Origin of the sequence: Sulfitobacter sp. 1A12779, from assembly GCF_043557315.1 — a bacterium.
GTDB lineage: Bacteria > Pseudomonadota > Alphaproteobacteria > Rhodobacterales > Rhodobacteraceae > Sulfitobacter > Sulfitobacter faviae.
This window is the reverse complement of the sequence record NZ_JBIFFU010000002.1, coordinates 446,288-500,446: the sequence shown is the minus strand read 5'-3', so window position 1 is coordinate 500,446 and position 54,159 is coordinate 446,288. Positions and strand designations below refer to the sequence as shown.

At 63.3% G+C, this 54,159-nt stretch carries 60 protein-coding genes (2 of these 60 only partly in view); 18 read left to right on the top strand and 42 right to left on the bottom strand.

The annotated features are described in order from the left end of the window. On the top strand, positions 1-164 hold the end of the coding sequence (gene tpiA, locus ACGYLQ_RS05070) for a triose-phosphate isomerase (protein WP_394440856.1). 586 nt of this gene lie to the left of the window's left edge; only the last 164 of its 750 coding nucleotides appear in the window; the start codon falls outside the window, past its left edge; its stop codon occupies positions 162-164. 40 nt (positions 165-204) lie between these two features. Here tpiA and ACGYLQ_RS05065 read toward each other — a convergent pair whose 3' ends face one another. Beyond that, the gene (locus ACGYLQ_RS05065) at positions 205-666 is read right to left on the bottom strand and encodes an Lrp/AsnC family transcriptional regulator (RefSeq protein ID WP_067265010.1); all 462 of its coding nucleotides are present in this window, start codon (positions 664-666) and stop codon (positions 205-207) included. 144 nt (positions 667-810) lie between these two features. On the opposite strand from ACGYLQ_RS05065, the gene cysG reads away from it, so the two are divergent. The 11 genes from cysG to ACGYLQ_RS05010 all read left to right on the top strand — a co-directional run bounded on the left by cysG (position 811) and on the right by ACGYLQ_RS05010 (position 10,288). After that, positions 811-2,205, top strand: a complete 1,395-nt coding sequence (cysG, locus tag ACGYLQ_RS05060; protein ID WP_394440854.1) for a siroheme synthase CysG — start codon at positions 811-813, stop codon at positions 2,203-2,205. A 1-nt stretch (position 2,206) separates the two neighbouring features. Beyond that, positions 2,207-2,503: a DUF2849 domain-containing protein gene (locus ACGYLQ_RS05055; protein WP_394440852.1), complete on the top strand. Its 297-nt coding sequence runs from the start codon at positions 2,207-2,209 to the stop codon at positions 2,501-2,503. Beyond that, the gene (locus ACGYLQ_RS05050; RefSeq protein WP_394440850.1) at positions 2,503-4,179 is read left to right on the top strand and encodes a nitrite/sulfite reductase; all 1,677 of its coding nucleotides are present in this window, start codon (positions 2,503-2,505) and stop codon (positions 4,177-4,179) included. Before ACGYLQ_RS05055 ends, ACGYLQ_RS05050 begins: the two co-directional genes overlap by 1 nt. Further along, on the top strand, positions 4,169-4,960 hold the full coding sequence (locus ACGYLQ_RS05045; protein WP_394440848.1) for a phosphoadenylyl-sulfate reductase: 792 nt from the start codon (positions 4,169-4,171) through the stop codon (positions 4,958-4,960). The genes ACGYLQ_RS05050 and ACGYLQ_RS05045 overlap by 11 nt, the downstream gene beginning before the upstream one ends. Further along, positions 4,957-5,388, top strand: a complete 432-nt coding sequence (locus ACGYLQ_RS05040) for a DUF934 domain-containing protein (protein ID WP_394440846.1) — start codon at positions 4,957-4,959, stop codon at positions 5,386-5,388. The genes ACGYLQ_RS05045 and ACGYLQ_RS05040 overlap by 4 nt, the downstream gene beginning before the upstream one ends. A gap of 68 nt (positions 5,389-5,456) precedes the next feature. Then, positions 5,457-6,305 (top strand): ferredoxin--NADP reductase, encoded by an 849-nt coding sequence (locus ACGYLQ_RS05035; RefSeq protein ID WP_322327921.1) that lies wholly within the window; start codon positions 5,457-5,459, stop codon positions 6,303-6,305. Between the two features lie 190 nt (positions 6,306-6,495). Further along, positions 6,496-6,756, top strand: a complete 261-nt coding sequence (locus ACGYLQ_RS05030; RefSeq protein WP_271693471.1) for a pilus assembly protein PilZ — start codon at positions 6,496-6,498, stop codon at positions 6,754-6,756. A 64-nt stretch (positions 6,757-6,820) separates the two neighbouring features. Next, a complete protein-coding gene (locus ACGYLQ_RS05025; RefSeq protein ID WP_394440844.1) occupies positions 6,821-7,474 on the top strand; it encodes an SDR family NAD(P)-dependent oxidoreductase in 654 nt (217 codons plus the stop codon). A gap of 72 nt (positions 7,475-7,546) precedes the next feature. Continuing rightward, a complete protein-coding gene (gene surE / locus ACGYLQ_RS05020; RefSeq protein WP_067267927.1) occupies positions 7,547-8,332 on the top strand; it encodes a 5'/3'-nucleotidase SurE in 786 nt (261 codons plus the stop codon). Next, a complete protein-coding gene (locus tag ACGYLQ_RS05015) occupies positions 8,329-8,985 on the top strand; it encodes a protein-L-isoaspartate(D-aspartate) O-methyltransferase (protein WP_067267929.1) in 657 nt (218 codons plus the stop codon). The genes surE and ACGYLQ_RS05015 overlap by 4 nt, the downstream gene beginning before the upstream one ends. Before the next feature lie 61 nt (positions 8,986-9,046). Next, on the top strand, positions 9,047-10,288 hold the full coding sequence (locus tag ACGYLQ_RS05010) for a peptidoglycan DD-metalloendopeptidase family protein (protein ID WP_394440843.1): 1,242 nt from the start codon (positions 9,047-9,049) through the stop codon (positions 10,286-10,288). A 57-nt stretch (positions 10,289-10,345) separates the two neighbouring features. Here ACGYLQ_RS05010 and ACGYLQ_RS05005 read toward each other — a convergent pair whose 3' ends face one another. From ACGYLQ_RS05005 to ACGYLQ_RS04990, 4 genes are read right to left on the bottom strand one after another with little or no spacing between them, the layout of a single operon-like run. Continuing rightward, positions 10,346-11,194, bottom strand: coding sequence for an ATP-binding protein (locus tag ACGYLQ_RS05005; protein ID WP_394440841.1), 849 nt, complete (start codon positions 11,192-11,194; stop codon positions 10,346-10,348). Then, positions 11,191-12,048 (bottom strand): twin-arginine translocase subunit TatC, encoded by an 858-nt coding sequence (gene tatC / locus ACGYLQ_RS05000; protein ID WP_067267932.1) that lies wholly within the window; start codon positions 12,046-12,048, stop codon positions 11,191-11,193. The genes ACGYLQ_RS05005 and tatC overlap by 4 nt, the downstream gene beginning before the upstream one ends. A gap of 5 nt (positions 12,049-12,053) precedes the next feature. Further along, complete coding sequence (gene tatB, locus ACGYLQ_RS04995; RefSeq protein ID WP_271687617.1) at positions 12,054-12,620, bottom strand: Sec-independent protein translocase protein TatB; 567 nt, start codon at positions 12,618-12,620, stop codon at positions 12,054-12,056. A 4-nt stretch (positions 12,621-12,624) separates the two neighbouring features. Next, positions 12,625-12,891 (bottom strand): twin-arginine translocase TatA/TatE family subunit, encoded by a 267-nt coding sequence (locus tag ACGYLQ_RS04990; RefSeq protein WP_067268177.1) that lies wholly within the window; start codon positions 12,889-12,891, stop codon positions 12,625-12,627. A gap of 183 nt (positions 12,892-13,074) precedes the next feature. On the opposite strand from ACGYLQ_RS04990, the gene ACGYLQ_RS04985 reads away from it, so the two are divergent. After that, on the top strand, positions 13,075-13,737 hold the full coding sequence (locus tag ACGYLQ_RS04985; protein WP_394440839.1) for a helix-turn-helix transcriptional regulator: 663 nt from the start codon (positions 13,075-13,077) through the stop codon (positions 13,735-13,737). Between the two features lie 26 nt (positions 13,738-13,763). Here the strand turns inward: ACGYLQ_RS04985 and ACGYLQ_RS04980 are convergent, their stop codons facing one another. From ACGYLQ_RS04980 to ACGYLQ_RS04960, 5 genes are all read right to left on the bottom strand, one after another. After that, entirely contained in the window at positions 13,764-14,120 is a 357-nt protein-coding gene (locus ACGYLQ_RS04980) for a Lin0512 family protein (RefSeq protein ID WP_394440838.1), read from the bottom strand. Continuing rightward, positions 14,113-14,463, bottom strand: coding sequence for a Lin0512 family protein (locus ACGYLQ_RS04975; protein ID WP_394410370.1), 351 nt, complete (start codon positions 14,461-14,463; stop codon positions 14,113-14,115). Before ACGYLQ_RS04975 ends, ACGYLQ_RS04980 begins: the two co-directional genes overlap by 8 nt. After that, entirely contained in the window at positions 14,460-15,548 is a 1,089-nt protein-coding gene (locus ACGYLQ_RS04970; RefSeq protein WP_067268171.1) for an ABC transporter ATP-binding protein, read from the bottom strand. Before ACGYLQ_RS04970 ends, ACGYLQ_RS04975 begins: the two co-directional genes overlap by 4 nt. A gap of 42 nt (positions 15,549-15,590) precedes the next feature. Then, positions 15,591-16,949, bottom strand: a complete 1,359-nt coding sequence (locus ACGYLQ_RS04965; protein ID WP_394440836.1) for a sodium:proline symporter — start codon at positions 16,947-16,949, stop codon at positions 15,591-15,593. 143 nt (positions 16,950-17,092) lie between these two features. Continuing rightward, positions 17,093-17,872, bottom strand: a complete 780-nt coding sequence (locus ACGYLQ_RS04960) for an SDR family oxidoreductase (protein WP_394440835.1) — start codon at positions 17,870-17,872, stop codon at positions 17,093-17,095. Positions 17,873-18,008: 136 nt separating this feature from the next. Between ACGYLQ_RS04960 and ACGYLQ_RS04955 the strand changes: the two genes are divergently transcribed. Continuing rightward, positions 18,009-19,022, top strand: coding sequence for a Hint domain-containing protein (locus tag ACGYLQ_RS04955; RefSeq protein WP_394440833.1), 1,014 nt, complete (start codon positions 18,009-18,011; stop codon positions 19,020-19,022). Here ACGYLQ_RS04955 and ACGYLQ_RS04950 read toward each other — a convergent pair. Further along, positions 19,019-19,402, bottom strand: a complete 384-nt coding sequence (locus ACGYLQ_RS04950; RefSeq protein WP_394440831.1) for a SnoaL-like domain-containing protein — start codon at positions 19,400-19,402, stop codon at positions 19,019-19,021. The genes ACGYLQ_RS04955 and ACGYLQ_RS04950 overlap by 4 nt on opposite strands. 103 nt (positions 19,403-19,505) lie before the next feature. Between ACGYLQ_RS04950 and ACGYLQ_RS04945 the strand changes: the two genes are divergently transcribed. The 4 genes from ACGYLQ_RS04945 (at position 19,506) to ACGYLQ_RS04930 (ending at position 24,593) form a co-directional block, all read left to right on the top strand. Continuing rightward, positions 19,506-21,125 (top strand): peptide chain release factor 3, encoded by a 1,620-nt coding sequence (locus ACGYLQ_RS04945; protein ID WP_067268179.1) that lies wholly within the window; start codon positions 19,506-19,508, stop codon positions 21,123-21,125. Between the two features lie 81 nt (positions 21,126-21,206). Further along, positions 21,207-22,142 (top strand): glycosyltransferase family 2 protein, encoded by a 936-nt coding sequence (locus ACGYLQ_RS04940; RefSeq protein WP_394440829.1) that lies wholly within the window; start codon positions 21,207-21,209, stop codon positions 22,140-22,142. A gap of 149 nt (positions 22,143-22,291) precedes the next feature. Next, on the top strand, positions 22,292-23,830 hold the full coding sequence (locus ACGYLQ_RS04935) for a DEAD/DEAH box helicase (RefSeq protein ID WP_394440827.1): 1,539 nt from the start codon (positions 22,292-22,294) through the stop codon (positions 23,828-23,830). A gap of 100 nt (positions 23,831-23,930) precedes the next feature. After that, positions 23,931-24,593, top strand: coding sequence for a hypothetical protein (locus ACGYLQ_RS04930; RefSeq protein WP_394440825.1), 663 nt, complete (start codon positions 23,931-23,933; stop codon positions 24,591-24,593). Here the strand turns inward: ACGYLQ_RS04930 and ACGYLQ_RS04925 are convergent. The 31 genes from ACGYLQ_RS04925 to ACGYLQ_RS04775 form a co-directional block, all read right to left on the bottom strand. Continuing rightward, positions 24,577-26,244: a ribonuclease J gene (locus ACGYLQ_RS04925; protein WP_394440824.1), complete on the bottom strand. Its 1,668-nt coding sequence runs from the start codon at positions 26,242-26,244 to the stop codon at positions 24,577-24,579. The two genes, ACGYLQ_RS04930 and ACGYLQ_RS04925, sit on opposite strands and share 17 nt — an antisense overlap. Position 26,245: 1 nt before the next feature. Next, positions 26,246-27,022 (bottom strand): type III pantothenate kinase, encoded by a 777-nt coding sequence (locus ACGYLQ_RS04920; protein ID WP_394440822.1) that lies wholly within the window; start codon positions 27,020-27,022, stop codon positions 26,246-26,248. 22 nt (positions 27,023-27,044) lie between these two features. After that, the gene (locus ACGYLQ_RS04915; protein WP_394440821.1) at positions 27,045-27,776 is read right to left on the bottom strand and encodes a biotin--[acetyl-CoA-carboxylase] ligase; all 732 of its coding nucleotides are present in this window, start codon (positions 27,774-27,776) and stop codon (positions 27,045-27,047) included. A 32-nt stretch (positions 27,777-27,808) separates the two neighbouring features. Further along, positions 27,809-29,254, bottom strand: coding sequence for an NADH-quinone oxidoreductase subunit NuoN (gene nuoN, locus ACGYLQ_RS04910; protein WP_067268151.1), 1,446 nt, complete (start codon positions 29,252-29,254; stop codon positions 27,809-27,811). Between the two features lie 14 nt (positions 29,255-29,268). Next, on the bottom strand, positions 29,269-30,831 hold the full coding sequence (locus tag ACGYLQ_RS04905) for an NADH-quinone oxidoreductase subunit M (protein ID WP_394440819.1): 1,563 nt from the start codon (positions 30,829-30,831) through the stop codon (positions 29,269-29,271). Beyond that, the gene (nuoL, locus tag ACGYLQ_RS04900) at positions 30,831-32,963 is read right to left on the bottom strand and encodes an NADH-quinone oxidoreductase subunit L (RefSeq protein ID WP_394440817.1); all 2,133 of its coding nucleotides are present in this window, start codon (positions 32,961-32,963) and stop codon (positions 30,831-30,833) included. Before nuoL ends, ACGYLQ_RS04905 begins: the two co-directional genes overlap by 1 nt. A gap of 4 nt (positions 32,964-32,967) precedes the next feature. Next, a complete protein-coding gene (nuoK, locus tag ACGYLQ_RS04895; RefSeq protein WP_007119508.1) occupies positions 32,968-33,273 on the bottom strand; it encodes an NADH-quinone oxidoreductase subunit NuoK in 306 nt (101 codons plus the stop codon). 261 nt (positions 33,274-33,534) lie between these two features. After that, complete coding sequence (locus ACGYLQ_RS04890) at positions 33,535-34,137, bottom strand: NADH-quinone oxidoreductase subunit J (protein ID WP_067268146.1); 603 nt, start codon at positions 34,135-34,137, stop codon at positions 33,535-33,537. After that, positions 34,134-34,550 (bottom strand): carboxymuconolactone decarboxylase family protein, encoded by a 417-nt coding sequence (locus ACGYLQ_RS04885; protein WP_394440815.1) that lies wholly within the window; start codon positions 34,548-34,550, stop codon positions 34,134-34,136. The genes ACGYLQ_RS04890 and ACGYLQ_RS04885 overlap by 4 nt, the downstream gene beginning before the upstream one ends. Continuing rightward, positions 34,547-35,041, bottom strand: coding sequence for an NADH-quinone oxidoreductase subunit NuoI (nuoI, locus tag ACGYLQ_RS04880; protein WP_067263454.1), 495 nt, complete (start codon positions 35,039-35,041; stop codon positions 34,547-34,549). Before nuoI ends, ACGYLQ_RS04885 begins: the two co-directional genes overlap by 4 nt. A 1-nt stretch (position 35,042) precedes the next feature. Further along, on the bottom strand, positions 35,043-36,083 hold the full coding sequence (gene nuoH, locus ACGYLQ_RS04875) for an NADH-quinone oxidoreductase subunit NuoH (RefSeq protein ID WP_394440813.1): 1,041 nt from the start codon (positions 36,081-36,083) through the stop codon (positions 35,043-35,045). 6 nt (positions 36,084-36,089) lie between these two features. Continuing rightward, positions 36,090-36,464, bottom strand: coding sequence for a hypothetical protein (locus ACGYLQ_RS04870; protein ID WP_067263450.1), 375 nt, complete (start codon positions 36,462-36,464; stop codon positions 36,090-36,092). Between the two features lie 5 nt (positions 36,465-36,469). Next, entirely contained in the window at positions 36,470-38,485 is a 2,016-nt protein-coding gene (gene nuoG / locus ACGYLQ_RS04865; protein WP_394440811.1) for an NADH-quinone oxidoreductase subunit NuoG, read from the bottom strand. 4 nt (positions 38,486-38,489) lie between these two features. Next, complete coding sequence (locus ACGYLQ_RS04860; RefSeq protein ID WP_067630648.1) at positions 38,490-38,900, bottom strand: DUF5333 domain-containing protein; 411 nt, start codon at positions 38,898-38,900, stop codon at positions 38,490-38,492. A gap of 120 nt (positions 38,901-39,020) precedes the next feature. Continuing rightward, positions 39,021-39,347 (bottom strand): hypothetical protein, encoded by a 327-nt coding sequence (locus tag ACGYLQ_RS04855; protein ID WP_394440809.1) that lies wholly within the window; start codon positions 39,345-39,347, stop codon positions 39,021-39,023. Positions 39,348-39,485: 138 nt separating this feature from the next. Further along, positions 39,486-40,781 (bottom strand): NADH-quinone oxidoreductase subunit NuoF, encoded by a 1,296-nt coding sequence (gene nuoF, locus ACGYLQ_RS04850; RefSeq protein WP_209218008.1) that lies wholly within the window; start codon positions 40,779-40,781, stop codon positions 39,486-39,488. Between the two features lie 5 nt (positions 40,782-40,786). After that, the gene (locus tag ACGYLQ_RS04845; protein ID WP_067263425.1) at positions 40,787-41,020 is read right to left on the bottom strand and encodes a DUF5337 domain-containing protein; all 234 of its coding nucleotides are present in this window, start codon (positions 41,018-41,020) and stop codon (positions 40,787-40,789) included. 18 nt (positions 41,021-41,038) lie between these two features. After that, positions 41,039-41,911 carry a hypothetical protein gene (locus tag ACGYLQ_RS04840; protein WP_394440808.1) on the bottom strand — a complete coding sequence of 291 codons (873 nt, stop codon included), beginning with the start codon at positions 41,909-41,911 and terminating at the stop codon, positions 41,039-41,041. A gap of 92 nt (positions 41,912-42,003) precedes the next feature. Then, complete coding sequence (locus tag ACGYLQ_RS04835) at positions 42,004-43,155, bottom strand: NADH-quinone oxidoreductase subunit E (RefSeq protein ID WP_394440806.1); 1,152 nt, start codon at positions 43,153-43,155, stop codon at positions 42,004-42,006. A 79-nt stretch (positions 43,156-43,234) separates the two neighbouring features. Then, the gene (locus tag ACGYLQ_RS04830) at positions 43,235-44,479 is read right to left on the bottom strand and encodes an NADH-quinone oxidoreductase subunit D (protein WP_394440805.1); all 1,245 of its coding nucleotides are present in this window, start codon (positions 44,477-44,479) and stop codon (positions 43,235-43,237) included. Further along, the gene (locus ACGYLQ_RS04825) at positions 44,479-44,652 is read right to left on the bottom strand and encodes a hypothetical protein (protein WP_271687645.1); all 174 of its coding nucleotides are present in this window, start codon (positions 44,650-44,652) and stop codon (positions 44,479-44,481) included. Before ACGYLQ_RS04825 ends, ACGYLQ_RS04830 begins: the two co-directional genes overlap by 1 nt. Beyond that, positions 44,652-45,281, bottom strand: a complete 630-nt coding sequence (locus ACGYLQ_RS04820; protein WP_394440803.1) for an NADH-quinone oxidoreductase subunit C — start codon at positions 45,279-45,281, stop codon at positions 44,652-44,654. Before ACGYLQ_RS04820 ends, ACGYLQ_RS04825 begins: the two co-directional genes overlap by 1 nt. A gap of 101 nt (positions 45,282-45,382) precedes the next feature. Then, positions 45,383-45,997, bottom strand: coding sequence for an NADH-quinone oxidoreductase subunit B family protein (locus ACGYLQ_RS04815; RefSeq protein WP_231886322.1), 615 nt, complete (start codon positions 45,995-45,997; stop codon positions 45,383-45,385). Beyond that, complete coding sequence (locus tag ACGYLQ_RS04810; protein ID WP_067263411.1) at positions 45,988-46,353, bottom strand: NADH-quinone oxidoreductase subunit A; 366 nt, start codon at positions 46,351-46,353, stop codon at positions 45,988-45,990. The genes ACGYLQ_RS04815 and ACGYLQ_RS04810 overlap by 10 nt, the downstream gene beginning before the upstream one ends. Before the next feature lie 162 nt (positions 46,354-46,515). Beyond that, on the bottom strand, positions 46,516-47,298 hold the full coding sequence (locus tag ACGYLQ_RS04805) for a crotonase/enoyl-CoA hydratase family protein (RefSeq protein ID WP_394440801.1): 783 nt from the start codon (positions 47,296-47,298) through the stop codon (positions 46,516-46,518). A 1-nt stretch (position 47,299) separates the two neighbouring features. Next, positions 47,300-48,154, bottom strand: coding sequence for a hydroxymethylglutaryl-CoA lyase (locus tag ACGYLQ_RS04800; protein WP_394440799.1), 855 nt, complete (start codon positions 48,152-48,154; stop codon positions 47,300-47,302). Between the two features lie 31 nt (positions 48,155-48,185). Beyond that, complete coding sequence (locus ACGYLQ_RS04795) at positions 48,186-48,854, bottom strand: glutathione S-transferase family protein (RefSeq protein ID WP_067263402.1); 669 nt, start codon at positions 48,852-48,854, stop codon at positions 48,186-48,188. After that, a complete protein-coding gene (locus ACGYLQ_RS04790; RefSeq protein ID WP_394440797.1) occupies positions 48,851-50,791 on the bottom strand; it encodes an acetyl/propionyl/methylcrotonyl-CoA carboxylase subunit alpha in 1,941 nt (646 codons plus the stop codon). Before ACGYLQ_RS04790 ends, ACGYLQ_RS04795 begins: the two co-directional genes overlap by 4 nt. A gap of 79 nt (positions 50,792-50,870) precedes the next feature. Then, positions 50,871-52,475, bottom strand: a complete 1,605-nt coding sequence (locus tag ACGYLQ_RS04785) for a carboxyl transferase domain-containing protein (protein ID WP_394440795.1) — start codon at positions 52,473-52,475, stop codon at positions 50,871-50,873. Then, complete coding sequence (locus ACGYLQ_RS04780) at positions 52,472-53,977, bottom strand: AMP-binding protein (RefSeq protein ID WP_394440793.1); 1,506 nt, start codon at positions 53,975-53,977, stop codon at positions 52,472-52,474. Before ACGYLQ_RS04780 ends, ACGYLQ_RS04785 begins: the two co-directional genes overlap by 4 nt. Position 53,978: 1 nt before the next feature. Then, positions 53,979-54,159 carry the end of a flavodoxin family protein gene (locus ACGYLQ_RS04775; RefSeq protein WP_394440791.1) on the bottom strand. 536 nt of this gene lie beyond the right edge of the window, so only the last 181 of its 717 coding nucleotides appear in the window; its start codon lies off the right edge, out of view; its stop codon occupies positions 53,979-53,981.

Genomic DNA, 54,159 nt, shown 5'->3' with positions numbered 1-54,159 from the left:
CGGAGATCGGCAATGCGCTCCCCCTGCTCTACGGCGGTTCGGTAAAAGCCGGGAATGCGGTCGAAATCTTCGCGGTCGAAAACGTCGATGGCGCGTTGGTCGGCGGGGCCAGCCTCAAGGCCGAGGATTTCGCGCCCATCGTGACGGCCCTCGCCCAGTCTTAAACCAATGCGGGGCGGCGAAGACACCCGCCGCCCCGCCCTCTTACAGCGGCAGCATCGTCGTCGATTTGATCTCTTCCATCGACAAAAGCGCCGTGACGTTATGCACTTTCACCTCTGAAATCAGCGCCTGATAAAAGACATCATAGGCCCGCGCGTTCTTGACCCGCACCTTCAGGATATAGTCGATATCCCCCGCCAGACGGTGCGCCTCCTGCACCTCGGGCCGGTCTTTCAACGCCTGCAAAAACGCCGCCTGCCAAGCCGCCTCATGCTCTGACGTGCGGATCAGGACAAAGAAACAGGCCTCGAACCCAAGCGCTTCGGAATCCAGCACCACGGTCTGCTGGCCGATGACCCCGGCTTCGCGCAGCTTGCGTATCCGATTCCACACCGGCGTTTTCGAAGACCCCACTTCACGGGCAATATCGTCCAGCGATTGGCTCGCATCCCGTTGCAGCTGCGCCAAAATCTTCCGGTCGGTCTCATCAATTCGGACAGTCATTCTCTTCTCTCTCGCCCCGGCAGGACGTTCATACTCAACCTGCGGCCAAAGCGAACGCATGTTCTTATCTGCGCCAGCATATAGCCAATTATCGGGAATATTTCCTATATAAGAGGTCACGTCAAACAGAATACAGGGCGCATCATGGATCACTTTCCCATCTTCCTCGCCACCCGCGGGCAAAAGATCCTCCTCTCCGGCGGCGGCGAAGCCGCTCTGGCCAAGCTGCGTCTGCTGATGAAAACCGAAGCGGCGCTGCATGTCTTCGCCCCCGACCCGGCGGCAGAGATCGTAGATTGGCAAGCGGCGGGCAAGCTCACCCTGCACCGCCGCCCCCTCGGCGCCGCCGATCTCCCCGGCGCGCGGCTGTTCTACGCGGCGGATGAAGATGACACGCTGGATGCCGAGAATGCCGCGCTGGCCCATGCGGCGGGCGTGCTGGTCAACATCGTCGACAACCTGCACGACAGCGAATTCATCACCCCCGCCATCGTCGACCGCGATCCGGTGACCGTGGCTATCGGCACCGAAGGCGCCGCCCCGGTGCTGGCCCGCGCCATCAAGGCCGATCTGGAAGAGCGTCTGCCCGTCACCCTCGGCCCGCTGGCGCGCATCGGCAAAGGCTTTCGCAAGCTGGCCGATGCCCTGCCCATGGGCCGCGCGCGCCGTGATTTCTGGCGGGAGTATTATTTCGCCACCGGCCCCCGCGCCATGGCTGAGGGCAAGGATACCGTGCGCCCGGCGCTGAAGACCCTGCTGAACACCCACCTCACCCGCAAAGCCCGCGCAGGCCATGTGGCCTTTGTTGGCGGCGGCCCGGGCGACCCGGAACTGCTGACGCTCAAGGCCCGCCGCGCGCTGGATGAGGCCGATGTGGTGATCTACGACCGTCTGATCAGCCCCGAGATTCTCGAACTCGCCCGCCGCGAAGCGCTGAGGATCGACGTCGGCAAAGAGGGTTTTGGCCCCTCGACGGCCCAAGAGCACATCAACGCCCTGCTGGTCGAACACGCGCAAAGCGGCGCGCAGGTGGTGCGGTTGAAATCCGGCGATGCCACGGTCTTTGGCCGGCTCGACGAAGAGATCGACGCGGTCGACGCCCATGGCATCGGCTGGCACATCGTGCCCGGCATCACCGCCGCCTCCGCCGCCGTGGCGGGCATCGGGCAGAGCCTGACCAAACGGGGCCGCAATGCCTCGGTCCGCTTCCTCACCGGGCACGACATGAAAGGTTTCGCCGATCACGACTGGGCCGCCCTCGCGCGCCCTAACGAAGTCGCCGCAATCTATATGGGCAAGAAATCCGCCCGTTTCGTCCAAGGCCGCCTGCTGATGCATGGCGCCGACCGCGCCACACCCGTCACCGTGATCGAAAACGCCTCGCGCGCCGATCAGCGGGTGCTGTCGACCACGCTGAACGATCTGCCGCGCGATCTGGCCGATGCCGAAATGACCGGCCCCGCGCTCACCTTCTACGGCCTCGCCCCGCGCGCCGCCGTCCAAGTTGCCACCGAAACCCCGCTAGAGGAGCTGGCCTGACATGCCCAAACCCTTCACCCCCAAGGTCATCACCGCCAATGCGCTGCTCGAAGGCGATGTCGTCTATCAAACCGCCACCGGCTGGACCCGCAAACTGAGTGAAGCCGAAGTCCTCACCGATGAGGCCGACGCCGACCTGCGCTTGATCGACGCGCTGAGCCAACAAGACTTGGTCGTTGGCGTCTACCTCGCCGATGTGGCCCCCGAAGCGGGCGGCCCCCGCCCCACCCATTTCCGCGAAGAGTTCCGCGCCACTGGCCCCTCGAACTACGCCCACGGCAGACAGGAGACCGTCTGATGTACAGCTACACCGAATTCGACGACAAATTCCTCGCCGAGCGCAACGCCCAGTTTCGCGCCCAAGTCGAGCGCCGCATCGACGGCTCGCTCACCGAGGATGAGTTCAAACCCCTCCGGCTGATGAACGGCCTCTACCTGCAACTGCACGCCTATATGCTGCGGGTGGCGATCCCCTATGGCACGCTGAACAGCGCCCAGATGGACCAACTCGCCTATATCGCCGAGCGGTGGGACAAGGGCTACGGCCATTTCACCACGCGCCAGAACATCCAGTACAACTGGCCCGAATTGCGCGACGTGCCCGACATGCTCGACGCGCTGGCCGAGGTGAAGCTGCATGCGATCCAGACCTCCGGCAACACCATCCGCAACGTGACGGCAGACCATTTCGCCGGCGCCGCCGCCGATGAGGTCGCCGATCCCCGCCCCGTGGCCGAACTGATCCGCCAATGGTCCACCGACCACCCGGAATTCCAGTTCCTGCCGCGCAAGTTCAAGGTCGCCGTCACCGGCGCCGCCGCCGACCGGGCGGTGATCAAGGCCCATGACATCGGCCTGCGCATCGTCGAACGCGATGGCGAGCAAGGTTTCGAAGTCATCGTCGGCGGCGGCCTCGGCCGCACCCCGATGATCGGCAAGGTGCTCTACGACTTCGTAAAGCATGACGATCTGCTGCCCACGCTCGAAGCCATCGTCAGCGTCTACAACGTGCTGGGCCGCCGCGACAATAAGTACAAGGCGCGCATCAAGATCACCGTCCACGAGAACGGCATCGAAGACATCCGCGCCCGGGTCGATGCGCAATATGCGCTGATCCGCGACCAGTTCACCGGCGTCGACCAGCAAATGCTGTCGCGTATCGAAGCCGATTTCGCAGCACCCGCGTTCAAAACAGCCTCCCTCGGGGCTTACGAGTCCGCCTATACCAACGACCCGGTCTTCCGCGCCTGGGCCGATACCAACCTCGCCGCGCACCGCGCGCCGGGCTATGCCATCGTCTCGATCAGCCTCAAGGCCCATGGTGCCACGCCGGGCGACGCGACGGCAGACCAGATGCGCGTGATGGCCGACCTCGCCCGCCGCTTCGGCCATGACGAGCTGCGCATCAGCCACGAGCAGAACGTGATCCTGCCCCATGTGCACCGCAGCGACCTGCCCGAACTGCACGCCGCGCTGAAAGAGGCGAAACTGGCCACCGCCAACATCGGCTTGATCTCGGATATCATCGCTTGCCCCGGCATGGATTACTGCGCGCTGGCCACCGCGCGTTCCATCCCCATCGCGCAGGAAATCGCCACCCGTTTCGACGAGCTGAAGCTCGAACATGACGTGGGCCCGCTCAAGATCAAGATCTCCGGCTGCATCAACGCCTGCGGCCACCACCACGTGGGCCATATCGGCATCCTCGGCCTCGACCGCGCGGGCGTAGAGAACTACCAGATCACGCTCGGCGGCGACGGCACCGAGGACGCAAGCCTCGGCACCCGCACCGGCCCCGGCTTCTCGGCCGGGGAGATCATCCCCGCCATCGAACGCCTCGTTCTGGGCTATCTCGACCTGCGCAACGATCCCGGCGAGACGTTCTTGCAAGCCTACCGCCGTCTCGGCCTCGCGCCATTCAAAGCCGTGCTCTACCCCGAAGCGGCAGAGAAGGATCGGGCCAATGCCGCTTGACACCCCTGAACTTCATCCTTTCTCAAATACCGATGCGCCGCCCCCCGAGGGGCTGCGCGCGGTCGAGGAAAAGGTGGCACGGCTCAACGCCGAGTTGCGCCACCACGGGGCGACGGATGTGATCCGCCGCGCCGATGCGGAGATCGAGAACCTCACCCTCGTCTCCAGCTTCGGCGCGGAATCGGTGGCGCTGCTGCACCTCGCCTCCATGGTCTCGTGGGACATCCCGGTGCTCTTTATCGACACCGAGATGCTCTTTGCCGAAACCCTCGTCTACCAACAGGAGCTAAGTGAGCGCCTCGGCCTGCGCAATGTCACCACCCTGCGCAGCGCAGAGATCGCAGCGCAGGATCCCGATGGCACGCTGCATCGGTATGACACCGATGCTTGCTGCGCCCTGCGCAAGACCCGACCCCTGCAAAGCGCACTGGCGGGCTATGACGGCTGGATCACCGGGCGCAAACGTTTTCAATCGGGCAGCCGCGCGGCCTTGGAGTTTTTCGAGACCGAGATCCCCGAAGACGGTGCCGCACCCCGGATCAAAGTGAACCCGCTGGCCTATTGGGCCAATTCCGATGTGGCCGACTACATCACCGAAAACCGCCTGCCCCGGCATCCGCTGGTGGCCAAGGGCTACCCTTCGATTGGCTGCGCGCCCTGCACCTCGCCCGTGGCCCCGGGCGAAGACCCGCGCGCCGGGCGCTGGCGCGATCAGAACAAAGAAGAATGCGGCATCCATTTTGTGAACGGCAAAGTGGTCCGAACAGGAGACAAATCATGAGCGTACTCGTCACCGACACAGGCTTCACCGCCGACGACTGGACCCAAGGCTATAGCGAGGATAGCGCCGCGAACGATTGCCGCGCCGTCGATCTGGCCTCTGACGCCGATGCCCATGCCCTCACCCTGACCCCGGCGCTTGAGATGATCCGCGTCGACTTCCCCTCTTTCGCGGATGGGCGTGGTTTTACAATCGCCCGCGTCCTGCGCCTGCGCGGCTACAGGGGCCGCCTGCGCGCCCGCGGGCATGTGCTGGCCGATCAATATGCCATGGCCCGCCGCGCCGGGTTCGATGAGGTCGAGATCGACGAGGATCTGGCCGCCCGCCAGCCTGAGGACCAATGGCTGGCCCGCGCCGATTGGCAGGCCCATGACTATCAGTCCCGCCTGCGCGGTGCCGCATCCGGACCGGCGACCGCGGCCAAATAGGCCGCTTCATTGCCCTCCCCCCTTCCTTGCCATAAGTAGAGGCCGCAACCCGATTTGCGGAAACCATGATGACCGAGCAGAGCACAGTGAACCAAACCGCAGCCAAGCCCGTCCCGACATTGCCCGACGCCCAGACCGTGACCTCGGTTACGCACTGGACCGATCAGCTGTTCTCGTTCCGGGTGACCCGGCCTGCAAGCCTGCGGTTCCGCTCGGGCGAGTTCGTGATGATCGGCCTGATGGGCGACCCGCATCCCGAAACCGGCAAGCAAAAACCACTACTGCGCGCCTATTCCATCGCCTCGCCCGCCTGGGACGATGAGTTGGAGTTCTACTCGATCAAGGTGCAAGACGGCCCGCTGACCTCTAAACTACAGCACATCCAGCCCGGCGATCAGATCATCCTGCGGCCCAAACCCGTGGGCACGCTGGTCCATGACGCGCTGCTGCCGGGCGACCGGCTGTGGATGTTCGCCACCGGCACCGGCTTTGCCCCCTTCGCAAGCCTGCTGCGCGAGCCTGAGACCTATGAAAAATTCGACGAGGTCATCGTCACCCACACCTGCCGCGACGTGGCAGAGCTTGAGTATGGCCGCCAGTTGATCGAAGGGCTGAAGGCCGACGAGCTGATGCAGGAACTGATCGGCCCGGAAAACCTTGCCAAGATTCGCTATTACCCGACCACCACCCGCGAAGAGAGCCCCAAGATGGGCCGGATCACCAATCTTTTGCAGGATGGCACGGTGTTCAAAGATCTGGGCGTGCCCCAGATCAATGCCGCCCATGACCGTGCCATGGTCTGCGGCAGCCTTGGCTTCAACAAGGATATTATGGAGATTCTCGAAGGCTTTGGCCTGACCGAGGGTGCCAATTCCGACCCCCAGCATTTCGTCGTCGAAAAGGCTTTCGTCGGCTGAGCCGAATTAAGCCTTACGAAAGGTCGCAGCGTTATAACCAAGGTGTCGGCGCAGCTTTGCCGACGGTTTGGCAGAACCCTGCGCATCCCGAAAACGCCCCCTTCCGCTGCACTGCGGCAGGGCTTAGCTGACGCCTTGCGAGCGCGGGGGACTGCCGCGCGAAACGCAACCACAGGCGAAAGGCATATCAATGGCGAGCAATGGGACCCCGACCCCAAAGAAAGTCTCCGATCTGGCAACTCAAAAGGCCGACCTGTCCAGCACGGCGCTGATCGGCATCTTCGGCAGCGACAGCACGCCCGGCGCGCTGATCCGCGAAGGTGGCGGCAAAATCTCACGCGTCGAAGTGGGCGATCAGGTCGCTGGCGGCATCGTCTCCGCCATCGGGCAAGGGACGCTGGTGCTGTCCAGCCGTCGCGGCAATCAAGTGCTGCGCCTGCCGCAGGGCTGAAACCTTGGGGGAGGCGCGGCGCGCGCCTCTTGACCTGCCGCGCGGGGCAGTGCACATCCCGCGCATGAGCAAGACAGCATTGATCACCGGCGCATCGCGCGGCCTTGGGGCCGCATTGGCGGAAGCCTTGGCCCCCACCCATCACATCATCGCGGTCGGTCGCACGACCGGCGCGCTTGAAGAGTTGGACGACCGTATCCAAGCCAAGGGCGGCAGCGCCACCTTGGCGCCGATGGACATCACCAACGCCGATGCCATGGCCGTGCTGTGCCGGGGCATCCATGACCGTTGGGGCGGGCTTGACCTTTGGCTGCATTGCGCCGTCCATGCCGCCCCGCTGACGCCCACCGATCACATCGACGCCAAGGATATGGAGAAATCCATCGCCGGAAACGTCACCGCCACTGCGCGGCTGATCACCTTTGTCTCGCCGCTTTTGGGGGCGGATGGCACGGCGGTCTTCTTTGAAGATCCGCGTGCGGGTACGAAATTCTTCGGCAGCTACGGCGCCACCAAAGCTGCGCAGATCGCGCTGGCGACCTCTTGGCAGGTCGAGACCGCGCAGATCGGCCCCCGTGTCCATATCCTCACGCCCGAGCCGATGCCCACCGCCACCCGCGCGCGCTTCTTCCCCGGCGAAGACCGCGCGGCGCTGAGCGACACCGCCACGCAGGCCGCTGCGGTATTGGCGCAACTGTCGGAAAACTCCGCCTCCTGAACCGCGCGGCACCGGCGCGCTGCGCTTGCCGCCGGTCCGCCCCTCGCCTATCAAGGCAAAAAGGGGCCATTCATGCGTATTTTGATTACAAACGATGACGGCATCAACGCGCCCGGTCTGGCCGTGCTGCGCGCCATTGCCGAGGAACTGGCCGGGCCTACGGGCGAGGTCTGGACCGTGGCACCGGCGTTTGAGCAATCCGGCGTGGGCCATTGCATCAGCTACACCAAACCGATGATGATCACGCAATTGGACGAACGCGTCTTCGCCACCGAAGGCTCCCCCGCCGATTGCGTCCTTGCTGCGATCCACGACACGATGACCGCCGCCCCCCCCGATCTGGTGCTCTCCGGCGTGAACCGGGGCAATAACGCGGCTGAAAACGCGCTCTATTCCGGCACGCTTGGCGGCGCGATCGAGGCGGCGTTGCAGGGTTTGCCCGCCATCGCCCTGTCGCAATACTACGGCCCCGCCAACCGCGATCTGGCCGATCCTTTTGAGGCCGCCGCCCAGCACGGCGCCGAGACCTGCCGCCGCATTCTGGACCACAGCCCCAAGGAAGACGCGGCCTATGGGCTTTTCTACAACGTGAACTTCCCGCCAGTGGCGGGCGCTGATGTGCGTGGCATCCGGCTGGCCCCGCAGGGCCGCCGCCCCGGCACCGGGTTTTCGACCGAGGCCCATCTGTCGCCCTCGGGCCGCCGCTTTTTGTGGATCAAGGGCGGCGATCAACGCGTGCAAACGGCACCGGGCAGCGATGCCTGCGTCAACCTTGACGGCTATGTCTCGGTCACCCCGATGCGCTGCGACCTGACGGATCACGCAGCCCTCGAAACGCTGGCGGGCATCAACGGATGAATGAGCCACCCATCTCTGAAGCGGAACGCAAGATGCAGTTCCTCTACGCGCTGCGCTCCAAGGGCGTGACCGATGCGCGCGTGCTCACAGCGATGGAAGCGATCGACCGCGGCCCCTTCATCCGCGGCCTCTTTGCCAGCCGCGCCTATGAGGACATGCCCCTGCCCATCGCCTGCGGCCAGACCATCAGCCAACCCTCTGTCGTCGGGCTCATGAGCCAAGCCTTGCAGGTATCGTCGCGCGATAAGGTGCTCGAAATCGGGACTGGCTCGGGCTATCAGGCCGCGATCCTCAGCAAGCTCGCCCGGCGGGTCTATACGATCGACCGGCACCGCCGTCTGGTGCAGGAGGCGCGCGGTGTGTTCGAGGCGATGGATCTGACCAATATCACCGCGATCACCGCCGATGGCAGCTTTGGCCTTGCCGAACAGGCCCCCTTTGACCGGATCATCGTGACCGCCGCCGCCGAAGACCCGCCCGGCCCCCTGCTCGCGCAGCTCAAAGAAGGCGGCATCATGGTGCTGCCCGTCGGCCAATCCGACACGGTCCAACACCTCATCCGCGTGCGAAAGACCGCTGATGGGCTGGAATACGACGAATTGCGTGCCGTGCGCTTTGTCCCCCTGCTGGAAGGCTTGGGCAAGGACGGCTAATAGGTTACAGAGACACGGACAACGCCCCATACCGTCTGGGGGCGAAGATGAGGACTTGCAGATGCGCCGAACACGCTTGCGCCGCCCCATGCGGCTGACCCTAATGGCCGGGACCAGTGCGATACTGCTGGCAGGTTGCGAAAATCAGCCCTTGGATTACGACATGCGCAGCACCTTTGGCGATGGGTTCTCCACCGCTGAAGCCGCGCGCGGGCCTTTGGCAGACCGGCCAAAACCCGACGCACGGGGCGTGATCTCTTACCCCAATTACCAAGTCGTCGTCGCCCGCCGGGGCGATACGCTGAAAGACGTGGCTGCGCGTGTGGGCGCCGACAGCGGCGAATTGGCCCGCTATAACGGGATCGATCAGGGCGTCCCCCTCCGCCAGGGTGAGATCATCGCCCTGCCCCGCCGGGTCTCTGAGCCCGCGCCGGGCACCAATGGCGCCGTGGACATTACCACCCTTGCCGGCAGCGCCATCGACCGCGCCCCGGCGACCCCCAGCGTGCAGACCCAGAGCCTGCCGCCCGTAGGCACCAGCACACCCGCACCACAGCCCGCCGCAGCACCGCAGGCGAAAGAGCCCGTGCGCCACCGGGTCGAGCGGGGCGAGACCGCCTATACCGTGGCGCGCCTTTACAACGTGCCGGTCAAGGCACTGGCCGAGTGGAACGGCCTCGGCCCAGATTTCGCGATCCGCGAGGGCCAATTCCTGCTGATCCCGGTCGAGAAACAGGCGCCCCCGCGTCAGGCGACCAACACCGCGTCGAGCGCCGCCGCCTCGCGCCCCGTGCAGCCGGTCACCAGCGCGCCCGGCGCAGGCACCCCCACGCCGACGCCGCCCTCTGCCGCCAAACCGCTGCCGCAGGATGAGACCGCACAGCCCCTGCCGCCCAAGGTCGAGCCGAAAGAGCCTGTGGCCGATGTGGGCAAGCCCACTGCCCCGGCAAAGGCGACCAAGATGACGCCGCCGGTCCAAGGCTCCATCATCCGCGCCTATTCCAAGGGCAAGAACGAGGGCATCAACATCAAGGGCAGCCCCGGCGGGCCGGTGAAAGCCGCCGAGGCGGGCACCGTCGCCGCGATCACCAAAAGTGCGGAGGGCATCCCGATTGTCGTGGTGCGCCATGCCAACAACCTGCTCACGGTCTATGCGAATGTCGACGGCGTGAATGTGGCTAAGGGCGATAGCGTCAGCCGGGGTCAGCAGATCGCCAAACTGCGCGGCGGATCGGAATCGCATGTGCATTTCGAGGTGCGCAAAGGTTTTGAGAGCGTCGATCCGACGCCCTATATTCAGTAACCAAACGACAAAGGGCCCGCAGAATATGCGGGCCCTTTCGCTCATACCGTCCGGCGCTCAACCGCCCGAAACGGGAACGCCTTTCCGGCCAGCCAAATCCACGAAATACTGCCAAGCCACCCGGCCCGAGCGGGCGCCGCGTGTGGCCTGCCATTCGACAGCCTCGGCGCGCAATGTGTCGTCGTCGATCTCTACGCCGAAGGCATCGCAATAGCCGCGGATCATCGCCAGATACTGGTCCTGATCGCAGGGGTGGAACCCCAGCCAGAGCCCGAAGCGGTCAGAGAGAGAGACCTTTTCCTCGACCGCTTCGGAAGGATTGATCGCGCTGCCGCGCTCGTTCTCGATCATGTCGCGCGGCATCAGGTGGCGGCGGTTCGATGTGGCATAGAGCACGACATTCTCGGGCCGCCCTTCGATGCCCCCATCCAACACGGCCTTCAGCGATTTGTAATGCGTGTCGTCATGGCCGAAGCTCAGGTCGTCGCAAAACAGGATGAACCGCTGCGAGGCCCCGCGCAGGAGGGACAGAAGCCGCCCGACCGACGGCAGGTCTTCGCGCTGCAATTCAACGATGCGCAATGCCTCATGTGATGCTTGAACATCCGCGTGTATCGCTTTGACAAGGCTGGATTTCCCCATGCCCCGCGCACCCCAGAGCAGCGCGTTGTTCGCAGGCAGCCCCGCCGCGAATTGGCGGGTGTTGGCCAAAAGCGTATCCCGCGCCCGATCCACGCCCACCAAAAGCGGCAGATCGATCCGCGCGACCTGCGGCACCGGCACCAGACGGTCGGGGTCGGTGTGCCAGACGAAGGCAGTGGCCGCATCGAAGTCTGGGGCGGCGAGCGGCGCGGGAGACATACGCTCCAGCGCCGCCGCGATACGGTCCATCGGATCATTGATCACAGCAGGTCTTCCTCGTCTTCGTCGTCAAAGTAGCCCTCTTCGCGCAGCTTTTCGTTGCGCTTTGTCTCAACCCGGCGCACGAGGAAGATCGAGATTTCGTAGAGGCCATAGACCACCACGAAAAGGATCACCTGCGTGATCACATCAGGCGGGGTGACCAGCGCGGCCAGCACGAGGATCGCCACCACCGCATATTTGCGCACATTAGCCAGACCTTCGGAACTGACCAGCCCCGCCTTGCCCATCAGCGTCAGCAGAACCGGGAGCTGGAAACACAGGCCAAAAGCCACGATGAATTTGATCGTGAGCGACAGATACTCCTGCGCCGACCCTTGGAAGGCGATGGCAGCGATGCCGTTTTCACCATCCGGCCCACCGACCAGCGTGCCGGCCTGCTGGAAGCCAAGGAAGAAGTCGAAGGCCAGCGGCGTGACGACATAGAAGGCAAAAGCCGCGCCAAGGAAGAACATCACTGGCGAGGAGATCAGAAAGGGCAGAAAGGCCCCCTTCTCGTTCTTGTAAAGCCCCGGTGCCACGAAGCGCCACAGCTGGTAGCTGATGAAGGGGAAGCCCAGCACCAGACCGCCCAAGAGAGAGATCGAGATGGCGACGAAGAAACCCTCTTGCAGTTTGATCAGGATCAGCCCGCAATCTTCCTGCCCCCGTTCCGCCATGGCCGAGCAAAGCGGTTCGGTCAGGAAGTTGAAGATCGGGTTCCAGACGGTAAAGCAGATCACCATCCCGATGATGAAGGCGATGACCGAATGGATGAGCCGCGTGCGCAGCTCGGCCAGATGCTCGATCAACGGGGCGGAACTGTCGTCGATCTCGTCATAATCGTCGGTGGCGCTCATTCAACTCACTCTTTCTTGGCGGCAGCTTTGGGTGCCGTTGAGGTCTTGGCGGCGGCATCGTCCGATGCCGCTTGGGCCTGACCTGCGTCTTTTTCGATCACAGGCCGCGCCGGGGCTTCCTTGGCCGGGGCGGTGTCCGAAAGCTTCGCCTCTGCCGCTTCGGCCTCTGCCATGGCTTCCGCCGCTTCGCGTTGCTTGCGTTCGGCGGCGGCCCGCGCGGTGCTCGCTTGGATCTTCTTCACATCCTCGGCCTTTTGCGCCGCCAGTTTGCCAGTCTCGCTCTCAGGGTCGAAATTGGTCAGTGACCGGGTCGCGTCCTTGACCTCATCCATGGCGCTGCCCAGCGGGTTGCTGGCCGTTTTGAGCGATTTGTTCAGCGACGATGACATCTCGCGCATGCCGCTTTCATCGGCGGCATCGTTCATCGCTTGGCTGAATTCACGCGCCATGCCTTTGGCCTTGCCCACGAATTGCCCGACGCGCCGAAACAGCACGGGCAAGTCCTTGGGGCCGACCACGATCAGGGCCACTACGCCGATGACTAAAAGTTCCGTCCAACCCAGATCGAACATCGGGTTACACCCGGTCCTTGTCGGCCTTCAGGTCGGTCTTGGGATGGGTGCCTTGGTCGGCATGTTCCGGCAGGTCAGCATGGTGCACGTCTTCGACATGTTTGATCTCGTCGCGCTTGTTCTCTTCTTCGCCTTCGCTGATGCCTTTCTTGAAGCTGGTGATGCCCTTGCCGACTTCGCCCATAAGCGAGGAAATCTTGCCGCGGCCAAAAAGCACCAGCACGACAACCGCGATCAGCAACAGGCCCGGCAGTCCGATATTGTTCAACATGTCTGTTCTCCCATCATGTTTGGCGCACTCAGGTCGCGCCAGTCTGCACCGTGATAGCGGGCGCCGCCGGGACCATGAAGGGGCAATGCGGCGGATGGGCGGTGCTGCGGGCGAAGGACTGCCGATTTTCGCGCGTGCAATTCGCGTTGTGACATGTTTTTGTCAGGAGCATCAGGAGGCATCATGGTATCAGCGAAAACCGAAGATCGGCTTGTCCGGCTGATCGACAGGCTGCGGGATGGGCAACTGCACCGGGCCGAGGATTTGGCCCGGCAGTTCGGCGTCTCCCCCCGCACGATCTACCGCGATATGGGCAAGCTCAGCGCGGCGGGCCTGTCCATCGCTGGGACGCGGGGCGAAGGCTATCGGATCATCCCTGCGATCACCCTGCCCCCGCTGACCCTCACGGCGGCGGAGTTGGAGGCGCTGAACCTCGGCCTCGCGGTGGCAGCAGAAGTGGGCGACCCCGCCCTGCAAGCCGCGGCAGAGACATTGGCCGCCAAATTCGATGCGGTGCTGCCGACCGAAACCATTGCCGAGGGTGCCGCATGGGCGCAGGCGCTGAGGTCGCAGGGCAAAGCCACGCGGGTTTTCACCCATCTGCCGGTGCTGCGTGCCGCGGTGCAGGCCCGCCAAAAGCTGCGGATTGCGGTGATCGGCGAAGCGTCGCAGGTGGTACGCCCGCTTGAGGTGCGCAATTGGGGCCGGTTCTGGCTGCTGACCGCGTGGAGCGAGGGGGCGGCGGATTTCGTGACCCTGCCGCTTGATCAGATCGAGAGCGCTGAGCCGCTACCGGAGTTGTTCGTGGACGAGCCGGGCAGAACGCTCGCGGACCATCGCCCCTAACCCCAGATCAAGGCCGCCCCGCCGCCTCAGCCCTTCAATTGCCAGCCGGTTTGCGGAGGCAAAAACGCCTCGACACTGGCCTGCGCGATCACGATGGTATCCTGTCCCGTTTCCACGTTCAGCCCGCCCTTTACCGCGTGCACCTCGGCGCGACCGCGGGGCAGTTTGGCCACCAGCGCGTCGACATCCACCTTCTCAGGCTCCTGCACGGCCACGGTGACCTGCACGCGCATCTGATCCGGCGTCACCTCCAGCGCGCCGAACAGCGGCAGGGAGGAATGGCGCAGGGCATCCTCGATCGCGCGGGCGGCGGCCTTGGTATAGTCCATCCCATGCAGATCGTTGCCCATGCCCATTTCGATGATGATCCGCTGCTCAGTCATCGGCACGCTCCATCTCGAAGCCGACGGAGAGCGCCACATTGGCCATGACCGTTGGGTTCCCTTCCCCTTCGGGGCGCGGCACGTCGAGGCCGCCGTGATGCAGCTTCACCGTCACCTCGCCATAGGGAAAGACCGCGCGCAGCGCTTCGGCATCCACCAGATCGGGGCGCTGCACGCCCACGTCGAGGGTGATGCGCATGGCCGACTTATCGAAACCGAAAAGCTCGGCCAGATTGATCGAATTGTGCCACAGCGCATCCTGCACCGCACGTTTCGCGGCCTGCGTATAGTCACCGCGGCGCAGGGAGGAGCCCATGCCGAATTCTACCAACAGCGGCTTCATGAGGTCACCGGAAAGACAAAGCAACGGTCGCGGCGCACGGTCAGCCACATGACGGCGCCGGGTTGCGGCAGAAAGACATTGGGCACCGTGGCCTTGAGCCGCGATCCGTCCTCCTCCAGTACGAATTCCACGAGGCTTTCGTTGCCCATGAAGCGCGCGCGTTCCACGACCGCCCGGGCTGGTGTGCCATCGGTCGCCGTGGGGCGCGGGCCTTTGCCCGCCCGGTCAAAGTCGATGCGCAGGTGTTGCGGGCGAAAGACGATATTCACCGGCGTGCCATCGGCCACACCGGGGGCGAGGAATTGGCCGAAAACCGTATCGGCCAGCGCCCCGGTCACCGTGGCCTCAAGCACATTGGCATCGCTGAAAAAGGCGACGGAGGCGCGGTCGACGGGCCGCGTATAGACGTTGTAGGGCGCGCCTTGCTGCACGATCTTACCGTCGCGCATCAGCGCGATCTCATCAGCCATGCGCATCGCCTCGTCCGGCTCATGGGTGACCAGCAAAACGGCAGTGTCCTCTTCCTTGAGGATGCTCAGCGTCTCGTCACGGATGCCATCGCGCAGGCGGTTATCGAGGCCGGAAAAAGGCTCATCCATCAGCATGATGCGCGGCTGCGGCGCCAGCGCGCGGGCCAGCGCCACGCGCTGCTGCTCCCCGCCCGAAAGCTGGTGCGGATAGCCGTCGATATAGCGCAGCAGGTCCACCCGTTCGAGCAGTTCTTCGATCCGCGCGCGTTTCTCCTCACGCGTGCCTTTTTTGAGGCCAAAGCCCACGTTGTCGGCCACGCTCAGATGCGGGAACAGGGCGAAATCTTGGAACATCAGCCCGATCTCGCGCCGCTCGGGCGGGACGCGGAACATGGTGTCGCAGATCAGCTTGCCGTCGACATGGATCGTGCCGCTGTCTTGCATCTCTACACCCGCGATCATGCGCAACGTGGTGGATTTGCCGCAGCCCGAAGGGCCTAGCAGGCAGGTCACCTGCCCCGGCAAGATCTGCAAAGACACGTCATCGACCACCTGCCGCCCGCCATAGGCGCGGCGCAGGTTGCGGATTTCCAGACGGGGGGTGGGGTCACTCATGGAGGCTGCGGTATCCGATCAAATCGCTCGGAAACCCAGCTATCAGCCCCGCCGCGCCCCCGCAAGCACCGCCGCGAACCCGGCCAGCAGCACGAAGATGCAGATCACCAACAATTGCTCGTATTTATGCCCTTCTGGCAGAAGCGCCGCCACCGGCCCCCAGCCCCGCGCGAAATAGGCCGCAGCCCCCAGCATCGCGGCGGCAAAGGCGGCAAGGTAGCTCCAGACCGGGATCGCGCGCCCCGCCACCAGCCCCACCAGCAGGACGGGGGTGAGGAACATCGACGCGGAGCCGCTCACCGCCACGGCATCAAAAAGCGTGGCGTTGCCCCAAAGCGTCAGCAGCGCACCAAGCGCCATGAACCCCGCCATCACCAGCCGCCCGCCCATCAGGCTGCGCGGTGCGATGCGCCATTCCTCAACCATCAGCCGCGCGGCGGAGGCGAGCGCCGAGTCGAGCGTCGACAGCGCCGAGACCAGCAGCGACAGCATCAGCGCCACGAAGATCCAGCCCGGGAACATTTGCCCCCATGTGCCGATCAACTCACCCTCATAGGCCGCGCCGGTCAGGCTGGCTTGGATGCCGAAAAAGCCAAAGCCGATGATGCAGAGGGTCGAAATCCAGAAGGCATGGAGGAAGGACGCCCGGGTGGTCGCCTCATCCGCGAGAAAGCCGCGGTCCATCATCACCGGGTCATGCGCCGGGTAGGAAAAGACCTGCAACAGCGCCACGACCAAGAGCACCCAGCCGTTGTAGGGGCCAGAGACGCCCGGCGCGCTCAGCACCGCGCCAAGCTCGAACCCGGGGCTCAGCAGCAGCGCCCCGAGCGCAAGGCTGAAGACGACGAGAAAGACCAGCATTTGTACCACATCCGTGCGCAGCGCGGCGGAGAGCCCGCCCCACGCCGAATAACCAAAGCCAAGGGCGGCGACGATCAGCACAGCAAGCGTGCCCGACCCAGGCCAGACGGCTTCGAAAATCAGCGCGACGACCAAGAGATTGGCAAAAACCTCAGACAGCAGCCGCAGCCCGATCACGAGGTTATAGGCCGCCGTGCCTGCGCCCCCGAAATGCCCCGCAAGCCAGTCCTGCACCGACCGCGCACCGCCGCGCCGCAGGTGGCCGACGATGAAACCGCCCGTCAGGAAAGACCCGTAATAGGCCGCATAGGCCAGCGTGCCCGCGATGCCGTAGAAATAGCCCAAGATCGCCGCGTTCATCAGGCTGCGGGCGAAAATCCATGTGGTGACTTGGCTCAGCACCAGCACCCAAAGCCCCGGCGCGCGGCCCGCCGCATTGGCTCCGCCAAAGAAGCCTTCGACCGTCGCGCGGCGCGGTGCCACCAACAGGCTGGCAAGGATCACGGCTGCGAAAAGAAGGACAAGAACAGTGGTTTGCATGGGCGGCGGACCTTTTGCGAGAAGCTGATCCACAAGGGTTAGCCGCCGCCTGCAATCCGAGCCAGCACTGAAACCGCTGCTGTCAGGAATGTGATCCGCCGCGACGTGCCATGGCCGGGACGCGCGCCCCGGCCATGAAGGGTTTACATGGTCAGATTGGTGCCGCCGCCATCCAGCAGCAGGTTCTGCCCCACGATGAAGCCCGCGTGCTGCGAACAAAGGAAGGCACAGGTCGCGCCGAACTCCTCACGGGTGCCATAGCGCCCCGCGGGGATGCCCGCCTGCCGCTCCGCGCGGGCTTCGTCCAGCGTGATGCCCTTTTGCTTGACCACATTGGCGTCGAGCGAATCTGCCCGGTCGGTCGCATGGATGCCCGGCAGAAGGTTGTTAATCGTGACCCCCTTGCCCGCCACCTGCCGCGCGGTGCCCGCGACATAGCCGGTAAGCCCGGTGCGGGCGGAGTTGCTCAGCCCCAGAACGGGGATCGGCGCGCGCACCGACTGGCTGGTGATGTTGACGACCCGGCCCCAGCCGCGCTCCATCATGGCGGGCACCAGCGCCTTGATCAGCGCGATGGGGGCCAGCATATTGGCGTCGAGCGCCTTGATGAAATCCTCACGGTCCCAATCCTGCCACATGCCGGGAGGGGGGCCGCCCGCGTTATTGACCAGAATGTCACAGCCCTCTGCCGCCTTGATGACCAGCGCCTGCCCCTCTTCCGTGGCCACATCCGCCGCGACGGTGGTGACCTCGACGCCGTGTTGCTGACGGATGCGCTCGGCAGACGCCTCAAGCGCCTCTGCGCCGCGGGCGTTCATCACAAGGTTCACCCCTGCCGCCGCCAGCGCCTCGGCGCAGCCAAGGCCAAGCCCCTTGGACGAAGCACAGACCAGCGCCTTCTTCCCTTTGATTCCCAAATCCATTTTGTTTCCTCCTATGCATTTGCATATGCCTACCACGCCGCGCCGCCAATGCCAGCAAATCACCCGAGCCTTGACCCATCCGGGCCACAATTCTAGCTTAGCTCACTGGCGAAAGCCCCTGAACCAAAGGCCCGTCATGTCCCCCAGCCGCACCGCCCCCGCACAGAACCTCGCCGTCTACCGCGCCGGGCAATTCCGCGCGAGCGATGGGGCCAACATGGGCGATGCGCTGTCCTTTGCCGCCGAATTGGTCCTCGATGATGTCTATGAGTTGGACCGCACGGCAGAGCCGCAGCGCCTGTCCCTGTTGACCCTGCCCGGCGATCAATTCCGCCTCTCCGAGGATACCGGCGTGGGCCGCCCCGGGGGCGATCTGCATCTCGACAGCCTGCTGACGCTGATGTCGCCCGACGGGCAGACCCAAGAGGCGCTGCTGCTGGTGGAGGTAGATCAACACGGTCACGCGGCAGAGGTTTACCTTTTGCCGCTTGGACCACTGACACCGCAGACAGGCTACCGGATCGTGGGGATCGACACCCAGACCGCGCGGCAAAAGTTCGGCCAGCTCGCCTGCGTCTCTTTCACGCGCGGCACCCATATCTCGCTCAGCACGGGTGAATTGCGGCCTATCGAAAACCTGCGCGTGGGGGACCGTATCCTGACCCGCGATGATGGCGTGCAAACCCTGCGCTGGATCGGGCAAAGCACCCTGCGCGCGGTGGGCGAGTTTGCCCCGATCCGCATCCGGGCAGGCACGCTCAACAACGAACACGACCTGATCGTCAGCCCCGATCACCGGCTGTTCATCTATCAACGCAGCGATGAGATGGGCGCGGGCCGGTCCGAATTGCTGGTCAAGGCGCGACATCTGGTCAATGGCGACAGCGTGACGGTGCAGGACGGCGGATTCGTCGACTACTTCCAACTGCTCTTTGACGGGCATCAGATCATCTATGCCGAGGGGATCGCCGCCGAATCCATGTTGGTCGACAACCGCACCCGATCGGTCCTGCCGCCGGAAATGTCCGAAGCCTTGGGCGAGGTGATCCCCGGCCATTCCGATCTGCCCCATGCCGGGCTTGATCTGGCAGAGGCACTGCTAGACCGCCCCGACGCGGCGGCGCTGCTGCGCAAAGCCTCAACCCGTTAAGACGCCTCGACGGCGTAGTGGAACTCCTCCCGGACGATTTTGCCGTCTTTGACGTGGTAAACGCCGATCTCTTCCATCTGGAACCGCTCACCGCTTTGCTTGTCGGTGGCATCGACCTTGAACATCGCACTGAACTGACTGTCGCCAAAGTAGAACGGGCCGATCACTTCGGTGCTATGTTCCTCCATCGCGTTTTCCCACCAGTCGTGCTTGCCGTGGATGGCCTTGACCCCATGGGTCTCTCGCCCCTGCCCGCCCATATCAGCGGCCTCGACCGAGACGGCATCGTCGGCATAGAGCCGATCAAGGTTCGCACGCACCGCAGCATTCCCCGCACGGCAGCCCGCGACCAATTCGCGGGCAATCTCTTTCAGTTCCATCGCATCCCCTTCATGTACCCCTTATGTTCTCATCCTACGCCACCCAGCGATTCGCAGCAATGGCCAGATTGCGCCCGGTCGCGGCGCGGCCTATATGGGTCGGATGTTGGACACGCCGCAAAACCGCCCCGCCCTGCCGCCCGAGATCGCGCGCCGTCGCACCTTTGCGATCATCAGCCACCCTGACGCGGGCAAAACCACGCTGACTGAAAAGTTCCTGCTGTTCGGCGGGGCCATTCAGATGGCCGGCCAAGTGCGCGCCAAGGGCGAAGCGCGGCGCACCCGCTCGGACTTCATGGCGATGGAAAAGGACCGGGGCATTTCCGTCTCGGCCTCGGCCATGTCCTTTGACTTCCATAGCGGTGACACCAACTACCGGTTCAACCTCGTCGACACGCCCGGCCACTCGGATTTCTCCGAAGACACCTACCGCACCCTGACGGCAGTGGACGCCGCCGTGATGGTGATCGACGGCGCGAAAGGCGTGGAAAGTCAGACGCAGAAGCTTTTCGAAGTCTGCCGGATGCGCGACCTGCCGATCCTGACCTTCTGTAACAAGATGGACCGGGAAAGCCGCGATACATTTGAAATCATTGACGAGATTCAGGAAAACCTCGCCATTGACGTGACGCCCGCAAGCTGGCCCATCGGCGTGGGCCGCGATTTCGTGGGCTGCTATGACATGCTGCGCGATCGGCTGGAACTGATGGACCGCGCCGACCGGAACCGCGTCGCCGACAGCATCAAGATCGAAGGGCTTGACGACCCAAAGCTGGCCGAACACGTCCCCGCCGCGCTGCTGGAGAAACTGCGCGAAGACCTTGAAATGGCGCGCGAATTGCTGCCACCGCTGGACCTCAAGGCGATGCATGAAGGCACGCTGACACCGATCTGGTTCGGCTCGGCCATCAACTCCTTCGGGGTGCGTGAATTGATGGAAGGCATCGCCAAATACGGGCCAGAGCCGCAAATCCAAGCCGCCACCCCGCGCCAGATCCTGCCCGAAGAGAAAAAAGTCGCGGGCTTTGTCTTTAAGGTGCAGGCGAATATGGACCCCAAGCACCGCGACCGCGTGGCCTTTGTCCGCCTCGCCTCGGGGCATTTTGAGCGCGGCATGAAAATGACCCATGTGCGCACGAAAAAGCCGATGACGGTGTCCAACCCGGTCATGTTCCTCGCCTCCGACCGCGAGTTGGCCGAGGAGGCTTGGGCCGGTGACATCATCGGCATCCCCAACCACGGGCAGCTGCGCATCGGTGACACGCTGACCCAAGGCGAAGCGCTCCGCGTGAGCGGCATCCCCTCCTTCGCGCCCGAATTGCTGCAATCGGTCCGCGCGGGCGATCCGCTGAAGGCGAAACACCTTGAAAAAGCGCTGATGCAATTCGCCGAAGAAGGTGCTGCAAAAGTGTTCAAACCCTCGATCGGTTCGGGGTTTGTCGTGGGCGTCGTCGGCCAGTTGCAATTCGAAGTGCTCGCCAGCCGGATCGAGTTGGAATATGGCCTGCCGGTTCGGTTTGAGCCGTCTCAGTTCACCTCGGCCCGTTGGGTGAACGGCACGAAACAAGCCGTTGATAAGTTTATCGATAGTAACAAACAGCACATCGCGCATGACCATGATGGCGACATCGTTTACCTGACCCGTCTGCAATGGGACATCGACCGCGTCGAGCGCGATTACCCGGATGTGAAGCTGACCGCGACCAAGGAAATGATGGTGTAAAACGGCCCGCCCCCGGGGGGGGGCAGAAAACCTTGATTTCGGGGCCGATCATGGCATTCTAACCCCAACTGGGGAGACGCGATGACGACGACGACGAAATGGGGGCTGGTGGCCACGATCCTGGCCCCCGCAGAGGAGATACGACGCTTTGCCGCCTACCATTTGGAGGCGGGCGCGCATCGCCTCTACCTATACCTCGATGCCGAAAACCCAGAGGCTTTCGAAAGCCTGAAGGCCCATCCGAAAATCCGTGTCACCACCTGCGATGAGGCCTATTGGCAAAGGCTTTGCGGCAAACGTCCGCAAAAGCACCAAGTCCGTCAAAGCCAGAACGCGACCCGCGCCTATAACCGGGCGGATGATGTGGATTGGCTGATCCATATGGATGTGGACGAATTCCTCGTCTCTGACCGCCCGGTGGATGAGGTGCTTGCCACCCTGCCCCCGGCACAAAAAATCGCCCGCATCCGCCCGATGGAAGCTTTGGCCGGGGATGGCACGGCCTTCAAAACCTTCATTCCGAACGGCCCCGAGCGCGCTCAGATCGTCTCGGCGCTTTACCCGACCTATGGTGATTACGTCAAAGGCGGTTTTCTGAGCCATCTGGCCGGGAAAGTTTTCGTTCGCACCGGGATGGCGGAGGTACGGCTCCAGATCCACAACGCTTTTCAGAACGATATGATGATCGACGGGCCAGAGCAGCAGCCCGGCATTGATCTTGCGCATCTTCACGCGAAAAGCTGGCCGGAGTGGCTCGCCGCCTATCGCTACCGGCTGGAAAAAGGCTCCTACCGCGCCGATCTGGCCCCCAACCGCCCCCGCGATCGCGGCGGATTGTCGATGCATGAACTCTTTTCCATGATCGAATCCGAAGGGGGTGAGCCGGGATTGCGGGCCTTTTTCGATGAGGTCTGCGCCGATACGCCTGAGCTGCGCGAAACGTTGAAGGACCACGGTCTGCTGCGTCTCGCTGATCTCGACCTTGATGCAAAGGTGTCGCGCCGTTTCCCAAGTTAAGCGCCTGAGAGGGCAAGTGTTTGACGGCTGGGCCGCAACTTGCTATGCGCTTTCGCAACATGCCGCGGCAAATGCCGCCCCTTGGGCCATTCGGGCCGGCTTGTATTGCTGCCGCGGGCCAAGTCAGTGTCCGCTCAACTCGGACGCACATGACAAAATTTACCGATCTGAACCTGAATGCCAAGGTCCTCAAAGCTATTGATGAGGCTGGCTACGAATCGCCCACACCTATTCAGGCGGGCGCCATTCCCCCCGCTCTCGAAGGCCGTGACGTGTTGGGCATTGCCCAGACCGGCACCGGCAAAACAGCCAGCTTCACGCTGCCAATGCTGTCACTTCTCGCCCGTGGCCGGGCGCGCGCGCGGATGCCGCGGAGCCTCGTGCTCTGCCCCACGCGGGAACTGGCCGCGCAGGTAGCCGAGAACTTTGACACCTATTCCAAGCATCTGAAACTGACCAAAGCGCTGCTCATCGGCGGCGTCTCCTTCAAAGAGCAGGACAAGCTGATCGACAAGGGCGTCGACGTGCTGATCGCCACCCCGGGCCGCTTGCTTGATCATTTCGAGCGCGGCAAGCTGATCCTGTCGGACGTCAAAGTCATGGTCGTGGACGAGGCTGACCGGATGCTCGACATGGGCTTCATCCCTGACATTGAGCGGATCTTCGGCCTTACGCCCTTCACCCGGCAAACGCTGTTCTTCTCGGCCACCATGGCGCCTGAGATCGAGCGGATCACCAACACCTTCCTCAGCAACCCTGAGCGGATCGAAGTGGCGCGTCAGGCGACCACGAGCGAGAATATCGAACAGGGCGTTGTCATATTCAAAGGCTCGCGCAAGGACCGCGAGGCGAGCGAGAAGCGCAAGCTGCTGCGCCTGCTGATCGATGCCGAAGGCGCGAAATGCACGAACGCGATCATCTTCTGCAACCGCAAGATGGACGTGGATATCGTCGCGAAATCGCTGAAGAAATACGGCTATGACGCAGCCCCGATCCACGGCGATCTGGACCAGAGCCAGCGGACCAAAACGCTCGAAGGGTTCCGGGGTGGCGAGTTGCGCTTCCTCGTGGCTTCTGACGTCGCCGCGCGTGGCCTTGATGTGCCAAGCGTGAGCCATGTCTTCAACTTCGACGTGCCCAGCCATGCCGAAGACTACGTTCACCGCATTGGCCGCACCGGCCGCGCGGGCCGCGATGGCAAGGCGATCATGATCTGCCAGCCGCGTGACGAGAAGAACTTCGAGGATGTCGAGCGTCTGGTGCAAAAGGAAATCCCGCGCATCGAAAACCCGCTTGGCAAAGCCAAACCCGCCGAGGAGACCTCCGACACACCGGCCAAGTCCGATGACAAGCCCAAGCGGACCCGCTCGCGCAGCCGCAAGGCCGACAAACCTGTCGAGGCCCCCGCCGAGGACAAGCAACCGCAGGCCGAGAAGGCCGAGGCCAAGCAACCGCAGGCCGAGAAGGCCGAGGCCAAGGTCGACGCTAAAACCGACGACAAAGCGCAGCCCGAAAAGGCAGAGGCCGCGCAGGACGAGCGCAAGTCGGGCCGCGGCAACAAGGACGAGAAGAAGTCGCGCGGCGGACGTGGCCGGGGCGACAAACGGGGCGGCAACGACAACCGTGTCGTCGGTCTGGGCGATCACACGCCAGACTTCATCGGTTTAAGCTTCCGCGAACGCATCTGAACCGCACCACAGCGGGCATGAATTCGCCGCCGATCCCCGCCGGGATTGGCGGCTTTTTCGTCTGTGCTATGTGAGGGGAAACCCCTCACATAGGACCATCATGCTGCGCCCCGCCCTCTTCGCCCTTGCCTTTACCCTGACCGCCCTTACCGCCGCCCCCGCCAGCGCCGAACGCTGCCGGGCCGAGGTCAATGGCACAGAAGTTGTGGTGGAGGCCGAGAATTTTGCCAATTTCGCCGAAGAAGTCGGCGCCCGCGAGCGTCTGATGAATTGGCCCGCGCGGAAGTGGAGTAAGCTTTGGGGCACGCCGCCCGCCTGCGACAGCGGGGTGCTGTTCGACTACCTCGCCACCACCGTGCCGCTGGATCAGATTGACGGTTACTGCCTGACCGCCACGCCCGAAGACGGGCATTTCCTGATCCCCGGCGCGCGGAACTACCGCGGCTATTGCAAGAAGACTTTCTGCGAGCGGGTGAACACCACTAAGGAAGAGACCGTCGAGATCAGCAAGAACATCGCGCGCTCCGCCGTGGACAGGCTCAGCCAGCCGGAGAACCTCCGCGCCGTGGCGCATAAATCGGGGGCGTTCATTTTGACGGGAGGGGCCTCTGCCCTCAGCGCTAATTTGGCGACGACAGGCAGCACGCTGGCCACTGCCCTGTCGACCCCCGCCGCCCTTGCGGCCACGGGGGTAAGCGTGGTCGCGGTGGGCGGCGCGGTCTATATGTGCAGCGGTGACGCGGAGGTCAGCTCAGACGGCTGACCACCACGGTGACTTCGGGCTTCTTGCCGATTTCGTCATAGGACGACTGGCGCGCGACCTTTTTCAAACCGTCATTCAGCTTGTCGTCATCCCGCAGGGTGGCGGCTTTCTGACGGTTCAGCCATTGGCTGAGGTCTTGTTCCAGCACATCCACGAGCGGCGCGTTGGAGCGGCCCGTTTCCGGCAGGCCCATCAGATCGACCCAAGGCTCGCCCAACGGCTCGTCATCGGTATCGAGGATCAGCGTCACCGTGGCATGGCCGTTCAGCGCCATGCGGATACGGTCGCGGATCACACCATCCAGCGCGCCAACCTGAACCGAACCGTCCAGATACATGCGGCCCGTATCCACATGTTCGACCACCTTGGGCTGGTTGCCCGACAGGTCGACCATCATGCCGTTCACCGCCAAAACGCCGGTGATGCCCTTGGCATCGGCGATCTTGACGTGTTCACGCAGGTGGCGGTGCTCCCCGTGCATGGGGATCAGAACCTGCGGTTTCACGATGGCATGGAGCGTTTCCAGATCGGGGCGGTTGGCATGGCCCGAAACGTGGTAGAGACCCGAAGAGTCATCGACAACATCGACGCCCTTTTCCGAGAACTGGTTGATGATGCCAATCACGCCACGCTCATTGCCCGGAATTGTTTTCGACGAGAAGAGGAAGAGATCGCCCTCTTTCAACTCGATGCCCTGATACTTGCCCCGGGCCAGTTGCGCCGAGGCCGCGCGGCGCTCCCCTTGGCTGCCGGTGACCAGCAACATCAGGTTCTCGCGCGGGATGGCACGGGCGTTCTCGGGCGAGATGACGGGCGGAAAGTCTTTCATCACACCGGTCTGGATCGAGGCTTCGACCATGCGGTTCATCGCACGGCCCAAAAGCACGATAGACCGCCCTGCCCGCGCACCGGCTTCGGCCAGCGTTTTGACCCGCGCTACGTTGGAGGCGAAGGTGGTGGCAACGACCATACCCTCGGCGCTGCTCACCAGCTTTTCGATCTCCGGGCCCACCGTGGCTTCGGAGCGACCGGGATGGGCGGAGAAGACATTGGTGCTGTCGCAGATCAGCGCCTTCACGCCATCCTTGCAGACCTCGGCCCAAAGCGCGTCGTCAAAGGCTTCGCCGACGCCCGGCGTGCGGTCGATCTTGAAGTCGCCAGAGTGGACCGTGCGCCCCTCGGGCGTGTCGATGACCATGGCGGAGGATTCGGGGATCGAATGCGAGATCGGCAGGAAGCCCACTTTGAACGGGCCTGCGGTGATCTGCTCGGGCCATGCGCTGACGGTCGTGACCGCATCCTCGGGGTGGCCGTGTTCGGACATCTTCCGCCGTGCGATATTGGCGGTAAAGGCGCGCGCATAGATCGGCGCCTTCAGCACCTCATAGGAATGTGCGATGGCACCGATGTGGTCTTCGTGGGCATGGGTGATGAAGATCGCCTCGATCTGATCGCGACGTTCTTTCAGCCAAGTGATGTCGGGCAGGATCAGGTCCACGCCCGGGGTGCTGTCCATATCCGGGAAGGCGACACCGATGTCGACGACGATCAGCCGCTCTTTCCCGGGCTTGCCGTAGCCATAGACATAGGCGTTCATGCCAATTTCACCCGCCCCACCGAGGGGCAGATAGATAAATCGTTCGCTGCTCATATTATTCAGCTTTGTCCTTATTATAATCGTGGATCACGGTCAGCCCGTGCATCGTGAGTTCATCTTGATAATCATCGAACAGGTCGACTGCCTGCTGAAACAGCGGTGCCAGACCCCCCGTGGCGATAACGCGCATGGGTCTTGCACGTTCCGCCCTTATCCGCTCACATATCTCACGAACCAGCCCGACATAACCCCAAAAGACACCGGACTGCATGCAGGCCACCGTATTGGTGCCAATGACGGAGGGCGGTTTCGAGATATCGACATGCGGCAGGGCAGCGGCGGCGTTGTGCAGCGCCTCTAGGCTGAGGTTCACCCCCGGCGCGATCCCCCCCCCGATATAGGCCCCATCATCGGCCACCACGTCAAAGGTCGTGGCCGTGCCGAAATCCACCACGATCAGGTCGCCGCCATAGAGGTCATAGCCCGCCACGGTGTTCACCAACCGGTCCGGGCCGACCTGCGTCCCCTCGTCCACACGCACGTCGATGGGCAGCGCGCAGCCCGGTATCCCGACAACGAAGGGCCGCGTGTTAAAGTAGCGATCCGCCAGAACGCGCAGGTTGAATACCACCCGCGGCACCGTCGAGCTGATGATCATATCGGTGATGTCGGCGTCGATATTCTGGAGCCGCATCAGTGTGTTGAGCCAAACGTAGTACTGGTCGGCTGTGCGTTTCCATTCGGTCGACGTGCGCCATGTGGCGATGAAGGCATCCCCATCCCAGATAGAGAACACGGTGTTGGTATTGCCGCAGTCGATTGCCAGAAGCATGGTGCCTCCCCTCCCCCCGATTTTAGAAAAACACGTCCGCTGCGGTGATGGGCACCGCGCCGTCGCGGGTGCGCAGGATCAGATTGCCTGCGCTGTCTACATCTTCGAAAACGCCGGTCATCTCGTCGCGCATGGTGCGCGCGGTGATGACCTCTCCGAGCCGCGCGGCATGGGCCAGCCAAGCGGTGCGGATCGTGCTGAACCCATAGGTCGTGAACTGCTCTTCCAGACCGGCGTATTCCCGCGCAAGCACGTCGAGGAACTCTTCCACGCCCACATTGCTCCCCGCTTCGCGCAGGGTCACCGCAGGTAAGGCGCGCGCTTCAAGGCTGTCCGCCGCCGGTCCATGGGCAAGGTTCACGCCGATGCCGATGGCCAAATGCTCACCTACGCTCTCCAGCAAGATGCCAGCGACCTTGCCCCCGCGCAGCAGAACGTCATTCGGCCACTTGAGCGCAAAAGCGTCCTCCCGCCCCGTCACTGCGACGAATGTGCGATAAAGTGCGAGCGAGGCCACGAAAGAGCGCAGCGCGGCGACGCCCGGCGGCTCTTTGCGCGGCATCATCAGGGTGGCCGCAAAATTGCCGCGGGGGGTTGCCCAGCTACGGCCCCGACGCCCGCGCGCAGCCGTCTGCTCTAACGCCAAGATCCAAGTCGGCGCGGTCAGCTCTTGCTGTAACCGCGCCGCCTCTGAGAGGGTGGAATCGAGCGTGTCATAGACGCGCCGGCCATAGCCTTCCGGCCAAGGGGTCATGCGCGTCTCTGGCCGGTCTCGTGCCGCACCGCTCAGTTCACCAGCGATGCCGCTGCCGATGCGGCCAAGCCTTCGACGCCGAACATATTGGCAATACCGACGATCATGATGACGGCAGAGGCCATCAGCACCACGGTCAGCACGCCGCCGTTCTGGTGGTCGAGCGTGTCCGAACGCTCTTCGCCGAAGTACATGTAGAAGACGATGCGCAGGTAGTAATAGGCACCGATCACACTGGCGATCACGCCCGCGATGGCCAGCCATGTCATATTGGCGTCATAGGCCGCGCGCAGCACATAGAACTTGCCAAAGAAGCCCAGCATCGGCGGCACGCCCGCAAGGCTGAACAGCAGCACCAGCATCGCAAGCGCCCGGCCCGGGTTGGTCTTGGCATACATGTTGAGCAGGGTAATATCGGTCACCGGCGCGCCGTCTTTCTGCATCAGCAGGATAAAGGCGAAGGTGCCGAGGTTCATGGTCACATAGATCGCCATATAAACCAGCATCGCCTGCACGCCAAAGGCGGTGCCTGCGGCCAGTCCCATCAGCGCATAGCCAATATGCGCGATGGAGGAGAAGGCCATCAGACGTTTGATATTGGTCTGACCGATCGCGGCGACCGAGCCAAAGAACATCGACAGAACCGACAACAGCGCGACGATCTGGGTCCAATCGCTGACGATCTGGCCAAAGGCGTCATGCATCACGCGGGCAAAGAGACCCATCGCCGCGACCTTGGGCGCCGTGGCAAAGAAGGCCGCGATCGGGGTGGGCGCGCCTTCGTAGACGTCCGGTGTCCACATGTGGAAGGGCACGGCGGAGACTTTGAAGGCCAGACCGGAGATCAGGAAGACCAGACCAAAGAGCAGGCCAAGCGAAGTGCCCCCCGTCTGCGCCGTGGTGATGATGCCCGCGAACAGCGTGGTCCCGGCGTAGCCGTAGACAAGTGATGCGCCATAGAGCAGCAGGCCCGAGCTGAGCGCGCCAAGCACGAAATACTTCAAACCCGCTTCCGTGGACTTAACCGAGTCGCGGCGCAGGGAGGCCACGACGTAAAGCGCCAGCGATTGCAGCTCGAGGCCCATGTAGAGCGCCATCAGGTCGCCTGCGCTGACCATCATCATCATGCCGACGACAGCCAAGGCCACAAGCATCGGATACTCGAACCGCAGCAAGCCGCGCAGTTTCATATAGTTTTCCGACATGACCAAGACGGCAGCGGCAGAAAGCAGGATCGTCACCTTGGCGAAACGCGCGAAAGTGTCGTCGATAAACATGCCGTGGAAGGCGATATTGGTGGTGCCGTCGCCAGACATGGCCACCCAACCGGCCAGCAGCACCATCACCACCGCGGTCACCCAGACGAGCACCCCGGCGGCCTTGTCTTTCGACGTATAGACCGCGCCGAGAAGACCAAGCAGGGCAAACCCCGCAAGGACGATCTCAGGCAGAATGATGTTCAGATCAGCGGATATCATGCGCCAAGTCCTTCTTAATGCGAGGCATCGGCGGTCTGCACGGCGGTATCAGCCGCCTCCAGCGCCATGTCGTAATTTTCAATCAGGGCCGCCACGGAGGGCCCGATCATGTCCAGCACCAGCGCCGGGTAGACGCCGAGGATCAGGGTCATCGCCACCAGCGGGGCAATGATCCATTTCTCACGCGCGGTCATGTCGGTGATCGCCTTGAGGCTCTCCTTGATCAGGTCACCCATCACCACGCGGCGGTAGAGCCACAGCGCATAGGCGGCGGAGAAGATCACCCCCGTGGTCGCCACAGCCGCCACCCAAGTGTTCACTTGGAAGGTCGCCATCAGCGTCAGGAATTCCCCCACGAAGCCCGATGTGCCCGGCAGGCCCACATTGGCCATGGTGAAGAACATGAAGACCAGCGCATAGGCGGGCATCCGGTTCACCAGACCGCCATAGGCGTCGATCTCACGAGTGTGCATCCGGTCATAGATCACGCCGACGCTGAGAAAGAGTGCGCCGGAGATGAAGCCGTGGCTGATCATCTGGAAGATCGCCCCATCGACACCCTGCTGGTTGGCCGCAAAGATGCCCATGGTCACGAAACCCATGTGGGCCACCGAGGAATAGGCGATCAGCTTTTTCATGTCCTGCTGCACCAGCGCCACCAGCGAGGTGTAGACGATGGCGATGGCCGACATCCACAGGATCAGCGGCGTCATCACCTCGGCCCCCACTGGGAACATCGGCAAAGAGAAGCGCAGGAAGCCGTAACCGCCCATCTTGAGCAGGATCGCCGCCAGCACCACGGAGCCTGCCGTCGGCGCCTGAACGTGGGCGTCGGGCAGCCAGGTGTGGACCGGCCACATCGGCATTTTCACCGCGAAGCTGGCGAAGAAGGCGAGGAACATCAGCGTCTGCATGCCGCCCACGATCTGGATGCCCAGAACCTCAAAGCTGTCTGAGCCGAAGTTATGCGTGAGCAGGCTGATTTCACAGCCACCGATGCAGGTTGTGCCCGCTTCGGTGAACATCGCCACCATCGCGACCAGCATCAGCACCGAGCCGAGGAAGGTATAGAGGAAGAACTTGAAGCTCGCGTAGATACGCTCTTTCCCGCCCCAGATGCCGATGATCAGGAACATCGGGATCAGGCCCGCTTCGAAGAAGAGGTAGAAGAGCACCAGATCAAGCGCCATGAAGACGCCCAGCATCAGGGTCTCCAACAGCAGGAAGGCGATCATATACTCCTTGACGCGATGCTCGACGTTCCAGCTTGCCGCGATGACCAGCGGCATCATGAAGGTCGTGAGCATCACGAAAAGGATCGAGATGCCGTCGACGCCGAGGCGGTATTTCAGGCCCAAGAGCCAGTCGGCCTCATCCACGAATTGGAAATCGGTGTTCGACGGGTCGAACTCGAACAACACGAAAAGCGAGATCAGGAAGGTGACCGTCGTGGTGATGAAGGCCAACCATTTCGCATTGCGCCCGGCGGCAGCATCATCGCCCCGCAGGAAGACCGCAAGGATCAGCGCTGCGAATGCCGGAATGAATGTGATGATTGAAAGCAGATGCGTGTCCATCAGTTCGCTCCTCCGCTCATCGTCATCCATGTCACCAGAACGGCGATGCCGATCACCATGGCGAAGGCATAGGTGAAGATATAGCCCGTCTGGGCCTTACCCGCGAGGCGGGTGAAGAAGGGGATGATCCCCATGGCGACGCCATTGAGCGTGCCGTCGATGACAGTGCCATCGCCGCGTTTCCACAGGAACCGGCCGATCGTTTTGGCAGGACGCACGAAAATCACGTCGTAAACCTCATCAAAGTACCATTTGTTTTTCAGGAACAGGTAAAGCGGGCGTTGGTTTGCCGCCAGCCGTCCCGGGACGGTCGGGCTCCAGATATAGAACCACAGGGCCATGACCAGACCGGCCAGCATCGCGATGAAGGGCGAGACCTTGACCCATTTCGGCGCGGCATGGGCATCTTCCAGCACATGGTTGTCAGGTGCGAAGTAAAGCGCCCCCTCGCCCGGCGCACCGCCGAAGGCTTCGTGATGGGTGCCAGCGTCTTGGTGGCCTTCGACCAGCGCATCCGCGCCATGGTCGTCATCGACCGGACCAGTTGCGCCGTGGTCATCCTCGGCCCCTTCGACATGATCGTCGCCGTGGCCTGCCATCTCGGCCATCGGGATGCCGTAGAACTTGCCGACCTGATCCGCATGACCAAAGAAGCTGCCGTACCAGATCATCCCGGCGAAGACCGAGCCAAGCGCCAGAACGCCAAGCGGGATCAGCATGACCATCGGGCTTTCATGCGCATGCTCATGCGTGTGTTTGTTGCCGCGCGGCTTGCCAAAGAAGGTCAGGAAGATCAGGCGCCAGCTGTAGAAGCTCGTCATCGCCGCGGCGATTACAAGAAGCCAGAAGCCGTACATCGACCCGCCGCCCCAAGCGCTCTCGATAATCGCGTCCTTCGACAGGAAGCCCGAGAAACCAATATGCGTGAGCGGAATGCCGACGCCGGTGATGGCCAGCGTGCCGATCATCATCGCCCAGAAGGTATAGGGGATCTTTTTGCGCAAACCGCCGTAGTTGGTCATGTCCTGCTCGTGGTGCATCGCATGGATGACCGAGCCGGCGCCCAAGAAGAGCATCGCCTTGAAGAAGGCGTGCGTGAAGAGGTGGAACATCGCCGCCGAATACATGCCCACGCCCGCGGCCACGAACATATAGCCAAGCTGCGACATGGTCGAATAGGCGATGACGCGTTTGATATCGGTCTGCACAAGGCCGATGGTCGCGGCGACAAAGGCAGTGGTGGCGCCGATCACGGTAACGAAACCCATCGCTTCGGGTGCGAATTCCATCACCGGCGACATGCGGCAGACAAGGAAAACACCCGCGGTCACCATGGTCGCGGCGTGGATCAGCGCCGACACAGGCGTCGGGCCTTCCATCGCATCGGGCAGCCATGTGTGCAGGAAAAGCTGCGCCGATTTACCCATCGCGCCGAGGAACAGCAGGAAGGCGATCAGGTTCGCCGCGTTCCAGTCGTTCCACAGGAAGGTAACGGACTGTTCGGCCAGATCGGGTGCCGCGGCAAAGATATCGTCAAAGCGGATCGAGTCCGTCAGCATGTAAAGGCCAAAGATACCCAGCAGGAAGGCAAAGTCCCCCACCCGGTTAACGACAAAGGCTTTCATCGCTGCGGCATTGGCCGACGGCTTGCGGAAGTAGAAGCCGATCAGCAGGTAGGAGGCCACGCCCACGCCTTCCCAGCCAAAGAACATCTGCACGAGGTTGTCGGCGGTCACCAGCATCAACATCGCGAAGGTGAAGAAAGACAGATAGGCGAAGAACCGAGGGCGATAGCTTTCGTTATCGCGGAAGTTCTCGTCGTGAGCCATGTAGCCGAAGGAATAGAGGTGCACGAGGCTCGACACCGTGGTGATGACGATCAGCATGATCGCGGTCAAACGGTCGAGCCGGATCGCCCAATCTGTGCTCAGCGTGCCGCTTTCGATAAAGCGCAGGATCTGAATTTGCTCGGCTGGGCCGTCCAGCGTCAGGAAGACCACCCAAGACAGGAAGGCGGCAAGGAACAGCAGCCCGGTGGCGACCCACTGGGCGGCCTTCTCACCGATGATCTTCCAGCCGAAACCGCAGAGGATGGCGCCCACCAGCGGGGCGAATAGGATCGTGGTTTCCATTGCCTCAGCCCTTCATCACGTTGACATCTTCCACCGCGATCGAGCCACGGTTGCGGAAGAAACAGACCAAAATGGCGAGGCCGATGGCAGCCTCGGCGGCGGCGACGGTGAGCACGAAAAGCGTGAAGACCTGCCCCGTCAGATCACCAAGGAAGCTGGAAAAGGCGACGAGGTTGATGTTCACCGCGAGCAGCATCAATTCGATGCTCATCAGCAGAATGATCACGTTCTTGCGGTTCAGGAATAGCCCGAAGATGCCGATGACAAACAGCGTCGCCGCCACTGTCAGGTAATGCTCAAGTCCGATCATGTCGTCCCTTACGTTCCCGCCCCTTGATGGGCTTTGGTCGCGCCCCATCTGAGGGGGCTTTTAGTATCACTTTGCCCCGGCTGCCACCGGGATTGCCTTGGGTTTAGCCGATAAAGCTGTAGCCGCCGAAAAATACGACGATCAACACCACGACCAGTACCACGATTGTTGTTCTCGACATTTCGACGTCCCTTCTCTCTCTTGGTTCAGCCGTTCTCTTTCAAAGAGAACGGCCCCGGAATTTTCAGAAAATTCCGTCTGTTACAGGCCCTGCCCTGACTTCACGTCGCGCAGTTCCATCGCCTTGGCCGGGTCGCGCATCATCTGGGCCACCACGTCTTGGCGCTTTACATCCTTGCGGTGACGCAATGTCAGCACAATCGCCCCGATCATCGCCACCAGCAGGATCAGACCTGCCAGTTGGAACAGCAGGAAGTAACGGTCATAGAGCAGCAGGCCGAGGGCTTCGGTGTTGAACCGCGCGGGATCAATTGCATTGGCCCGCAGGCTCTCCGCCGCCGCGCTCTGCTCCCATGCGCCAAAGGCCATGACGAATTGCATCAAGATCACCAACCCGATCAGCAAGGCCAAAGGCATGTAGCGCGCCATCTCGGCCTTGAGTTCGGCAAAGTCCACGTCAAGCATCATGACGACGAAGAGGAAGAGCACCGCCACCGCGCCGACATAGACGATGACCAGCAGCATCGCCACGAACTCCGCGCCGAGCAGAACAAAGAGCCCCGCCGCCGAAAGGAAGGACAGGATCAGCCAGAGCACCGAATGCACCGGGTTGCGGCTGATCACCGTAAACAGCCCGCCGGTGATGACGCTGATCGCGAAGAGGTAAAATGAAAAGACCGTCATGCGCCGTCTTCCTTCTTGGTGTCTTGTTCGTCGTCAAGGACCGATTGCGCCAGTTCCAAGGCCCGGGTCATCGCGGGAAGCCCGGCAAAGACCGACATCTGGCTGATCGTCTCGACGATATGTTGTTTCGTGGCCCCCGCCTCGCGCGCGTGGCGCACGGTTTGGCGAAGGGCCATGTCATTCTGCGCGCCCTGCATGGTCAGCCCGGCAAGGGTCAGAAGCAGCCGCGTCCGCGCGTCCAGCCCACCCTTGTTGACCGTGTCGCCGAACCAGAAATCCATCATTTCCTTCGGCATGGTGCCCATCATCGCCTCGAACCCTTTGGGCGAAAAAGCATCCATGGCTGGAAAGGCTTTCGCCATCTCCTGCGCTTGCTTCATCATCGCATCAAAAGGGTTCTTGGGGTCTCTCATCTGTAGGGCGCGTCCATTTCGAGGTTGCGGGCAATCTCGGCTTCCCAGCGTTCGCCGTTGTCCAAGAGCTTGGCCTTGTCGTAGTAAAGCTCTTCGCGGGTCTCGGTCGAGAATTCGAAGTTCGGGCCTTCGACAATGGCATCCACCGGGCAGGCTTCCTGGCAGAAACCGCAGTAGATGCATTTGGTCATGTCGATGTCATAGCGCGTGGTGCGGCGGCTGCCGTCTTCGCGCGCTTCGGCGTCGATGGTGATCGCCTGAGCGGGGCAGATCGCTTCGCAAAGCTTACAGGCAATGCAGCGTTCCTCCCCATTGGGATAACGGCGCAGCGCATGCTCCCCACGGAAGCGGGGCGACAGCGGCCCCTTCTCATGCGGGTAGTTCAGCGTGGTTTTCGGCGCAAAGAAATAGCGCATCCCCAGCATGAACGCCTTGGCGTAATCTGCCAGCAGGAAATATTTCGCGGCGCGGGTGTAATCAGTCGCAGCCATATCAGCCCCCTACGGTCCAGCGGGCGTAGATGCCCCAGAACCAATCGAATTTTGCAGCGAATGCCACGAAGACCACCCAGAAGAGCGAGAAGGGAAGGAAGACTTTCCACCCCAGCCGCATCAGCTGGTCATAGCGGTAGCGCGGCGTGATTGCCTTCACCATGGCGAACATGAAGAAGACCATCAGCATCTTGATGAACATCCAGAAGAAGCCATCGGGCAGGAACGGCACCGGCGACAGCCAGCCACCGAAGAACATCAGCGACACCAGCGCGCACATCAGCACCACGGCCACCAGCTCGCCAATCATGAAGAGCAGGAAGGGCGTCGAGGAATATTCCACCTGATAGCCCGCTACCAGTTCCGATTCCGCTTCCGGCAGGTCGAAGGGCGGGCGGTTGGTCTCCGCCAGCGCCGAGATGAAGAACAGGATCAGCATCGGGAAATGCGGCAGGAAGTACCAGTTGAACAGTCCCCAATCGCCGTCCTGCGCCGCCACGATGGACGAGAAGTTCATCGATCCGGTCGAGAGGATCACGCCGATGATGATCAGACCGATCGACACTTCGTAAGAGATCATCTGCGCGGCAGAACGCAAAGAGCCCAAGAACGGATATTTCGAGTTCGACGCCCAACCGCCCATGATCACGCCATAAACCTCCAAAGAGGAGACGGCGAAGACATAGAGAATGGCCACGTTGATGTCCGACAGGATCCAGCCGTCGTTAAACGGGATCACCGCCCAAGCGATCATCGCCATGACAAAGGAAATCATCGGCGCGAGGAAGAAGACCCCCTTGTCTGCGCCCGCCGGAACCACCACTTCCTTAACGATATACTTGAGGAAGTCGGCAAAACTCTGCAGCAGGCCGAAGACGCCCACAACGTTGGGGCCGCGGCGCATCATCACGGCGGCCCAGATCTTGCGGTCGGCATACATGAGGAAGGCCAGCGCCAGCAGCAACGGCACCACCAGCAGCAACACCTGCCCAACCGTCAGCAGGCCGATGCCCAGATAGGTGTTGTAAAAGAAATCAGCCATAAGTCCTCACACCGTCGGAATGCCGCGTTCCGCGCATTGAAACGCGGTCACTTCGGCATCAATTGTCTTCAAGCCTTTGGGCAGGCTCGGCGAGATTGTGTAAACAGCATCTGCCCGCCATATGCCACCCTCTTCGCTCACATTTGTCCGCACATGACGCGCAAAACCGTAGCCCCGGATCAGCGTGTATTGCGCGGCGGCACATTCGGCGTAGTCCGACACGTCCTGCGCCGAAAGCGCCTTGGTCATCGCCACGTTGAATTGCACCAAATCACCGTCCAAAAGCTGGGTTTCGACCCCCTTGTAATCGGGGATAAAATCCTCGGCCACCGGCACCTGCGGTTCGCAGGCGGCCAGTAGCATCAAGGGGGCCAGCGCCATTGTTCTCACTCCGCCGCCATCGGCTCGGCCCGGCGCGCGGCGGCCAGTGCCGACAGTTCCGCCATCAACTGGCTGGCCCGCGCGATCGGGTTGGAGAGATAGAAGTCACGCACCGCAGGCGCGAAAGACGCATCGCCCAGCTTGCCTGCAGGCAGCGCGTTCCATTCGTTTTCCGGCACCTCATCGACATTCGCCAGATGCGGCACGGCCTCGACCAGCTTACGGCGTAGCTCAGCGATGGAATCATAGCCCAGTTGCGCGCCCATCTCAGCCGAAAGTGCCCGAAGAATCGCCCAGTTCTCTTTCGCCTGCCCCGGTGCAAAGCCTGCGCGCAGCGCCAGTTGCGGACGGCCTTCGGTGTTGACGAAAAGCCCCGGCTCCTCGGTATAGGCCGCCCCCGGCAGGATGATGTCGGCACGGTGTGCGCCGCGGTCGCCATGGCTGCCTTGGTAGATCACGAAGGGGCCTTCGCCGATCTCGATCTCGTCGGCGCCGAGGTTGTAGATCACCTCCGCCGCGTTCACGTCGTCCATACCGTTTTCGGCCACGGCACCGATGTCCATCGCGCCCACGCGCGAGGCGGCGGTGTGCAGAACCATCAGCTTGCTCTTGGTCTTCTCGGCCAGTTCCATCGCTTTCGCCAGAACCGCCGAACCATCGGCTTCGCGCAGCGCGCCCTGGCCCACGACGATCACCGAAGGCTGTTCCAGCACTTCGTCGAAGTCGCTGTCCATCAGCTTGTCGAGCGTGGCGCGGTCGTTGCCCAGATGGTGATGCGGATAGGTCAGGTCAGCCGCTTCGCCGATCAGGCCGATCTCGGCACCATTGCTCCACGCCTTGCGAATACGCGCATTCAGCACCGGCGCCTCGACGGCGGGGTTGGTGCCGATGAGCTGGATCATCTTGGCATTGTCCAGATCCTCGATCCGCGCGTTGCCAACATAGCCGAAACGGTTGCCCGCGGGCAGTTTCGCGCCATCGGTGCGGCATTCGACGACACCGCCCTGCCCTTCGATCAGCTGTTTCAGGGCAAAGGCGGCCTCGACCGGGGCCAGATCGCCGATCAAACCGCCCAGCTTCTTGCCCTTCATCGCGACGGCGGCGGCATTCAGCGCCTCGGGCCAGCTGGCTTTGCGCAGCTTGCCGTTCTCGCGGATGTAAGGTGTGTCGAGACGCTGGCGGCGCAGACCGTCCCAGACGAAACGGGTCTTGTCGGAAATCCACTCTTCGTTCACGCCGTCGTGGTTGCGCGGCAAAAAGCGCATGACTTCGCGGCCCTTGGTGTCGACGCGAATGTTGGAGCCGAGCGCATCCATCACGTCGATGCTCTCGGTCTTGCTGAGTTCCCACGGACGCGCGGTGAAGGCATAGGGTTTGGACACCAGCGCACCCACCGGGCAGAGGTCGATGATATTGCCCGAAAGGTTGCTGTCGATCAGCGCGCCGAGATAGGTCGTGATCTCCGCATCCTCGCCGCGGCCGGTCTGGCCCATGACGTGCTGGCCTGCGACCTCGGTCGTGAAGCGCACGCAGCGGGTGCAGGAGATGCAGCGCGTCATATGGGTTTCGACCAGCGGGCCGAGATCGAGATCTTCGGTCGCGCGCTTGGGCTCGCGGTAACGCGAGAAGTCGACGCCATAGGCCATCGCCTGATCCTGCAGGTCGCACTCACCGCCCTGGTCGCAGATCGGGCAATCCAGCGGGTGGTTGATAAGCAGGAATTCCATCACGCCCTCGCGGGCCTTCTTGACCATGGGCGAGTTGGTTTTCACGACCGGCGGCTGGCCCTCGGGACCGGGGCGCAGGTCGCGCACCTGCATGGCGCAGGAGGCGGCGGGCTTGGGCGGCCCGCCGACGACTTCCACAAGACACATGCGGCAGTTGCCCGCGATCGACAGACGCTCATGGTAACAGAAGCGCGGCACTTCGATGCCGACCTGCTCGCAGGCCTGAATGAGCGTCATCGCCCCTTCGACTTCGACTTCCTTACCGTCGATGATGATCTTGCGGATATCGCTCATAAGCTCACTTTGCCTTCAGTAACGAACCGATCCGGCTCGATTTTTGAATCTCTTCGCGTCCAAGCGCACAATAGCTTTGCGGGTCCGAAGTATCGACCCCCTTCGCCTTGAAAAACGCGGCGCCCCGCGCTCTCATGCGCGCTTTTTCAGCGTCACTATCAATATAGGCGTCGATCTCGGCGTCGGAGTAGCCCAGATCGCCTGCCTTGCCTTTCAAGTCCCAAGCCATCTTGACCGCGCGCAGCATCCGCGCGCTGATGTCGGGGCAGTTCTTGCGGATGATGTCGGCGACGCCCATGTCCAAGAGCGCATCGTCGATGGCGGCCACCTCGCGCAGCGGCGGTTTTGCGGCGGCCGGTGTCACGGTGGCGGCGGTCAGGCTCAGGCCCATCACGGCGATCATCAGGGTGCGCATATCAATACTCCTTCATGCAGCAGACCGGAACGGCCCGTCTGACAGATGGAGATTGCAGGCCGTGATATTCAATATCACCGCCCCCAAGACCCACAGGCCCGCGATATGCCGCCGATGCGATCACTGGGGGCAGCGCCCCTGAAAGGTCAGCGCCCCGCCATCGAACCGCAGCGCGCTTGCCGGGGCATCGGGGCCAAAGGTCCAGTCGATTTTCGAGTTGCCGTAGTTGCCGACACAGTATTTCACCGCCTCATAGCGCGCCGCCGCGCGGGCGCCGTCGATGGATTTCCCGGCGTCCTTGACTGTCACCTGAAAGACATCCCGCTGGCCGTCGACCTTGCGTAGTTTGGTGCTGAAATACTGCCCGTCAAAGGCAATCCGCTCACCATCATTGGCGCAGCCCGCCAGCAGGGCGCTGAGCGTCAGAACCGTCAAAGCATATTTCATAGACCTACTCCGCTGCGCCATGGCCCGGCCTTGCCGATCGCCCCGCGCCTGTTGTGGACGGACGCGCCTGACGCGCGCCCGCTATCGCCGCTCCTGCGTCACGCGTCAAGCCGGTGAGGCCCGCCGCCGCGCAGGGTTTCACTCTGCCGCGACCGCGCTGACGCGGCCCGTGCGCTTGTGTTTGATCCGATCTTCAATCTCATCACGGAAGTGGCGGATCAGACCTTGGATCGGCCAAGCCGCCGCATCGCCAAGCGCGCAGATCGTGTGGCCCTCGACCTGTTTGGTCACGTCGAGCAGCATGTCGATCTCTTCCGGCTCGGCATCGCCCGAGACCAGACGGTCCATCACCCGCATCATCCAACCGGTGCCTTCGCGGCAGGGCGTGCACTGGCCGCAGCTTTCGTGTTTGTAGAACTTCGACAGCCGCCAGATCGCCTTGATCACGTCCGTCGAGTTGTCCATCACGATCACCGCCGCGGTGCCGAGGCCCGAACGCTGCTCGCGCAGGTAGTCGAAATCCATGATCGCGTCGCGCATGTCCTTGCCGGGGATCAACGGCACCGACGACCCGCCGGGGATCACCGCCTTGAGGTTGTCCCAGCCGCCGCGGATGCCGCCGCAATGGGTCTCGATCAGCTCTTCAAAGGAGATCGACATCGCCTCTTCGACGACGCAGGGGTTGTTCACGTGCCCCGAGATCGCGAACAGCTTGGTGCCCGCGTTGTTGGCGCGGCCAAAGCCCGCGAACCACTCCGGGCCACGGCGCAGAATGGTCGGCACCACGGCGATGGATTCGACGTTGTTCACCGTGGTCGGGCAACCGTAAAGGCCCGCGCCCGCCGGGAACGGCGGTTTCATCCGGGGCATGCCCTTCTTGCCTTCGAGGCTTTCCAGCAGCGCGGTTTCTTCGCCGCAAATGTAAGCCCCTGCCCCGTGGTGCAGGTAGATATCGAAATCCCAGCCCGATTTGCTGGCGTTCTTGCCCACCAGACCGGCCTCATAGGCCTCATCAATCGCGGCCTGAAGGGCTTCGCGCTCACGGATGTACTCGCCGCGCAGGTAGATGTAGCAGGTATGCGCGTTCATCGCGAAGGAGGCGATCAGGCAGCCTTCGATCAACGTATGCGGATCGTGGCGCATGATCTCACGGTCTTTGCAGGTGCCCGGCTCGGATTCGTCGGCGTTGACCACAAGGTATGCCGGGCGGCCATCGCTTTCCTTGGGCATGAAGGACCACTTGAGCCCCGTGGGGAAGCCCGCCCCACCCCGGCCCCGCAGGCCAGAGGCTTTCATCTGGTCGACGATCCAATCGCGGCCCTTTTGAATGATCCCGGCGGTGCCATCCCAATGGCCGCGCGCCTGCGCGCCTTTCAGGGTGCGGTCATGCATGCCGTAGATGTTGGTAAAAATGCGGTCTTTGTCCTGAAGCATGATGCCTACCTTTGGTTCTCACGGCTGGCCCGGCGGGCCTGCCACATTTGATATATCACGACCATCGCCCAGAAAAGCGCGGCCAGTGCAGCAAAGTCGAAGAGCAGCGCATAACGCCCCGGCAGGCCAAGCGCCGGGCCGGCCCATTGCATGGCCAGCCACAAGCACATGGTCACGGCAATGACCAGCCCTGCGGTGCGGCCCTTGCGGGCAAGCGCTCTGTCTTCGGCTTCGCTCATGTCTCTCTCTTACCCCGATCAGCCCTCGGCCTTGCCGTCACTGGCAAGTGCCTTGGCCTGACCGATCCAATCGTCGCGCCGGATACGGCCCTTGAAACGCAGACGAGAATCGACCCAGTCGATCTCTTCTCCCTCAAGTGCCGCGACCTGATCGAAATGGAAGATGCCCAATTCATTCAGCGTCTGCTCCAGCTTCGGCCCGATGCCGCCAATGCGCTTGAGGTCATCCGCCCCACCCGCACGCGGTCCTTCCAGCAGCGCGGGTTTGCCATCGGTTGATGCGCCGCCTGTCGCCCCCTTGGGCGCGGTTTCGACGGTCTCTTCCGGGGTGATCACCACCGCTGGCGCCTCTTCGGCTTCGACAACCTGTTCCGGGGCAGTTTCAACGGCGGCTGTGTCGGCCACGGGCGGCGTCGGCACTGTTTCCTCGGAGGTTTCGGCTGGCTCTTCCTCTCCCCCCACCTCGACCTCGGCGACCTCATCCGGCGCAGCTTCAACGGCAGCCGTATCGGCCACGGGCCCATTCGGCGGTGTCTCTGCCACAGGCTCAACCGGCGCGCTGGCCTTTCGCGCAGCCCCGATGCCCGCGTCACCGGCAGGGACGGTGCCTACCGCTGGCGAGACGCTGTCCGATGCCGTCGGCGCCGCTGCAACCGATGCTGCCGCCCCGCTGCGAGTGTTGTCTTGCGGTGCGGCGGCTGGCACGTCTTTGCACAGCAGGGTCATCGCCAGATAGCCCACAATCACCGCCACCAGCACACCGGCCAAAATAGACATCAACAGACCCCAGATGCCGAAAGCCAGCAACAGGAATGCCACCAGCAAACCGACACCGGCACCCAGCCACCAGCAGCGCTTGGTGCAGGCTTCTCGTTCCGAAATATCCGTCATGACTGTCCTTCTCTCCCTTGATGCGGGCGATGCGGCTTATGGCTCTGCGGGGTGGTGTGGGTGCCGTCCTTGGCCCGTTGTTAATCTCCGTCTTATTCTTCTGCGAGGCGCGCGGCCTGCTCTACCCAATTGTCGCGGCTGACGCGGCCTTTGAACCCTTCGAGGTTCTGGTCGACCCAAGCCACCTCCTCAGGGCCCCATTGGGCGATCTGATCAAAGTGGTAGAACCCCATGCCGTTGAGCATCTGCTCCAGCTTCGGACCGACGCCTTTGATCTTTTTCAGATCATCCGCCTCGCCCTCGCGCGGGCCGTCCAACTGCGCAGGCTTTTGGCCGGGCGTCGCGGGGGCCTCGGTCTCGGCCTCGGCGGCATCGACGGTTTCACCCGCGGGGTCGCGCTTGGAACGCGGTTTGCTTTTCGAGGCGGCCTCGGCCTCCTGCTCGGTGATGCCGGTCTTGTCGGCGCTTTCGCCCTCGGCGGGACGCGGCTCTTCGGCTTCGACCTCTTCCACGGTTTCAGGCTGCGGCGCGTCAGGCTTGCGCTGCCATGGGGTGAGCAGCGGCACCTCGGTGCCGTCGATGCGCTTGACCGTATCGCCGATATCGACCGCCGCTTGCGCGCTGGCGTTATACTGCGTGCGCCCGCTTTCGTGATCCGTAAGGCTTGTCAACCCGCCCAGAGGCTCAGAGGCATAGCGCCCGTTCTGCGGCCCGGGCACGGGCACGCGCCCCTCGCTCAACTCATCAAGGATCTCGTTCAGCCGCGCGGTGGTCAGGTCTTCGTAATAGTCCTTGCCGATCTGCGCCATGGGGGCGTTGGAACAGGCGCCGAGGCATTCGACCTCTTCCCAAGAAAAACGTCCGTCCGCCGACAACTCATGCGGCTTGGCGGCGATACGCTCTTTGCAGACGGCGACCAGATCCTCGGCCCCGCAAATCATGCAGGAGGTGGTGCCGCAAACTTGGATATGTGCCACGGAACCAACGGGTTGCAGCTGGAACATGAAGTAGAATGTCGCCACCTCCAGCCCGCGGATATAGGCCATGCCCAGCATTTCCGAGACATGCTCGATCGCCGGGCGGGTCAACCAGCCCTCTTGCTCCTGCGCGCGCCACAAAAGCGGGATGATCGCGCTGGCCTGACGGCCTTCGGGGTATTTGGTGATCTGCGCTTCGGCCCATTCTTGGTTGGCGGGCGTGAAGGCAAAACTGTCGGGCTGGTCAGGGTGTAGACGGCGGAGCATTAGTTCGAACCTATGGTCAGGCGGAGGCCAATGATGCCCCCGGCGTAAATTTCTTCAAAACGGGGTGACGCCAGCGGCATCACCGGTCGATCTCTCCAAAGACGACGTCCATGGTGCCGATGATCGCGGCCACATCGGCAAGCTGGTGGCCGCTGGCCACATGGTCCATCGCCTGCAAGTGCAAGAAGCCCGGCGCGCGGATTTTGGAGCGATAGGGTTTGTTGGAGCCATCGGCCACGAGGTAGACGCCAAACTCGCCCTTGGGCGCTTCGACGGCGCAGTAAACCTCGCCCTTGGGGACGTGGAACCCTTCGGTGTAAAGCTTGAAGTGGTGGATCAGGCTTTCCATGTCAGTCTTCATCGCGGTGCGCGACGGCGGGGTGATCTTGCCCCGGGCCAGTACATCGCCCTGCCCCTCAGAGGCGCGCAGCTTCTCGATCGCCTGCTGGATGATGTAGGTCGACTGGCGCATCTCTTCCATCCGGCAGAGGTAGCGGTCAAAGCAGTCGCCGTTCTTGCCCACGGGGATCTGGAAGTCGAATTCCTCGTAGCATTCATAGGGCTGCGCGCGGCGCAGGTCCCAAGCAAAGCCCGACCCGCGCACCATCACACCGCTGAAGCCGTAGTTGAGGATGTCCTCCTCGGTCACGATGCCAATGTCGACGTTGCGCTGTTTAAAGATGCGGTTCTCGGTCAGCAGCTCATCAATGTCGACCATGAACTTTTTGAGGAACTGTTCACACCAAGCTTCGATATCGTCCAGCAGCGCGGGCGGCAGGTCTTGGTGGACGCCGCCGGGGCGGAAGTACGCCGCGTGCAGCCGCGCGCCACAGGCGCGTTCGTAAAAGATCATCAGGCTCTCACGCTCTTCAAAGCCCCAGAGCGGCGGCGTCAGCGCGCCCACGTCCAGCGCCTGCGTGGTGATGTTCAGAAGGTGGTTCAGAATGCGCCCGATTTCCGAGAACAGCACCCGGATCAGCGAGGCACGGCGCGGCACCACCGTGTCGGTCAGCTTTTCGATGGCCAGACACCAAGCGTGCTCTTGGTTCATCGGGGCCACATAATCCAGCCGGTCGAAATATGGCAGGTTTTGCAGGTAGGTGCGGCTTTCCATCAGCTTTTCGGTGCCACGGTGCAGCAGGCCGATATGGGGGTCGCAACGCTCTACCACCTCACCATCAAGCTCAAGCACCAGGCGCAAAACCCCGTGTGCGGCAGGGTGTTGCGGGCCGAAGTTGATGTTGAAGTTGCGAATCTTCTGCTCGCCGGACTCAAAGTCGGTCGACCCGTCGTCAAAGGCTTTTGTGCGAATGTCGCCGTCCATTACCGTTTCTCCAGTTCTTGCAGCTTCATGCCCATCCACCACAGCAGGGCGATTGTGCCCAGCGGGATCAGACAGGCCACCGCCCAGTATTTGTTGATGCCGAAGAACGGCAGCAGTTTGACCATCGGAATGGCGGTCAGCGCCGAGAGGATCAGCCAGCCGAACCCGCCCATTACTTCGCGTCCTTGCTCACATGACCGTCGGGTGCCGACTTATCGTCGCCGGGCAGGATGTAATCGGCCCCTTCCCATGGCGACATGAAGTCGAACTGGCGGTATTCCTGAACGAGGCTCACGGGCTCATAGACCACGCGTTTGGCGCCTTCGTCATAGCGCACCTCGGTATAGCCCGTGGTCGGGAAATCCTTGCGCAGCGGGTGCCCGCGGAAACCATAGTCCGTGAGGATGCGGCGCAGGTCCGGGTGGCCGGAAAAGAGGATGCCGAACATGTCAAAGACTTCACGCTCGAACCAATCGGCACTGGGGTGCACGCCGGTGATCGAGGGCACCATGTCCTTCTCCCGCGCGGCGGCGCGCAGGCGGATGCGCTGGTTCTGGTACATCGACAGGAAGTGGTAAACCACGTCAAAGCGCTTGGCCCGGCCCGGATAATCCACCGCCGTGATGTCCACCAGCGTCGAGAAACGGCAGGTCGGGTCACCTTTGAGGAACTCGACAAGCCCGGCGACATTGGCCAGTGCCACATCCATGTTCAACTCACCCTTGCTGACATCCCATCCGAGCACGCAATCGGGGCGTTTGGCTTCGATATAGGCCCCAAGTTCCTGCAGTTGTTCGCTCATCGCAAATCTTCCTTCCACGCGCCGATCAACGCCATCTCACTGTCCCGCGCCTTTGGCGCTTTGTCCTTCTGCCTGCCCCGCTTGCGGCGCAGGCGGTTGCCTTAGCGCACGATCGTCCCGGTGCGGCGAATTTTACGCTGCAACTGGAGGATACCATAAAGCAGTGCTTCCGCGGTCGGCGGACAGCCGGGCACATAGACATCGACCGGCACGATGCGGTCACAGCCGCGCACGACCGAATAGCTGTAGTGATAGTAACCGCCGCCATTGGCGCAGGACCCCATCGAGATCACATAGCGCGGCTCTGGCATCTGGTCATAAACCTTGCGCAGCGCCGGGGCCATCTTGTTGGTCAGCGTGCCCGCGACGATCATCAGGTCCGACTGACGCGGAGAGGCGCGTGGTGCTGTGCCGAAACGCTCAAGGTCATAGCGCGGCATGGAGCTGTGCATCATTTCTACCGCGCAGCAGGCCAGACCGAAGGTCATCCAGTGCAAGCTGCCCGTGCGCGCCCAGTTGATGATGTCTTCGGTCGAAGTCAGCAGGAACCCCTTGTCCTGCAACTCGGCATTCAGGCTCTGGGTGGCGAACTCAGGGTCCGGCCCCGCGCCATATTGACCGTAGGCCGCAGGGGCGGAGGCACCGGATTTCACCCGTGGGCTTTGGTGGCCATCGCCCATCACCGGGGTGACGAGTGCGTCATCTTTTACTGCCATTCCAGCGCTCCCTTCTTCCATTCATAGGCGAAGCCCGCCGTCAGCACGCCCAAGAACACCATCATTGACCAAAAGCCCACCATGCTCACCTCTTTGAAGGCCACGGCCCATGGGAAGAGGAAGGCGATTTCGAGGTCGAAGATGATGAAGAGGATCGAAACCAGATAGAAACGCACGTCAAACTTCATCCGCGCATCGTCGAATGCGTTGAACCCGCATTCATAGGCCGAGACCTTCTCCGGGTCGGGATTGCGCACGGCCACGACCACAGCGGCGAGGATCAGCACAAGGCCAAGGCCAATCGCCACGGCCAGAAAAACGAGGATGGGCAGGTATTCCCGCAGCATGTCGTCCAAGGGGATGCTCCTTTCGCGGTGCGCGGCATGAGGCAAAGGCCAAAAGCCCGCGCAGACAAACTTGGAACGGGTTTAACTCTGCCCGTGGGTAGGGTCAACGGGCCAAGCCCGGTTAATGCCGCCCACGGGCCCGCAATAGAGCCATTTCGCCAAAGCCTTGTGCTAGACCACCCAAGCGGCTTTGCGCTTATCAAAGAAGGCACCGATTCCCTCGGCGGCCTCATCGGTTTCCCAACGCGCCGCGAGAGCGTTGATGGACATTTCCACCGCCTCGGGCGTGGCGATTCCACCCAAGTCCTGCGCCAGCTTCTTGGCCGCCGCCACCGCCCCCGGCGCGCAGGAGAGGTAAGGCACGACCTCGGCCTCGACGGCCGCGTCAAGTTCATCCGCCGGAACGGCGCGGGCCAACAGCCCCAGATCGACAGCCTCCGCCGCATCGAACAGACGCGCCGACATGAAGACCCGCCGCGCGCGCCCCTCGCCCATCCGTGCCAGCACATAAGGCCCGATGGTGGCCGGGATGATGCCCAGACGGGTCTCGGTGAAGCCCATCTTCAGCGTATCGACGCCCACGGCCACGTCACAGACCGAGGCCATGCCGACGCCACCGCCAAAAGCGTTGCCCTGTAGCTTGCCGATCACCGGCTTCGGCAGCGCGTTGAGCGCGCCCAGCATGGTGGCGAGCTTGCCCGCCTCCGCCGAGCGTGTCTCGGCATCCATATCGCGCTGGTCGCGCATCCAGCCCAGATCGCCGCCCGCGCAGAAGGATTTGCCCGCGCCGGTCAGCACCACGACACGCACGGCGTCATCCTCGGCCAGCTTGCCCGCCGCCGTAGTCAAATCGGCCAGCATCTGCGCCGACATGGCGTTGTGTTTCTCCGGCCGGTTGAGGGTGAGCGTCGCCACCCCGCGCGCGTCGGTTTCGATCGTCAAAGTTTCGTCCATGTCAGCCTCGCATTGCCCGTGCCATTTCGGCGGCCTCCAGCACCACCGCCTGATCGACGCCGGTGTCGTAGCCAAGCGCCATCAGATGTTCGTTCACCGCCTCGGTGGCGACATTGCCCGCCGCCCCCGGCGCATAGGGACAGCCGCCCAAGCCACCGACCGCCGCGTCGAAGACCCGCAGACCCATCGACAGTGAGGCATCGATATTGGCCATCGCCCGCCCGTGGGTGTCATGGTAATGCCCCGCGAGCCGCCCCGCCGGGACCACGTCGCGCACCGAAAGCAGCATCCGCGCGATGCTGTCGGGCGTGCCCGCGCCGATCGTGTCGCCCAATGAGATCTCGTAGCAGCCCATGGCGAAGAGCTTGTCGGCCACGCGGGCCACTTCGCCGGGATCGACCTTGCCGTCATAGGGGCATTCCACCACGCAGGAGACATAGCCGCGCACCGGGATATCCACATGCCGTGCCTCTTCGAGGATCGGGGCGAAACGCTCGAAGGCCTCCTCGATGCTGGCGTTGATGTTCTTCTGGCTGAACCCTTCGGAGGCGGAGGCGAAGATCGCCACCTCGTCGGCGCGGGCCGCCACCGCATCCTCATAGCCGCGCATGTTGGGCGTCAGCGCCGCGTAGCGCACGCCCTCTGCACGGGAGATCTGCCCCAGCACCTCGCCCGAACCGGCCATCTGCGGCACCCACTTGGGGCTAACGAAACTGGCGCATTCGATGCGGGCAAAGCCTGCTTGGCTCAGCTTGTCCACCAGCGCGACCTTCTCGGCCACGGGGATCTCGCGTTTCTCGTTCTGCAGACCGTCGCGCGGGCCGACCTCGAAAATCTCACATGGTCCAAGGCTCATTGGCCGCACTCCTTCCCTGAATGGGCCATGGTCATTCAATCGGCCATGGCGCGTAGAAATCCTTCTCGTAGAGCTTCGCCCCCTCGGGCAGCGCCTGTGCGAAGCTCTCGCGCTCCGTGATCCGTTCATACCACGCCGCGACCGAGGGGTGGTCATCCAATTTCACGAAATGCCGCGCCATGTAGACCGCCTGCCCGACCGAGATGTCGGCGGCGGAAAAGCCGGAGGTCAGCAGGTAGTCGCGGTTCTCCAGCGGCGTCGAGAGCCGCGCCTCCAGCGCGTCGTAGCATTTGCCGATCCGCGCGGCCTCGAGCTTCATCACGATGGGGCTGCGCATGTGATCCTCGCGCAGGGCGATGTGCTGCTGGGTCAGTGCCGCCGTGTGCTGGCTGATGGTCTCGGCGAAATGCACCCAGACCAGCCATGCCATGCGGTCCGGGCTACCCACCGAGCGGCCCATCCGGTCGGGGCTGTAGCGCTCGCAGAGGTACTGGGTGATCGCCCCGGTCTCGAACATGCGCTCGCCGTCGATCTCCAGCGCAGGCACCCGGCCTGCGGGCGAGAGCACGAGGTATTCCGGGTCGCGCAGGCTGCGGTCGAAGGCATGCATTTTGACCTGAAACTCCACGTCGTCCAGCTCATGCAGCAGCCAGAGCGTGCGCATCGAGCGGGTCTGCGGGCAGTGGTGCAGCGTGATCATGCGCCCTCCTCGGCTTCCAGACGCACCAGCGCCGCACCGGCCTCGACCTGATCGCCGGCCTCTGCCAACACCTCGGCCACCACGCCGTCGCGTGCGGCGAGCAGCGAATGTTCCATCTTCATCGCCTCCAGCACCGCCAGACGGTCGCCCTTGGCGACGCTCTGGCCGACCTCGGCGTCGATGGCACGCACCAACCCCGGCATCGGCGCCTCGACGATGTTGCCATCGCCATGGGCGGCGGCGGCGCGGGCCAGCGGGTCGATCACGTCAAAGGCAATGCCATAGGCATCAAAGACCGTGACCACGTCGCCCGCGACCGAGACCGGTGGCGCTATATGGCCGTCGATCTTCCAGCGGCCCGCGATGCGCTCGGCCCGGACCTCGTGATCGCCCACGGTCCAAAGTTGCACGTCCTCCGAGAGCACACGCACCTTCAGCAGATGCTCCTCGCCCTCGCGGCCCAGCATCACCTGATGCCGCAGCGGCCACCAGAGGTTGAACCCGGCCTCCGCCTGCGGCCGGTCCAGACCAAGCGCCGCCATCCCGGCCAGCGCGAAATGCCGTCCCGGCACCTCCGGCTGCGCGGTCAGGGCCTCGATGTCGCGGGCGATCAGGCCCGTATCCACGTCGCCCTTGGCAAACCCCTCGTGCTCCGCCAGCGCCCCGAGGAAGGCGAGGTTGGTGACCGTGCCGCCGACTTCACACCCCTTCAGCGCCGCGCGCAGGCGCGAGAGCGCCACGTCGCGCGTGGGCCCGTGCACGATGACCTTGGCGATCATCGGGTCGTAAAAGGGGCTGATCGTGTCGCCCGCACGCACGCCGCTGTCGGCGCGGGTCTGGGGCGTGAAGGACAAATGCGTGAGCGTGCCGGTGGCGGGCAGGAAACCCTTCGGCACGTCCTCGGCGTAGAGCCGCGCCTCGAAGGCATGGCCGTCAATGGTCAGTTCATCCTGTCGCTTCGGCAGGGCTTCGCCCGCGGCGACGCGCAACTGCCATTCCACCAGATCGACCCCGGTCACCAGTTCGGTCACGGGATGCTCCACCTGAAGCCGCGTGTTCATCTCCATGAAGAAGAACCCGTCGGTCGACAGCCCGCCCGAACCGTCGACGATGAATTCCACCGTCCCCGCCCCGGCATAGCCGATGGCCTCGGCCGCGCGCACCGCCGCTTGGCCCATGGCCTCGCGCATCTCTTCCGTCATGCCCGGCGCGGGCGCTTCCTCGATCACCTTCTGGTGGCGGCGCTGGAGCGAGCAGTCGCGCTCGAACAGATGCACCGCATGGGTGCCGTCGCCAAAAACCTGCACCTCGATATGGCGCGGCTTGGTGACGAATTTCTCGACCAGCACGTCCGGATTGCCGAAGGCGGTCTTGGCCTCGGAGCGCGCAGACTCCAGTGCGGCCTGAAAGCCTTTGGCCTCCTCGACGAGCCGCATGCCCTTGCCGCCGCCGCCCGCGACCGCCTTGATCAACACCGGGTAGCCGATCTTCTCGGCCTCTTCCGCCAGCAACGCGTCGTCCTGATCCGCCCCGTGATAGCCCGGCACGACGGGCACGCCCGCCTCGACCATCAGCGCCTTGGCCGCGTCCTTGAGACCCATGGCGCGAATGGCCTTGGCCGAAGGGCCGATGAAGGTCAGCCCCGCGGCCTCCACCGCCTCCACGAAATCGGGGTTCTCGCTGAGAAACCCGTAGCCCGGATGGATCGCCTGCGCCCCGGTATCGCGCGCGGCTTGGATGATCACATCGCCCTTCAGATAACTCTCCGCCGGCGCTGAGCCGCCGATATGCACCGCGGCATCCGCCATGGCGACATGTTTCGCGCCCGCATCTGCGTCGGAATACACTGCCACGCAGCGCACCCCCATGGCTTGCGCCGTTTCCATCACCCGGCAAGCAATCTCACCCCGGTTCGCAATCAGGATCGTGTCAAACATGCCCTACCCTTTTCATCTCTTTCTGGCTCCAAATATGTCGAGCGTTCCGGGGGGGTCCCCCCGGTGTCCCACGCCCCGATCACATCCGGAACAATCCAAATTTCGTCGGCTCGATCGGCGCGTTCAGGCTGGCCGAGAGGCTCAGGTAGAGCACATCGCGGCTCTTGCGCGGATCAATGATCCCGTCGTCCCACAGGCGTGCCGAGGCATAGAGCGGGTGGCTCTGTTCCTCGAACATGTCGATCGTGGGCTGTTTAAAGGCGGTCTCTTCCTCCTCGGTCCATGTCTCGCCCGCGCGTTCCATGGCGTCGCGCTTGACGGTGGCCAGAACCCCCGCCGCCTGCGCGCCGCCCATGACGGAAATGCGGCTGTTGGGCCATGTCCAGAGGAACCGCGGTCTATAGGCGCGGCCCGACATGCCGTAGTTGCCCGCGCCAAAGGAGCCGCCCACGAGCATGGTGATCTTGGGCACATTGGTTGTGGCCACCGCCGTCACCATCTTGGCGCCGTGGCGCGCAATGCCCTCGTTCTCGTATTTGCGGCCGACCATGAAGCCGGTGATGTTCTGCAGGAAGACCAGCGGAATGTTGCGCTGGCTGCACAGTTCCACGAAATGCGCGCCCTTCTGGGCGGCTTCGGAGAACAGCACGCCGTTGTTGGCGATGATGCCAATGGGGCAGCCTTTGACATGGGCGAAGCCGCAGACCAGCGTCTCGCCGAAGCGCGCCTTGAACTCGTCGAAGCGGCTGCCGTCGACCAGCCGCATGATCACCTCGCGGATGTCGTAGGGCGTGCGCAGGTCGGCGGGCACGACGCCGAGCATCTCGGCGGGGTCATAGGCCGGTTCCTCGGGGCTGGCCCAGTCCACCGTCTGGGGCTTAGTCTTGTTGAGCTGCCCCACGGCGCGGCGCGCCAGCGCCAGCGCATGGGCGTCGTCCTCGGCCAGATAATCGGCCACGCCCGAGAGCCGCGTGTGCACGTCGCCGCCGCCGAGGTCCTCGGCGCTGACCACCTCGCCCGTCGCCGCCTTCACCAGCGGCGGGCCGGCGAGGAAGATCGTGCCCTGTTCCTTCACGATGATGGTCACGTCCGACATCGCGGGGACGTAGGCGCCGCCCGCGGTGCAGGAGCCCATGACCACGGCGATCTGGGCGATGCCCTTGGCGCTCATCCGCGCCTGGTTGTAGAAGATCGCGCCGAAATGGTCGCGGTCGGGGAATACCTCGTCTTGGTTGGGCAGGTTCGCGCCGCCCGAGTCCACCAGATAGATGCAGGGCAAATGGTTCGCCTCGGCGATCTCTTGGGCGCGCAGGTGTTTTTTCACGGTCATCGGGTAATAGGTGCCGCCTTTCACGGTGGCATCGTTGCAGACCACCATGACTTCGTGCCCCTGAACCCGTCCGATGCCCGCGATCACGCCCGCACAAGGTGCTGCACCGTCGTAGAGCCCATGCGCCGCCGTCGCCCCGATCTCCAGAAACGGGCTGCCGGGGTCCAGAAGGTTCGCCACCCGTTCGCGGGGGAGCATCTTGCCACGGCTTTCGTGCCGGGCGCGGGACTTTTCGCCGCCCCCGAGGGCGGCGGCCTCGGCGGCCTCGCGGACCTCGCTCAGGGCCTTCAGATGCGCCATCTCGTTGGCCTTGTAGGCATCCGAGGATGGCAGGGCTTGCGATGTCAGTTTCATGTTACGTCCTCATTCTCTTGCGCCGCCAGACGCTTCAATTCCTTGCGGATCACCTTGCCGGTGACGGTCATGGGCAGGTCTTTCACGAAGGCGATCTCGCGCGGGTAGGAATAGCTGGCGAGCCTGTCCTTCACCCAGTCCTGCAGTTCCTTTGCTTCGACCTCCGCACCCGGTTTCAGCACCACATAGGCCTTCACGATCTCGGTGCGCAGCGCATCGGGTTTGCCGACCACGCCGCAGGTCGCTACGGCCGCGTGGGTGAGCAGGCAATCCTCAATCTCTGCCGGGCCGATGCGGTAGCCGGCGGAGGTGATAACGTCATCCTCGCGCCCCACGAAACGCAGGTAGTCGCCCTCCCAAATGCCGCGGTCGCCGGTCAGCAGCCAGTCGCCGTGGAACTTGGCCGCCGTCTCCTCGGGCCGGTTCCAGTAGCGCAGCATCATCGAAGGCGCGCCTTTGCGCACCGCCACGTCGCCCTCGGCATCGGTGGGCTGACCGTTTTCGTCCAGCACGGCCAGTTCGAACCCCGGCACCGGCTTGCCGATACAGCCGGGCTGCGCGGGGAAATCGACGCCGCAGCTTGAGGCCACCATGTTGCATTCGGTCTGGCCGTAGAACTCGTTGATCTCGAGCCCAAACGCCTCGCGGCCCCATGCCAGCATCTCGGCCCCCAGAGGCTCGCCGCCGCTGGCGACCGAGCGCAGGCCCGGCAGCGCGACATCCGCCGCCTTCAGCATCCGCAGGGCGGTCGGCGGGAAGAACACGTTGCGCACCTCGCCTTTCGCGATCACCTCGGCGCAGCCCTCGACGGTGAACTTGGGCATCCGCGTCGCCACCACCGGCACGCCGAGCGCCAGCGCGGGCATCGCCACGTCAAAAAGCCCGCCGATCCACGCCCAATCCGCCGGGGTCCAAAGGCAATCGCCCGCCTGCCCCAGATGGTCATGGCTCACCGACACGCCCGGCAGATGGCCCGAGAGCACCCGGTGCCCGTGCAACGCGCCTTTCGGCGTGCCGGTGGTGCCGGAGGTGTAGATCAGCACGGCGGGATCTTCGGAGCCGACCTCGGCGAATTCCACCGCGTCGCCGTCCACGCCCGCCTTTGCCGCGATCCACGCCGTTGCAAGATCGCCGAGCAGTTCCGCGCCTTCCGCATCGGTCAGCACGATTTCGCAGCCCGCGTCACCCACGCGGCTGGCCAGCGCGTCCCGTTTGAACAGTTTGAACAGCGGCACCGAGATTGCGCCGATCTTCCAGATCGCCAGATGCGCCGCCGCACACCACGGCGACTGGCTGAGCAGCACGCCCACCCGGTCACCGCGCGCGACTTGGCTTTTCAGCGCGCGGGCCAGACCGTCGGCCATTGCATGCAGCTCCCCGGTGGTCACATCGCGCCGCGCGGGACCGGTGAGGTCGATGATCGCCAATGCATCGTCGGGCTGGGCGAGGCATTGCGCCGCCATGTTGCCCTGCCAGATGGGCCAGTCGCCTTCGTTCTTCATATCAGCTTCGGTACTCCGGATTTTCGAAATCGAACCGCGCGCCCGCGTCCCAGGCGTTGCGGTCGTTGCCTTCGCGCGGATAGCCGCCCGCGTCCTTCAGCATCCGTGCCAGATGCAGGGCGTTCCATGTCATGATCGTGGTGTTGCGCTGCGTGAACTCGTTGTCGAAACCCGCGCGCTTG

Bases quoted from the DNA above. Each gene is read 5' to 3' on its own strand.
- ACGYLQ_RS04965 (WP_394440836.1), bottom strand. From the start codon at position 16,949: ATGCAAACCACTGTTCTTGTCCTTCTTTTCGCAGCCGTGATCCTTGCC.
- ACGYLQ_RS05050 (WP_394440850.1), top strand. From the start codon at position 2,503: ATGTACAGCTACACCGAATTCGACGACAAATTCCTCGCCGAGCGCAAC.
- ACGYLQ_RS05045 (WP_394440848.1), top strand. From the start codon at position 4,169: ATGCCGCTTGACACCCCTGAACTTCATCCTTTCTCAAATACCGATGCG.
- ACGYLQ_RS04815 (WP_231886322.1), bottom strand. From the start codon at position 45,997: ATGGCAGTAAAAGATGACGCACTCGTCACCCCGGTGATGGGCGATGGC.
- ACGYLQ_RS04800 (WP_394440799.1), bottom strand. From the start codon at position 48,154: ATGAGCCTTGGACCATGTGAGATTTTCGAGGTCGGCCCGCGCGACGGT.
- ACGYLQ_RS04975 (WP_394410370.1), bottom strand. From the start codon at position 14,463: ATGAAGCCGCTGTTGGTAGAATTCGGCATGGGCTCCTCCCTGCGCCGC.
- ACGYLQ_RS04950 (WP_394440831.1), bottom strand. From the start codon at position 19,402: ATGGAACTGAAAGAGATTGCCCGCGAATTGGTCGCGGGCTGCCGTGCG.
- nuoH (WP_394440813.1), bottom strand. From the start codon at position 36,083: ATGGCTGATTTCTTTTACAACACCTATCTGGGCATCGGCCTGCTGACG.
- ACGYLQ_RS05010 (WP_394440843.1), top strand. From the start codon at position 9,047: ATGCGCCGAACACGCTTGCGCCGCCCCATGCGGCTGACCCTAATGGCC.
- ACGYLQ_RS04840 (WP_394440808.1), bottom strand. From the start codon at position 41,911: ATGACGGATATTTCGGAACGAGAAGCCTGCACCAAGCGCTGCTGGTGG.
- ACGYLQ_RS04860 (WP_067630648.1), bottom strand. From the start codon at position 38,900: ATGCGCACCCTGATGATCGCCGTGATGGGCCTGAGCCTGACCGCCGCC.
- surE (WP_067267927.1), top strand. From the start codon at position 7,547: ATGCGTATTTTGATTACAAACGATGACGGCATCAACGCGCCCGGTCTG.
- ACGYLQ_RS04985 (WP_394440839.1), top strand. From the start codon at position 13,075: ATGGTATCAGCGAAAACCGAAGATCGGCTTGTCCGGCTGATCGACAGG.
- ACGYLQ_RS04870 (WP_067263450.1), bottom strand. From the start codon at position 36,464: ATGGCGCTGGCCCCCTTGATGCTACTGGCCGCCTGCGAACCGCAGGTG.
- ACGYLQ_RS04960 (WP_394440835.1), bottom strand. From the start codon at position 17,872: ATGGATTTGGGAATCAAAGGGAAGAAGGCGCTGGTCTGTGCTTCGTCC.
- ACGYLQ_RS04795 (WP_067263402.1), bottom strand. From the start codon at position 48,854: ATGATCACGCTGCACCACTGCCCGCAGACCCGCTCGATGCGCACGCTC.
- ACGYLQ_RS04890 (WP_067268146.1), bottom strand. From the start codon at position 34,137: ATGACGGTCTTTTCATTTTACCTCTTCGCGATCAGCGTCATCACCGGC.
- ACGYLQ_RS04990 (WP_067268177.1), bottom strand. From the start codon at position 12,891: ATGTTGAACAATATCGGACTGCCGGGCCTGTTGCTGATCGCGGTTGTC.
- ACGYLQ_RS04935 (WP_394440827.1), top strand. From the start codon at position 22,292: ATGACAAAATTTACCGATCTGAACCTGAATGCCAAGGTCCTCAAAGCT.
- ACGYLQ_RS04930 (WP_394440825.1), top strand. From the start codon at position 23,931: ATGCTGCGCCCCGCCCTCTTCGCCCTTGCCTTTACCCTGACCGCCCTT.
- tatB (WP_271687617.1), bottom strand. From the start codon at position 12,620: ATGTTCGATCTGGGTTGGACGGAACTTTTAGTCATCGGCGTAGTGGCC.
- nuoG (WP_394440811.1), bottom strand. From the start codon at position 38,485: ATGAGCGATATCCGCAAGATCATCATCGACGGTAAGGAAGTCGAAGTC.
- ACGYLQ_RS04790 (WP_394440797.1), bottom strand. From the start codon at position 50,791: ATGTTTGACACGATCCTGATTGCGAACCGGGGTGAGATTGCTTGCCGG.
- ACGYLQ_RS05025 (WP_394440844.1), top strand. From the start codon at position 6,821: ATGAGCAAGACAGCATTGATCACCGGCGCATCGCGCGGCCTTGGGGCC.
- ACGYLQ_RS04925 (WP_394440824.1), bottom strand. From the start codon at position 26,244: ATGAGCAGCGAACGATTTATCTATCTGCCCCTCGGTGGGGCGGGTGAA.
- ACGYLQ_RS04820 (WP_394440803.1), bottom strand. From the start codon at position 45,281: ATGAGCGAACAACTGCAGGAACTTGGGGCCTATATCGAAGCCAAACGC.
- ACGYLQ_RS04805 (WP_394440801.1), bottom strand. From the start codon at position 47,298: ATGGACGAAACTTTGACGATCGAAACCGACGCGCGCGGGGTGGCGACG.
- ACGYLQ_RS04845 (WP_067263425.1), bottom strand. From the start codon at position 41,020: ATGAGCGAAGCCGAAGACAGAGCGCTTGCCCGCAAGGGCCGCACCGCA.
- ACGYLQ_RS05055 (WP_394440852.1), top strand. From the start codon at position 2,207: ATGCCCAAACCCTTCACCCCCAAGGTCATCACCGCCAATGCGCTGCTC.
- ACGYLQ_RS04855 (WP_394440809.1), bottom strand. From the start codon at position 39,347: ATGAAATATGCTTTGACGGTTCTGACGCTCAGCGCCCTGCTGGCGGGC.
- nuoN (WP_067268151.1), bottom strand. From the start codon at position 29,254: ATGATATCCGCTGATCTGAACATCATTCTGCCTGAGATCGTCCTTGCG.
- nuoI (WP_067263454.1), bottom strand. From the start codon at position 35,041: ATGGCTGCGACTGATTACACCCGCGCCGCGAAATATTTCCTGCTGGCA.
- cysG (WP_394440854.1), top strand. From the start codon at position 811: ATGGATCACTTTCCCATCTTCCTCGCCACCCGCGGGCAAAAGATCCTC.
- ACGYLQ_RS04825 (WP_271687645.1), bottom strand. From the start codon at position 44,652: ATGGGCGGGTTCGGCTGGCTGATCCTCTCGGCGCTGACCGCCATTCCG.
- ACGYLQ_RS04955 (WP_394440833.1), top strand. From the start codon at position 18,009: ATGTCCCCCAGCCGCACCGCCCCCGCACAGAACCTCGCCGTCTACCGC.
- ACGYLQ_RS04785 (WP_394440795.1), bottom strand. From the start codon at position 52,475: ATGAAACTGACATCGCAAGCCCTGCCATCCTCGGATGCCTACAAGGCC.
- ACGYLQ_RS04885 (WP_394440815.1), bottom strand. From the start codon at position 34,550: ATGAGAGACCCCAAGAACCCTTTTGATGCGATGATGAAGCAAGCGCAG.
- ACGYLQ_RS04980 (WP_394440838.1), bottom strand. From the start codon at position 14,120: ATGACTGAGCAGCGGATCATCATCGAAATGGGCATGGGCAACGATCTG.
- ACGYLQ_RS04945 (WP_067268179.1), top strand. From the start codon at position 19,506: ATGTTGGACACGCCGCAAAACCGCCCCGCCCTGCCGCCCGAGATCGCG.
- ACGYLQ_RS04830 (WP_394440805.1), bottom strand. From the start codon at position 44,479: ATGGACGGCGACATTCGCACAAAAGCCTTTGACGACGGGTCGACCGAC.
- ACGYLQ_RS04940 (WP_394440829.1), top strand. From the start codon at position 21,207: ATGACGACGACGACGAAATGGGGGCTGGTGGCCACGATCCTGGCCCCC.
- ACGYLQ_RS04780 (WP_394440793.1), bottom strand. From the start codon at position 53,977: ATGAAGAACGAAGGCGACTGGCCCATCTGGCAGGGCAACATGGCGGCG.
- ACGYLQ_RS04835 (WP_394440806.1), bottom strand. From the start codon at position 43,155: ATGCTCCGCCGTCTACACCCTGACCAGCCCGACAGTTTTGCCTTCACG.
- ACGYLQ_RS05030 (WP_271693471.1), top strand. From the start codon at position 6,496: ATGGCGAGCAATGGGACCCCGACCCCAAAGAAAGTCTCCGATCTGGCA.
- ACGYLQ_RS05065 (WP_067265010.1), bottom strand. From the start codon at position 666: ATGACTGTCCGAATTGATGAGACCGACCGGAAGATTTTGGCGCAGCTG.
- ACGYLQ_RS04915 (WP_394440821.1), bottom strand. From the start codon at position 27,776: ATGACCCCTTGGCCGGAAGGCTATGGCCGGCGCGTCTATGACACGCTC.
- ACGYLQ_RS05040 (WP_394440846.1), top strand. From the start codon at position 4,957: ATGAGCGTACTCGTCACCGACACAGGCTTCACCGCCGACGACTGGACC.
- nuoK (WP_007119508.1), bottom strand. From the start codon at position 33,273: ATGATCGGACTTGAGCATTACCTGACAGTGGCGGCGACGCTGTTTGTC.
- ACGYLQ_RS05015 (WP_067267929.1), top strand. From the start codon at position 8,329: ATGAATGAGCCACCCATCTCTGAAGCGGAACGCAAGATGCAGTTCCTC.
- ACGYLQ_RS04920 (WP_394440822.1), bottom strand. From the start codon at position 27,022: ATGCTTCTGGCAATCGACTGCGGCAATACCAACACCGTGTTCTCTATC.
- nuoF (WP_209218008.1), bottom strand. From the start codon at position 40,781: ATGCTTCAGGACAAAGACCGCATTTTTACCAACATCTACGGCATGCAT.
- ACGYLQ_RS05035 (WP_322327921.1), top strand. From the start codon at position 5,457: ATGACCGAGCAGAGCACAGTGAACCAAACCGCAGCCAAGCCCGTCCCG.
- ACGYLQ_RS04905 (WP_394440819.1), bottom strand. From the start codon at position 30,831: ATGGACACGCATCTGCTTTCAATCATCACATTCATTCCGGCATTCGCA.
- tatC (WP_067267932.1), bottom strand. From the start codon at position 12,048: ATGAGCGCCACCGACGATTATGACGAGATCGACGACAGTTCCGCCCCG.
- nuoL (WP_394440817.1), bottom strand. From the start codon at position 32,963: ATGGAAACCACGATCCTATTCGCCCCGCTGGTGGGCGCCATCCTCTGC.
- ACGYLQ_RS04970 (WP_067268171.1), bottom strand. From the start codon at position 15,548: ATGAGTGACCCCACCCCCCGTCTGGAAATCCGCAACCTGCGCCGCGCC.